This window comes from Spirillospora sp. NPDC052242 (assembly GCF_040679555.1).
GTDB lineage: Bacteria > Actinomycetota > Actinomycetes > Streptosporangiales > Streptosporangiaceae > Spirillospora.
The window spans coordinates 113,817-170,893 of the sequence record NZ_JBFAUZ010000005.1 but is presented as its reverse complement, the minus strand read 5'-3'; the positions used below and the strand labels follow the sequence as shown (position 1 = coordinate 170,893).

Here is a 57,077-nt window from a genome sequence, read left to right as displayed (position 1 = left end):
GGTGGCAGGGCCGCCTCGAACAGAAGCAGGGCTTCCTCGGGCGGATGGTCGACATCGGCGCCGAACTGTACGCGATGAGCGCCGTCTGTGTGCGCGCGCACGCCGACGCGTCCGGCAAGGGTCCGCTGCAGGACGGCGGGCCGGGCGGCGGGCGGGGCCCGGGCAAGTCGGCGCTGCTGCTCGCGGACGCCTTCTGCAAGCAGTCCCGGGTGCGGGTGGAGGAGCTGTTCGACGGCCTGTGGCGCAACACGGACGAACTGGACGTGCGGCTCGCGCGCGCCGTGCTCGACGGCGCGTTCACGTGGGTCGAGGAAGGCGTGCTCGACCCGTCCATCCCCGGCCCCTGGATCGCCCCGTCCGAGCCGGGCCCCAGCGGCGCGGAGTCCGTCCACCGCCACGTCTAGGACGCGCGGCCACGCGTAGTGTCGATACACTGACCGGAATTCGCGCCCGAGATCAGGCCCTCCCGTTGCGGAGCGGGCCGCAGGATCCGGCGAAACGACAGCCGTTACGGCGAACGCACCCAGCGAGCGGGAAGTATGCAGCAACCTGGTCAGAAGAAGTCCATTGCCGGAACCCTCCTCAACCTGATCGGCAGCGGCCCGAAGCGGTCGCCCGCCGCGCCGCCGCCGTCGCGGGACGGCGACGTCGTCCAGCCCGCCGCCGGCGAGGGCGCGCTGGAGAACCACCTCGGCGGGGACGAGGCCCGCAACTACCGCAAGTACGAGTACGACACCGTCGCGCCGCACGTGGGCCGCTCCATGCTGGAGGTCGGGTCCGGGCTCGGGCACTTCTCCGAGCAGTTCGCGGGCCGGCTCGACTACCTCGTCGTCAGCGACAACGACCCCTACTGCGTCGGTGAGCTGCGCAAGCGCTACGAGGGCAACGACGACGTCGAGGTCATCGACCTGGCGCTGCCGGCCGACATCGACATCCGGCAGAAGGTCGACACCGTCGTGATGATGAACGTCCTGGAGCACATCAAGGACGACGTCCAGGCGCTGCGCGACCTCGCCGCCGTGACCCTGCCCGGCGGCCGGATCGTCATCTGGGTGCCCGGGTACATGCAGCTCTACGGCGACTTCGACCGCAAGGTCGGGCACGTCACCCGGTACACCCCGGCGACGCTGGAGAAGTCGGTGCGCGAGGCGGGGCTGGTCCCCGAGGTCCTCAAGCCGATCAACTTCCTCGGCGGCATCGCCTGGTGGTTCGCGGTGCGGCGCGGCGGCGCCGGCTACCCGGACCCCAAGCTGGTGAAGATCTACGACCGGACGGTCGTGCCGTTCACCCGCACGATCGAGCGGTTCGTCAAGCCGCCGTTCGGGCAGACGGTGCTCTGCGTGGCGCGCGTCCCCGAGTAGCCGTCCCGCGCGGCCGTCCGAGCCGTCACCGCGCCGCGCCGGCCTCCCGGAACAGGGAGAGCCGGTGCGCGGTGGCGGCGGCCTCGCCGCGGCTGGCGACGCCGAGCTTGCCGAGGATGTTCGAGACGTGCACGCTGGCCGTCTTCGCGGAGATGAACAGCGCCTCGGCGATGTCGCGGTTGCTGCGTCCCTCGGCGACGAGCCGCAGCACCTCGAACTCGCGGGGCGTCAGCCCGAGCGGCGCCGTCCCGGTGCGCTGCGGGCCGCGGGTGCGGCGCAGCAGGTCGGCGACGTGCTCGGCGAGGGGTTCGGCGCGCAGGTCGCCGGCGAGGCCCGCGGCCGTGTCCAGCCGGACGGACGCCGCGTCGTGGTCGCCCGCGGCCAGTGCGGCCTCGGCCGCCCGCACCAGCGCGGTCGCGTGCGCGAACGGGGCGCCGATCCGCTCCCAGGCGGCGGCGGCGCCGTCCCACGCGGCCAGGTCGAGGACGCCGCGGGCGCGGGCGAGTTCGGCGTCGAACGTCAGCCGGTGCGCCTCCTGCAGGCGGCCGAGGCGCGGCAGCCGCGCCGCGCGCTCCGCGATGCGTTCGAGGTCGCCGTCGGCGGCCGGGCCGATCTCGGCGCAGGCGGTGGCGCCCAGCACCAGCACCGGCCACGCGTACCGCGCGTCGTCGGGCAGGCCCGGCCGCGCCACGACCCCGAGGACGGCGTCCAGCGCGGCGGCCGGGTCGCCGTCGGTCAGCGCGAGCCGCGCCCGGAGCCGCTGGGTGGAGAAGTAGTCCTGCGTCTTCAGCCATGTCTTCTGCATGCTCGTGCCCTGGGCGGCGCGTGCCAGCCGCTCCCGCGCCGTCTCCGGCTCGCCCCGGAACAGGGCGATCTCGCCCGACATGACGAGCAGCGACGTGCGGGTCGTGACGGACGGCTCCTGCGCCATCGCCTGCTCGATCACGGCGAGCGCCTCGTCCCACCGGCCCATCGAGACGAGCGGTTCCGCCTCGTTGATGCACAGGAACGTCCCGTCGGTGCGGGCGAGCCCGAACCGGCTGGCGGTCTCCTTGCCGAGCCGCGCGACCTCCGCGGCCTCCGCGTGCAGCCCGGCGCCCTCGAGGAAGTGCGACCGGATGACCGCGTGCCGCATCAGCGCGCCGTGGTCGCCGCTGCGGGACGCGACCTCGGCGATCTCGTCGAGCAGCGCGCCGTCGGTGTAGTCGATGTCGGTGCAGAACAGCGTGCACAGCGCGTGCGACTCGGCGACAGGGTCGCCCAGCTCCCGCGCGATCGTGTACGCCTCCGTCGCCGCGGCCCGCGACTCGTCGATGTTCGTCGTGAAGCGGTTGTAGGTCGCGAGCGTGGACAGGACGCGGGCGCGCAGCACGGTGCGCCGGTCGGCCGGCAGTGTCTCGGCGGCCTCCCGGATGTCCTCGATGAACCCGGTGCGGGCCATCTGGTACCGCATCCGCCCCCGCAGCGCGAGCAGTTCCGCCCGCCGCTCCCGGAGGTCCGGGTCGTCGCCGCCGTCGCCGATCTCGCGCAGCGCCGCGGACGCCAGCTTGATGCCGCGCTCGTACTCGCCCGCCAGGTCGGCGGTCCGCGCGGCCTTCTCCAGGACTTGCACCAGGTCGGCGCCGATGCGTTCGGACGCGTCCGGGACCAGCTCCCACAGCTCCATCACGCGCGACAGCATCGCCAGGCACTCCGCGTACGCGAGGGCCTTGCGCGCGTACCCGGCCGCCCGCCACGACGCGACGAGCGCCCAGACGGCGTTGTGCGCGGCCTTCCAGTGGTGGCTCAGCTCCACCCACAGCCGCCCGTCCGGCACCAGCGCCGGATCGTTCTCCAGCGCCTCCGCGTACCGGGTGTGCAGCCGCGTGTGCTCGCCGGGCAGCAGGTCGTCGTGGACGGCCTCGCGGATCAGCGCGTGCCGGAACGCGTAGCCGTCCCCGTCGACGACGAGGACGTTCGCCGCGACCGCCGGGCGCAGCGTGCGGGTCAGCGCGGCGTCGTCCAGCCCGGACACCGCCGCGAGCAGCGCGTGCTCGATGCGGGTGCCGCCGCCGCTGGCGTCCCGCAGCACCTCCTGCGTCTCCTCCGGCAGCCGCTGCACCCCCGCCAGCAGCAGGTCGCGCAGCGACTCGGGCAGCTCGGACGCCAGCGTGCCGTCGTCGTCGAGCAGCGCCTCGATGAACAGCGGGTTGCCCTCGCTGCGCTCGACGATCCGCTCCACAAGCCCCGCCGGCGGCTCGTCGCCCAGCAGCGCCGTGACCAGCGCGGCCGTCTCCGCGCGGGTCAGCCGCGCGGGGTCCAGCCGGCGCACCCGCTCGGCCCGCTCCAGCCCCGCGAGCAGCGTCCGCAGCGGGTGCCCCCGGTGCAGCTCGTCCGTCCGGTACGTCACCACGATGAGGACGGGCGCGGTGCCGAGGTTGCGGGTCAGGAAGGCCAGCAGGTCGCGGGTGGAACGGTCCGCCCAGTGGGCGTCCTCGATGACGAGCACGACCGGGGCCCGCTCGGCGAGCCGCTCCAGCAGCGTCAGCACCAGCTCGAACAGCCGGGCCCGCTCCTCGCCGGACGCCTCGTCCCGCTCGGGCTCGCCGAACTCGGGCAGCAGCCGGGCCAGCGCGCCGGTGTCGCCGCGCGGGACCAGCCCCGCGATCCCGTCGATGCCGATGTCGCGCACCAGCCCCCGCAGCACGGTGGTGAACGGCGCGAACGGCAGGCCGTCCGAACCCAGCTCCAGGCACCCGCCGACCAGGACCCGCGCCCGGTCGCCCACGCATCCGGCGAACTCCCGGATCAGCCGCGTCTTGCCGAGGCCCGCCTCCCCGCCGACGAGCACCGCCCCGGGCGCCGTGGCGAGCGCGTCCTCCAGCCGCCGCAGCTCGTCCGAACGCCCGACCAGGATCGGGCTCATCGCGCGCGTGCTCACGCGTCCCAGCATGCCAAACGGATCGGACGAAACCGCACGAATTTCACTCCGTGAGACGCCAGCCCTCGCCGCGGTGCTCGTCCAGTTCCGGGACCTTCCCCCGCGGCGGGCCCGGGTGGTTCGCCGTCCGCACCGGCCCGTCCCCGATCCCGCGGGCCCGGAAGTGCTCGTGCGCGAGCATCTCGGCCCGGGTGAGGACGGGCGCGACCGGCGCGCCCTCCGCCGACAGCCGCGCCACCGCCTCGTCCCGCGACAGCCCCGCGACCGCGTCCGCGACCGCCCCGTCGAGTTCCTCCAGCCGCTCGAACCGCCGCAGGAACGGGACGTCCGCGTGCCGTTCGAGCCCGAGGGCCCGGCACGTCGCGGCCCACAGCCGATCCTCCGAGACGACCCCGAGCGTGATCGTCCGCCCGTCCTTCGTGGGGTAGACGCCGTATCCCGGGACGGGCGCGTCGGCGCCCGACATGTCGGGCGACGTCTCGACCCAGTCGGCGAGCACGTCGGCCATCCCGAGGTCGATCCGCTCGCCGACGCCGGTCTCCCGCGCCTTCAGCACGGCGGCGGTGATCGCGAACGCGGCCATCGTCGCGGCGGCCATGTCCGCGACGGCCAGTTCGGCGCCCGCCGACGTCGCGTCCTGCGCGAGCGCCCCCGCGTAGGCGCGGTAGTTGACGTCGTGCCCCGGCACGTCGGCCAGCGGGCCCTGCGCGCCGTACCCGGAGACGGAGCAGTACACGAGCGCGGGCGCGGCCTCCCGCAGCCGCGCGTACCCGACGCCGAGCCGGTCGGCGACGCCCGGCCGGAACCCCTCGACGAACACCTCGGCGTCCCGCGCGAGCTCCAGGCACCGCGCCAGCCCGTCCGCGCTCTTCAGGTCGAGCTCGACGCTCCGCTTGTGCCGGTTCAGGACGTCGAAGTGGTCGCGGAACGCGCGCATCGGCTCGCCGCCCGGGGGCTCGACCTTGACGACGTCCGCGCCGAGCCGTCCGAGGAGCTGCGTCGCGTACGGCCCCGGCCGCCACATCGTCAGATCCAGCACCCGCAACCCGTCCAGCAGCCCCATGTCCCGCAGCATACGCAAGCGGACGCTTGTTCGGTATCGGCGGCCCGGCCGGGCGCCGAAACGGCTGCGAACGAGCCGGGGCCGGGCTGCACCGCGCCCCGGCGCCCGGGGCCGTCCTGACCGGCGCGGACGCTCAGGCGTCCAGGCGCATGCCGAGGATCTTGCTCTCGGGCCCGTCGTCGAGCACGCGGAAGCCCAGGTGGCGGTAGAACCCCAGCGCGTTCGCGTTGCGGGCGGCGACGCCGAGGTGGACGCCGGGCACGCCCCCCGCGCGCAGCGCGTCCATGGCGGTGGCCCAGAGGCGCCGCCCGTTGCCGCCGCCCTGCGCCTCGGGCAGCAGGTCCACGTGGAAGTGGGCGGGGTACCGGCCGGTGATGCCCGCCGGGGTGCGGGGCGGGTCGTCGATGAGGGCGTGCAGCCGGGCGTCCAGGGTCCCGGACCGGACGGGCCGTTCCGCGCGGCGCGCGCGCAGGCGCGGCCACCAGGCGTCCTCGAGTTCGCGCTCGAAGGACGCGGTGTCCGCGACGGCGAGGAAGTAGCCGACGGGCGGCGACGCACCGTCGCCGTCGGCGGGCGCGAGGACCCAGGCGAGGTCGGGCGCGTGGGCCAGGTAGGGCCCGGCGTAGACGTCGCCCAGCAGCCGGGGATCGTCGAACAGGCCGCTCGCGTCCTGCCCGAAGGCCCCGGTGCGCAGGCAGATCTCGTAGATCCGGTCGATCTCCCCGGGGTCGTCCGCGCGGGCCGGACGCACGGAGAGCGGACGGACGGTCATCGTGAGCCTCCCGGAGAGCGGACGGTGGACTCCAAAACCTAGCGCAGTTCGGGTTTCGCTCGGAGGAACGAACATGTCTGCCAGATCCGCCGAACCCCTTCTCGCGCCCGCCCGCCGACATTAGGTTCTTGGTCGTGAGCTGGGATGGCGAGGGTGTGCTGGCGGGCCGGTACCGGAGGCTGGACCGCATCGGGCGGGGCGGGATGGGGTCGGTGTGGCGCGCCCACGACGCCGACCTCGACCGGGAGGTCGCGGTCAAGGAGCTGCGGGTGCCCGAGCAGGTCGGCGAGCAGGAGCGGGCCGTCTGGTACGCGCGGATGGAGCGGGAGGCGCGGGCCGCCGCGCGGCTGCGGCACCCGGGCATCGTCACCGTCTACGACCGGGTGCGGGGCGACGACGGCCGCCCGTGGATCGTCATGGAGCTGGTGCGGGGCCGGTCGCTGGACCGGGTGCTGGCCGAGGACGGGGCGCTGCCCGCGCGGCGGGTCGCCCGGATCGGGCTGGCGATGCTGGACGCGCTGACGGCGGCCCACGCGAAGGGCGTCGTCCACCGCGACGTGAAACCGGCCAACGTGCTGCTGGAGGGCGAGCGCGTCCTGCTCACCGACTTCGGCATCGCGGCGGTCGAGGGCGACGCCACCCTCACCCGCACGGGCGCGGTGCTGGGCACGCCCGCGTACATGTCCCCGGAGCAGGTCGAGGGCCGTCCCGTCACCCCGGCCTCGGACCTGTGGTCGCTCGGCGCCACCCTGTACGCGGCGGTCGAGGGCCGCCCGCCGTTCGCCGCGCCCACCCACGGCGCCCTGTTCGTCGCCATCGCCACCAGGGACCCAGAGCCGCCCAGCTGCGGCGGCCCCCTCTCCGAGGCCCTGACCGGACTCCTGCACAAGGACCCCGCGGACCGTCCGTCCCCGGACCGCATCCGAGCCCTCCTCACCGCCGCCACCGGCACCATCGCGCCCCCGCCCAACGCCGAGCCCGGCGGCGGCCCTGAGCCGACCCGGCGGATGACCCAGCCCGGTGCCGCGTCCCTGTCCGGTGGCGCGTCCGATGGTGCGGGCGGGGCAGGAGGGAGGACGAGGGCGGACGCCGGGGATGCCGATCCGGGGCCTCGCACCGATCCGGCGCCCGCTTTGGGTGGACGTACGTCGGCGCCGGCGGTCGACGGCCACCGCTACAAGCCCCTCGTGCGCGCTGCTCTCGCATGCACATGGATCACCGTCGCCGTCACGCTGTACTTCTCGTGGTCGGCGAGCATGTTCGTGCTACATGCCGTCCCGCAATGGCTTCCGGTCGCCATGGCGTTGGCGCTCATCCTCTCGATCGGCCCGTGGGCTTCGGCGCACCGGACCGCGGCTCTGGCGGCCGTGGCCGCGATCAACGGTGGGCTCACGTGGGGCGTCCTGACGTCGGAGGACCCGACCTGGGGTGACGGCCTGGTGGTGGTCACCAACGTGGTGGCCATCACCTGGGTGGGAGGCGCAGTGGCCCTGATGTTCGCGTTCGCTGCGGTCAGTCCGCGCCTCGTCGCCCGGATTTCCTCCAACGGATCGCGGCGGGGCGTCGTCGGACCGGTCGTCGTCGCGGAAGCCTTCGTCGCGACGGCGTGGCCGTGGGCCTTCTGCAAGGCTTCGGGCACGTACATGCTGCTGCCCACCGACGTCAAGGGCGTCGTTCTCCTCCTCGGTGCCCTCGCGTGCGTGTTCGCGGCTCGGATCGTGTTCCATCTCGTCAGCGCGGGAAGGAGAGCGGGTGACCCGGCGCCCCAGCAGCCATGAACCCATGACGCAGGTCCACTCGGTGATGGCGGACGGGACGGGCCCGTGCGAGGTCGTGGTGCGGGCGGCGCACGCGCGGCTGCGCCCGTACGTCATCGGGTACTCGGGGTTCCGGACGGGCGCGCCGCCCGGGCCGCTGCGGCGGCGGGTGCTCCCGCTCAACCTCGCCGCGCTGATCATCGACTTCGACGGCCCGTGCTCGACCGTCACCGGCCCGCGCGGCACGCCGCTGGTGTCGGGCGCGGCGGCGTGGCGGCGCGGGGTGTCGGTCGGGCTCACCCCGGCGGGGGTCGCGGCGCTGTGCGACCTGCCGATCCGCGACCTCGTCGGGACGGTCGCCGCGCCCGCCGACGTGTTCGGCCCCCGGGTGTCGCGGCTCGCGGACCGGCTCGCGGAGGCGCCCGGGTGGGACGCGCGGTTCGACGTCCTCGACGAGCGGCTGGCGGCGTGGCTCGCGCCGTCGCGGGCCCGTCCGGACGAGCTCGTCCTGCGGGCGTGGTGGCGGCTGCAGGCGCACGCCGGGACGGTGGGCGGGACGGCGCGCGAGCTGGGGATCGGCCTGCGGCACCTGCAGGCGGGGTTCCGGCGGCACATCGGGCTGCCGCCGAAGACGGTCGCGCGCATCGGCCGGTTCCAGCGCGCCGTGCAGGTGATCGGCGACCCGGCGGCGGCCGTCGCGTGCGGGTACGCCGACCAGCCGCACTTCAGCCGGGACGTGCGGGCGATGAGCGGGCTCACGCCGACCGAACTGTTCGCGTTCGTTCAAGACGGGCGGGCGTCCGCGCACTAGCGTCCGGGCCATGACGCTCAAGGACAGGACGGCCCTCGTCACCGGGGGTTCGCGCGGCATCGGCCGGGCGATCGTGGCGCGCCTCGCGGCGGACGGCGCGCGCGTGGTGTTCGGCTACCGCGAGGACGCGGCGGCCGCGGAGGCGCTCGTCCGGGAACTCGGCGGGCGGGCCGTCGCGGTGCGGGCCGACCAGGAGGATCCCGGGACGATCGACGCGCTGTTCGAGCCGGTCGGGGAGTCGCTCGACATCGTCGTCAACAACGCGGCGGTCAACCCGCACCGGCCGATCGCCGAGACGACCGGCGCGGACTTCGACCGCGTGATGACCGTCAACGCCAAGTATCCGCTGCTCGTCATGCGGCGCGCCGAACCGCTGATGCCGGACGGCGGCCGGATCGTCAACGTGTCGACGCTCAACACCGTGCTGCCCTCGCCCGGGCACGCCCTGTACTCGGCGAGCAAGGCGGCGCTGGAGCAGCTCACGGCCGTCGCCGCCCGCGAGTTCGGCCCGCGCGGCATCACCGTGAACGCGGTCTCGCCCGGCACGACCGACACCGACCTGTTCCGGGAGACGAACCCGCCCGGGGCCGCCGAGCAGGCCGCGGCGTTCACGGCGCTCGGCCGCATCGGCCGTCCGGACGACATCGCGAACGTCGTCGCGTTCCTCGCGGGCCCGGACGCCGGCTGGATCACCGGCCAGAACCTGCGGGCGACCGGCGGGCTGCTGGTCTGACGGCGGCCGGTCCGCGGAGGGCGGCCGTGGTCCCCCGATCGACCACGGCCGCCATGTCGTTCGATGTACCGACGGGCCCGCCGGGTTCGCGCCCGCGCGATATTTCTGTTCAGTAGTCGCGGACGCCGAAGGAGGCGACCACCCTCGCGAACTCCTCGGCGCCCGCGTCGACGAGCTCCGCCGCGGAGTCCCCGGCCTGCCGCCGCCGCAGGTTGGCGACCGCCACCGCCTGGTTCGCCTCCGCGTAGTCCCGCAGCTCCTTCTCGTACGCGGCGAACGCCGCGACGTGGTCGCCGCCCGCGGCCTTCAGCTCGCCCGCGAGCACGTACGCCCCGACCAGCGCCAGGCTCGTGCCCTGCCCCGACAGCGGGGAGCCGCAGTACGCCGCGTCCCCCAGCAGGACGACGCGCCCGCGCGACCACGCGTCCATGCGGATCTGCGCGGCGGAGTCGAAGTGGAAGTCCGGCGAGCGCCGCATCAGCTCCAGCAGCCGCGGCATCTCCCAGCGCCCGTGGCCCAGCTCGCGGGCCACGATGTCCTTCTGCGCCTCGACGTCGCGGTGGTCGTAGGCGATCGGCTCGGCCGAGTCGAACATGAGGTACGCCCGCGCCTCGGTGTCGTCCCGGACGCTCATGACCATCGCGCCGCGCAGGTCCGGCCCGGGGATCTGGTGCATGACCTGCCAGTGGTCGAGGCCGAGGAAGTTCGGGACGGTGCAGACCGCCATGTACGTGCCCAGGTGGTGCACGAACCGTTCGGCCGGGCCGAACACCAGCCGACGGACGTTGGAGTGCAGCCCGTCCGCCCCGACCACCAGGTCGAACGTGCGGGTCAGGCCGCTCTCGAACGTCACCCGGACGCCCTCGCCGTCCTGCTCCAGCACGGCGATCGAGTCGTCGAAGAGGTACTCGACGCCGTCGCACGCGTCCGCGACGAGCCGGGCGAGGTCGTCCCGCAGGACCTCGACGTCCGGGGCGTCCAGGTCGCCGCCGCTGACCGTGCGCTCGGTGGTGCGGAACACCTCGGAGCCGCCCTCGTCCACGACCGACATCCCGCGCATCCCGGTGCCCATGGCCCGCAACTCGTCCAGGACGCCCATCCGCGCGGCGACGTCCAGCGCCGGCCCCCGCACGTCGATCGCCTGCCCGCCCGCCCGGACGCCGGGCGCCCGCTCCACGATCGTCACGCCGTACCCGTACCGGGTCAGCCAGTGCGCCAGCGCCGGCCCCGCGATGCTCGCACCGGAGATCAGGACGTTCTTCATTCAAGGCTCCTTCGTTCGGCCGCCTTCCGCAGCGGACGCCCGAAGCCTCGCCCCCCGCGCTGACCACCCGCTGACCACCGCCTGACCACCCCCGAACGCCCCCGTAAGCCACCCCGACCCACCCACCCAGCGCGTGGGGCGGGAGCGGTGGCAGGGGGTGTGGGGGCGTGCGGGGCTTGTCAAGGGCTCGGGTAAATTCTTCGGGTGGGGATCGGTCGGCCTACGGTGGCGCAGCTCAGGGCGTTCGTGGCGCTCGCCGAGCACCTGCACTTCCGGGATGCGGCGGCGGCTCTGCGGTTGAGCCAGCCCGCGCTGTCGGGGGCGGTGGCCGCGCTGGAGGAGACGCTCGGCACCCGGTTGGTGGAGCGGACGACGCGGAAGGTGATGCTGACGCCCGCGGGGGAGCGGGTCGCGCGGCGGGCCGAGTTCGTGCTCGCCGAGCTGGATCGGCTGGTCGAGGACGTCAAGGCGGTGCGGGGGCCGCTGGTCGGGCCGCTCAGGGTCGGTGTCATTCCGACCGTCGCCCCTTACCTGCTGCCCGTGGTGCTGCCCCGGTTGGCGAAGGACTTCCCCGAGCTGGAGCTCTCGGTGCACGAGGAGCAGACCGACCAGATCGTGGCCGAGCTGCTCGCGGGACGGCTCGACGTCGTGGTGATGGCGCTGCCTTCGCCGGCGGCCGGAGTGCGCGAGGTTCCGCTGTACGACGAGGACTTCGTGCTCGTCGCGCCCGCTTCGCAGGACGTCGAGGTGCCGAGCGAGGGCGTCGCGCGGGAGGTCCTGGGGGAGCTCGACGTGCTGCTCCTCAACGAGGGGCACTGCCTGCGGGACCAGGCGATGGACGTCTGCCGCGAGGTCGGCGCGCGGGCCGTCGCGGCCACGTACGCGACGAGCCTGGCCACGCTGGTGCAGCTCGTGTCGGGCGGGCTGGGCGTGACGCTGGTGCCGGAGTCGGCGCTGCCGGTGGAGACGCGGCGGGCGCCGAACCTGGCGCTGCACCGGTTCCGAGACCCGGCGCCGTTCCGGCGGATCGGGCTGGGATACCGGGCGACGTCGCCGCGGGCGGCGGAGTTCGAGGCGCTCGCGGAGAGCGTGCGGGCGGCGATCGAGGACGAAACGCCCGGGTTCCGGACGTCCGGCTGATCGCCGGGCGAGGGTCACAGGTTCGTCAAGGACGGGCCAGGACAGGTCAAGTCTGCGTCAGGTGACGGCCTTGTGATGGCGATGCGTGTTCGGTTCGTCGCACGTCGTCACCATGCTCGGTGAGGCGAGGTTTCCCGCTGGCTGCCCCGCGCATCCCGACCTGGAGGCCGCATGTCCCCGAAGTTGAGCGTCGTCGTCCCCTTCCACAACACCGAGGAGTACCTGCGGGAGTGCCTGGACTCGCTGGCCGGGCAGTCGTTCCGCGACCTCGAGGTGATCATGGTGGACGACGGGTCCACCGACAACGGCGCGGTGATCGCCAAGGAGATGTGCGAGCGGGACGGACGGTTCCGGCTGGTCGCGCGCGAGCAGGAGGGCCCGGGGCCCGCGCGGAACGCGGGCGTCCGGCAGGCGAAGGGGAAGTACCTCGCGTTCGCCGACGCCGACGACGTCGTCACGCCGGACGCGTACATGCGGCTGGTCGGGTCGCTGGAGCGGACGGGGTCGGACCTGGCGTGCGGGAACGTCGAGCGGACGGACGGGGAGCGCACCTGGCAGTCGGTGCTGCACGCCGGCGTGTTCGCGGAGCGGAAGTCGTCGACGCACGTGTCCGCGCAGCCGCTGCTGATCCGTGACCGGACGCCCTGGAACAAGGTGTACCGGCGCCAATTCTGGGATGACGTCGCTCTGGAGTTCCCCAAAGGGTTTTACGAGGACCCGCCCGTGACGGTTCGGGCGCACGCCCTGGCCAAGGCCGTTGACGTCCTGCCGGACACCGTCTACCTGTGGCGCAAGCGGCAGGGCTCCATCACCGAGGACCGCTACGACTGGGACAACATCTCCCAGCGGATGCGATCCGCGCGGTTGCTGCGCGACGGTCTCGCGTCCTACGCGCCGCAGCTTCTCAACGCCTACGACGAGCACGCGCTGATCGACGTCGAGCTGCGGGTGCTGCTGGAGGCCCTCCCCAAGACGGACGACGACCGTCGCGCGGAACTCGTCGAGATGGGCGGGGACCTGGCCGAGCGGATCGCGCCGAAGGTGCTGAAGCGGCTCCCGGCGATGTCGCGGCTGCAGCTCCACCTGCTGGCGCACCGGATGCTGCCGGAGCTGGAGGAGGTGCTGCGGTTCGTCGCGCTCGGCGGGCCGGCGAACGCGCCGCGGGTGCGGCGGGGCCTGCGGCACCGGTGGTTCGCCGAGTACCCCTTCTTCGAGGACGACGAGCGGGGCCTGCCCGCGCACCTGTACGACGTCACCGACGAGCTGGCGGCGGTCGCGGCGATCGACCGCGCGACGTGGGTCGACGGGCGGCTCCGGCTGGAGGGGCACGCGTTCATCCGGCACCTGGACTCCTCGACCGTGGAGGGCTCGCGGATCCGGCTGTGGCTGCTCGCCGCGAACCGGCGCGGGCTGCTGAAGGTCCCGGTCCGGCGGGTGCGGCGCCCGGACGTGACGGCGCGGTCGCGGCAGTCGGAGGTGTCCTACGACTGGTCCGGGTTCGTCGCCGAGATCGAGCCGTCGCAGCTGCGGATCTTCGGCCGGTGGCGCGACGTCGACTGGATCCCGTGCGTGGAGATCGTCAGCCGGGGCGTCCGGCGGCGCCGCACGTTCGGGAACCCGGCGCAGACGCCGCGGCTGTGGCCGGACGACCTGGAGTGCGTGCCCGGCGTGCGGGTGCAGGGCGTCGCGGGCCGGCACCGGTTCGTCGTCCAGGTGCGGCGGACGCCCGCGGCGATCACCGGGTGCCGTGCGGCGGACGGCGAGCTGGTGCTGGAGGGCTGGAGCCACGAGCCGTTCGGCGAGGACGTGCGGGTCACCGCGACCGCGAAGGGCACCCGGGAGACGGTGACGGGCGTGCTCGACGTCGGGCGGGACGGCCGCGGGTTCCGCGCCCGGCTGCCGATCGGGGAGCTGGCCGGACGGCCGGGGGACTGGGACGTCGCACTGCCGGGCGGCGCCCGGCCGCACGTCACCCGGCAGGCGGCGGGCGCGGCGTTCGGGGTGCCGGGCGGCGAGCTGGAGATCGCCCGGACGCGGCGGAGCGCGCTGCGGATCGTGGTCCGGGAGCCGGTGCCGGTGGTCGAGCGGGTGACGTGGGCGCCCGACGGCGTCGTGACGCTGCACGGCGGCTGCCCGGACCCGGCGGGCCGGGCGGACGCGCTGCTGCTGCGCCGGCGGCGGTCGTGCGAGGAGCACCGGGTGCCGCTGCGCTGGGAGGACGGCCGGTTCACCGCGTCGTTCGCGCCGGCCCGGATGCCGCTGCTGGGGCTGTCGCGCCCGCTGGTCCCGGGACGCTGGGACGTCCTCGTGGAGGCCGGCGACGGCGAACGGGCCGTCGTCGTCCGCCGGCACGCCCTGCGCGACCTGCCCGATCCGCACGAGACGGGCCTGCACCGGGTGACCGTCCGGGCGGTCAAGACGGACCGGTTGCAGTTCCGCGTGGAGACCGCGCTCGACGAGGACGAGCGGGGCGAGTACGCGCAGCGGCGGATGCGGTCGGGGCACTACCGCCGCCACCTGAACCTGCCCGCGCGCGAGCTCGCGGTGTTCGACGCGTACCGGGGACGCCAGTACTCCTGCAATCCGCGCGGCATCTACGACGAGCTGCGCCGCAGGGGCACCGACGTCGAGTGCGTCTGGGTGACGTCGAACGGCCAGTTCGGACGGCCTCCGGGTGCGCGCGTCGTCCTGTCCGGGACACGCGAGTACTACGAGGCGCTGGCGCGCGCGCGGTACATCTTCGGGAACTGGTCCCAGCAGCCGTGGTTCGTCAAGCGTGAGGACCAGACGTACGTGCAGTGCTGGCACGGCACGCCGCTGAAGAAACTGGGCTACGACGTCAAGGAGATGCCCTTCAAGCGCACCGAGGGCGTCAACTGGATGGAGCACGACGTCCAGCACTGGGATCTGCTGCTGTCGCAGAACGAGTTCTCCGTGCCGCTGTTCCGGCGCGCGTTCGGGTACGACGGCGAGGTCCTGGAGAGCGGCTATCCGCGCAACGACATCCTGAACAGCCCGCACCGGGACGACATCGCGGCGGCCGTCCGGCGGCGGCTCGGCGTCCCGAAGGGCAAGCGCGTCGTCCTGTACGCGCCGACGTGGCGGGACGACTTCCACCTCGCCGCCGGCAAGCGCGCGTTCCGCCTGGAGTTCGACGTGGACCGCTTCCGGCGGGCCCTGGGGCGCGACCATGTGCTGCTGCTCCGCACCCACTACCTGGTGACGGACCGCCCGAAGTGGACGCCGGGCGACTGCGTCATCGACGTCTCGGTGTACCCGGACATCTCCGAGCTGTACCTGATCAGCGACGTCCTCGTCACCGATTACTCGTCGTCCATGTTCGACTTCGCCGTCACCGGCCGCCCGATGGCGTTCTTCACCTACGACCTGGACCGGTACCGCGACCACGTGCGCGGCTTCTACTTCGACTTCGAGGCGGAGGCCCCCGGGCCGCTGCTGCCCACCGCGCAGGACGTCGTGGACGCCCTCGGCGAGCCGGCCGCGCTGGACGCCGGATACCGGGCCGCCCGCGCCGCGTTCGCCGCCCGGTACTGCCCGCACGACGACGGCCGCGCCGCCTCCCGGGTCCTCGACCGCGTCCTCAGCAACCCCGCCCACTGAACCACCGACCGGGAGCGATTCTGTGTCCCCCAAGACCAACCCCGCAACCAGCTCGAAGACCGGCGGCGAGAGCGCCGCCGAGAGCGCCGCCGAGAGCGCCGTCGAGCCCGCGAAGGACGTCGCGAAGGACGTCGCGTTGAGCGTCGTCGTGCCGTTCAAGGACGTCGGCGGGTACCTCGCCGAGTGCCTGGAGTCGATCGCCGGGCAGACGTTCCGCGACCTGCAGGTCGTCATGGTCGACGACGGCTCCGCGGACGGCGGCGCCGAGATCGCCGCGGACTTCGCCGCCCGGGACGACCGGTTCGTCCTCGTGCAGGGCGAAGGCGAGGGCGAGGGGCCGGGCCCCGCGCGCAACCTCGGCGCGGAGCACGCGACCGGACGGTACCTGGCGTTCGTCGACGGCGACGACGCGGTCCCGCCGTACGCGTACGAACTGCTGGTCGGGTCGCTGGAGTCGACGGGGTCGGACATCGCGGGCGGGAGCCTGCAGCGGCTCGACGGCGAGCGCGTGGAGCCGTCCCGCCCGCACGCGGAGGCGTACGCGGAGACGGTCCGGGGGACGCACGTGACGCGGCGGCTCGCGCTGCTGCAGGACCGGACGATCGGCAACAAGGTGTTCCGGCGGTCGTTCTGGGACGCGAACCGGTTCCGGTTCCCGCCGAGCCTGTTCGAGGACCTGCCGGTCGCGCTGGCGACGCACGCGCTGGCGTCCGCCGTGGACGTCCTCGACGCGACCGTGTACTTCTGGCGGCGCCGCCCCGGCTCGCTCACCGACCGCGCGACCGACCCGGCGCTGCTCAACGACCGGCACGCGTCCCTCGACATCGTGCAGCGCCTGTTCTCCGAGCACGCCCCCGGCCTGCTGCCCGCGTTCCACGCGCAGATCCTCGACGTCGACATGCACACGTTCGTCCGGGTCCTGCCCGCCGCGACCCTGCAGGAGCGGGAGCGGCTCGTCGACCTGGGCGCGCGGATCGTGGCGGAGGCCGACCCGGCCGCCGTCGAGGGACTGGAGGCGATCCGCCGCCTGGAACTGCACCTGCTGCGCGAGCGGATGCCGCGCGAGCTGCTGGAGCTGCTCGCGTTCCAGGAGGGCGGCCTCGCGGACGTCCCGGTCGAGGCCCGCGGCCGGTTCCGGCCGCGCTGGTACGCGCGGTACCCGTTCTTCGGCGACGCGGACCGCGCGATCCCCGACGAGCTGTACGACGTCACCGACGAGTTCGAGCTGCGCGCGGACGTCGACCGGGTCGCGTGGGACGGCGACACGCTGATCGTCGAGGGCTGGGCGCACTTCGACCGGCTGGAGGTGTCGGACGTCCGCGACTCCCGGATCCGGGTGTGGATGCGGAACGTGAAGACCGGGCGGGAGGTGGGGCTCCCGGTCGAGCGGGTGCGGCGCCCGGAGGCGACCGCGCGGTCCGGGCAGTCGCGGGTGTGCGTCGACTGGTCGGGGTTCGCGGTGCGGATCGAGCCCGAGTACCTGCTGGACGGCGACGAGTGGCGCTCGGGCACCTGGGAGCTGTTCGCGGAGGTCGCGGCGGCGGGACGCCGCGCGGTGCAGCGCCTCGACGCGGTGGAGCCGGCGGTGCGGTGGACGGCGGCGCGGCAGGTGGACGAGCTGGTCGCGGTGCAGCCCGCGGGGGACGACGACGGGTTCGTCGTGCACGTGAAACGGTCCAAGGCGGTCGTGACCGAGTACCGGCGGTCCGGGGACACGCTGCTGCTCACCGGCTGGACGAAGCGGGCGCTCGGGACGAACGCGGCCGTCGTCGCGTTCCGCCGGCACGGCGGCGCCGAGGTCCGAGGCGAGGTGACGCTGCGCCCGGCGGCCGTCCTGCAGACGGTCGAGGGCACCGGGTTCGGGTTCACGGCGACGCTGCCGCTCGCCGACCTGATGCCCGCCGACGCGCCCGACCGCCCGTACCGGGCGCACCTGCGCGACGTCCTCGACTGGGACGTCCGGCTGACGGGGGAGGGCGGCCCGCTGCGCCTCACCGTCGCGCCCGCGCTCACCGAGGCCAGGTTCCTGTGGCGGGGACGCGAGTACGTCCTCACCCGGACGTCGTTCGGGAACCTGCGGGGCATCGAGCGGACGCCGCGCCCGGTCGTCACGGCGGCCCGCTGGGACGGGTCGGGGCACCTCGCGCTCGCCGGCGAGTTCGTCGACCCGCAGGACCCGCCCGCGCACTTCCTCGTCCGCCGCCCGGAGACCGGGGAGACGCACCGGGTGCCCGTGACCTGGGACGGGAGCCGGTTCGTCGCGTCGTTCGCGCCCGCCGAGACCGCCGCGTTCGGCCGCGACGTCCCGCTCGCCGCCGGGACGTGGGAGGTGGTCGCGCCGACGCGCGCCGGGGACGTCGCCGTCGTCGCCGAACGCTCCGCCGTCCCGTCCCTGCCCGGGTGGCACACCGTCGGCGGGCGGGAGTTCGAGGTCGCCGTGGAGCAGACGGACGCGCTGCGGCTCCGCACCCGGCCCGCCCTCGCCGACGACGAGCGCGGCGGCCACGCGCAGCGCGTGCTGCGGTCCCGCGACTACCCGGTCTACCTGCGCAGCCCCCTCGCGGACGTCGCCGTGTTCGACGGCTACGCGGGTTCGGCGTTCAGCTGCAACCCGCGGGCGATCTTCGAGGAGCTGACGCGGCGGCGGCCGGAGACGGAGTGCGTGTGGGTGTCGCGCGACGGCCAGTTCACGGTCGACGGCGATGCCCGGATCGTCCAGTACGGCAGCCGTGAGCATTACCGGCTGCTCGCGCGCGCACGGTACATCGTCACGAACTACGGGATGCCCCGCTGGTTCACGAAGCGTCCAGGGCAGACGTACCTGCAGACGTGGCACGGCACCCCGTTCAAGCGTCTCGGGTACGACCTGGCGGAGATGCCGTACCAGCGCACGGAGAAGCACGACTGGATGGAGTACGAGGTCCCGCACTGGGACTTCCTCCTGTCGCCCAGCCCCTACGCCACGCAGATCATGCGGCGGGCGTTCCGGTACGGCGGCGAGATCCTCGAAACCGGGTTCCCGCGCAACGACATCCTCAGCTCGCCGGACACCGACGCGTTCGGTACGCACGTCCGTAAAGAGCTGGGGATCCCCGAAGGGAAGAAAGTCGTCCTTTACGCTCCCACGTGGCGGGACGACCAGACCTACACGCGCGGGCGCCGCGGCTTCCGCATGGAACTCGACGTCGAGACCATGCGGCGCGTCCTCGGCGACGACCACGTCCTCCTGGTGCGCATGCACCACCTCGTGACCGACCGGCACCTGCCGCCGTCCGACGACTTCGTCATGGACGTCTCCGGCTACCCCGACATCACCGACCTCTACATGGCCGCCGACGTCCTCGTCACCGACTACTCGTCCGCCGCGTTCGACTTCGCCGTCCTCGGCCGCCCCATGGTGTTCTACGCCTACGACCTGGAGCGGTACCGCGACCACGTGCGCGGCTTCTACCTCGACCTCGAGGCGGAGGCGCCGGGCCCCGTCGTCACCCGGACGATCGACGTCGCCGAGGCCGTCCGCGCCGCGCACGAGAACGAGCCCGACCACGCCGAGGCCTACGACCGGTTCTTCGTCACCTACTGCCCGCACGACGACGGCGGCGCCACCGGCCGCGTCCTCGACCGCGTCTTCACCGGCCTGCGGAACTGACGCCGCGGGCCCGCCGCCGGGTCACCCCGGGCGGCGGGCCCGCGCGAACAGCCACGTCCCCGGCAACGACCGCACCGGCAGCCGCCGCTCCACCGCCGCCGACAGCCGCAGCGCCCCGTTGAGCGCCGGCGGCAGCGGCGCCAGGTCGTCCCGGCGCGACATCCGGTGCCGCAGCAGCCGCGGCACCGGCCGCACCAGCACGCCCCGGCTCCACACCCGCTCCACCAGCAGCCCGGCGCTTTCCAGCAGCTCCACCAGCGCGCGCCGCCCGTACCGCCGGACCCGCCCGTCCGCGACGTCCCGCGCCGACCAGAGCGCCATGTCCGACGCGGCCGACACCAGCGCCGTCCCGCCCGGCCGCAGGACGCGCGCGAGCTCGGCCGCCGCCCGCCCGTCGTCCTCGATGAAGTCCAGGACGTCCAGCGCCAGCGCGAGGTCGAACCCGTCCCCGGGAAGCTGCAGGTAACGGGCGTCCCCCACGTACGCCTCGACGCCCTGCGCGCGCGCCGCCGCCACGGCGTCCGGGCTCAGGTCGATCGCCGTCGCGTGCCACCCGTGCTCGGCGAGCAGCCGCGCCGCCGCGCCCGTCCCGGCGCCGACGTCGACCGCCGCGCCGGGCGCGCTGAACCGCAGCAGCTCACCCGTCAGGATCGCGCGCCGCTCCCGATGCCACCAGTTCCCGTCCTCGAGGCCCGCGACCCGCTGAAGCTCGATCGTGTCCACGGGTCCAGCCGACGGCATCCCGCCGCCCGCGATCCACCCGCGCCGCCGTTCCCGTACGGATCGTTGGCGCGCTCTTGACCCGCGCTCAGCCCCGGCGGCGCCGGGTGAGGAACCGGACGAGGAACAGCAGCACGACGAGCGCCCCCACCGCCGGGACGGCCCGCTTGGCCAGCGACGGCCCCGCGACCTCGAGCAGGTCGATGGCGTCGTCGTCGAACCGGTTCGGCACCGCCCGCACCGCCCGCACCGGCCGCGCCGCCGCGCCGTCCGCCCCGGCCGGAGCCGCCGCCGGCACCGCCGTCACCGCCCCCGCGACCTCGCCCCCGGCTCCCTCGCCCGCCGCGGCGTTCGCGGCGCCCTGGAGGTCCGCGGGCGCCTCGGGTTCGGCGGGGGTTTCGGCGTTTGCGGCGGCTTGGGCGTTTGCGGCGCCTTGGAGGTCTGCGGGCGCCTCGGTGTCGGCGCTCGCCTCGGGTTCGGTGGGCGCCTCGGCGCTCGCGGGCGCCTCGGGTTCGGCGGGGGCCTCCGCGTTGGCGGCGGCTTGGGCGTTGGCCGCGCCTTGGAGGTCCGCGGGAGCCTCGGCGCTCGCGGTCGCCTCGGGTTCGGTGGGGGCCTCCGCGTTGGCGGCGGCTTGGACGCTCGCGGCGCCCTGGAGGTCCGCGGGTGCCTCGGTGTCGGCGCTCGCCTCGGGGGCGGCGGCCGTCCCGGCACCGGCCGCGGCCTGGGCGGGCGCGGCGGCCTGGGCGTCTGCGGGCGTCTCGGCGGTCGGGGTGGGGGACTCGATCTCGGTGGCGAGGTTCTTCGCGAACCGGTTGATGATCTTGGTGCCGACCTCGGCGAGGATGTTGCGGCCGAACTGGGCGGGGCGGCCCGTCACGTTGAGTTCGGTGCGGACGGCGACGTGGGTCGTGCCGCCGGACTCCCGCAGGGTCGCGCGCACGGTGGCGGCGGCCGTCCCGGAGCCGCGCGCCTCCTTCGCGGACGCCTCCAGCGTGACCTCGCGGGACGCCTCGTCCGCCGCGACGATCTTCACCGTGCCGCGGTAGGTGATGCTCATCGCGCCGACCCGCACCTTCATCCGGCCGCGGTACTCGTCGCCGTCGACCGCGTCGAGGGTGGCGCCCGGCATGCACGGGGCGATGCGTTCCACGTCGAGCAGCACCGACCAGGCCTGATCCACCGGTACGGGCACGCTGAACTCGTGGTCGAGCTCCATAGATAATCGTCCTTATCGTCCGGAGATGTACCGGTGACCTTACGACCGTGCCCCGGCCGCCCGCCAGTCGGGGCGGCCGGGGCGGGGGTCACACGGCGGCGGCCGCCGCGAGGGCGCGGGCGGTCAGGACCCGCGCCAGGTGCGACCGGTACTCCGCCGAGCCGTGCAGGTCGTCCGGCGGGTCGATGCCCTCGGCGGCCGGTTCGGCCGCCGCGCGCAGCGCGTCCGCCGAGGCGGCCCGGCCCGCGGCGGCGCGCTCGACGGCGGACGCCCGGACGGGCGCCGGGCCCACGTTGGTGAGCGCGACGCGCGCCTCCTCCACGGTGCCGTTCGCGCGCCGGACCGCGCACGCCACACCGACGATCGCCCACGCCTGGGCCGTCCGGTGGAACTTCTCGTAGTGGACGCCCCAGCCGTCGCCGAGCTTGGGCACCCGGACGCCCGTGAGCAGTTCGTCCGGTTCCAGCGCGGACGTCATCCAGTCGACGAAGAACTCGGCCGCCGGGATCTCGCGCTCGCCGCGGGACGAGCGGGCGAGCAGCACCGCGTCGAGCGCGAGCGCGACGGCGGGGAGGTCGCCGGCCGGGTCGGCGTGCGCGAGCGCGCCGCCGAAGGTGCCGCGGTGGCGCACGGCCGGGTCCGCGACGGTCTCGGCGGCCCGGACGAGCAGTGGCGCGTGCGCGCGCACCAGCGGGTCGCCGATCACCTGGTGGTGGGTGGCCATCGCGCCGATGACCAGGGCGTTCCCGTCGTCGCGGATCTCCCGCAGGCCGTCGACGCGGTCGAGGTCGATCAGCGTCTCGGGGAACGCGAGCCGCATCCGCAGCAGCGGCATGAGGCTCTGCCCGCCGGCCAGCACCTTCGCGTCCTCGCCCGCGTCGGCGAGCGCCGCGACGGCGTCGCCGACCGTGGCCGGACGGGTGTAGTCGAAGCTCGCGGGGATCATCGGGCGCCTCCCTCGGTCGCGCGCAGCGCCCGCCAGACCCGTTCGGGCGTGCACGGCATCGGGACGTCCGACACGCCGAACGGGCGCAGCGCGTCCACGATCGCGTTGACGACCGCCGGGGTGGACGCGATCGTGCCCGCCTCGCCGACGCCCTTCACCCCGAGCGGGTTGGACGTCGCGGGCGTCTCGGTGCGGTCGGTGACGAACTCGGGCAGATCGGCGGCGGAGGGGATGAGGTAGTCGGCCATCGTGGTGGTGGTGAGGTTGCCGTCGGCGTCGTACACGGCCTCCTCGTAGAGGGCCTGCGCGATGCCCTGCGCGAGCCCGCCGTGCACCTGCCCCTCGACGATCAGCGGGTTCACGACCTTCCCGACGTCGTCCACCGCCACGTACCTGCGGATCTTCACCATCCCGGTCTCGGTGTCGACCTCGGCGGCGCACAGGTGCGTGCCGTGCGGGAACGAGAAGTTGTCCGGGTCGAACGTCGCGTCGGAGTCGAGGGACGGCTCGACGCCGTCCGGCAGGTCGTGTGCGGCGAACGCGGCCGTCGCGACCTCCTGGATCGTGGCCCCGGCGTCCGGGACGCCGCGCACGCCGAACCGTCCGGCGGTGAACTCCAGGTCGTCCTCGGACGCCTCGAGGAGGTGCGCGGCGACCTTCCGCGCCTTCTCGACGACCTTGTCGCACGCCGAGTACAGCGCGATCCCGCCGACGGCGAGCGACCGCGAACCGTAGGTGTCCATGCCCTTCGGCGACACGGCCGTGTCCCCGTGCAGCACCCGCACGTCCTCGAAGGGGACGCCGAGCCGGTCGGCGGCGATCTGCGCCCACGCCGTCTCGTGCCCCTGCCCGTGCGCGGACGACCCGGTGACGACCTCGACCTTCCCGGACGGCAGCACCCGCACCGCCGCGTGCTCCCAGCCGCCCGCGCCGTACGACAGGGACCCGAGGACGCGCGACGGCGCGAGCCCGCACATCTCGGTGAACGTCGACACGCCGATCCCGAGCCGGACGGGGTCGCGGCGGTCGCGGCGGTCGGCCTGCTCGGCGCGCAGCTTGTCGTACTCCAGGAGCCGCAGCGCCTGCTCGGTCGCGGCCTCGTAGTTCCCGCTGTCGTAGGTGAGGCCCGCGATCGTGTCGTACGGGAACTCCTCGTGTGCGATCCAGTTGCGGCGCCGCACCTCGATCGGGTCGAGGCCGAGTTCGGCGGCGAGCTCGTCCATCAGCCGCTCGATCGCGTACGTCGCCTCCGGACGTCCCGCGCCCCGGTAGGCGTCCGTCGGCGTCTTGGTGGTGAACACGCCCGTGCAGGTGAACGAGTACGCGTCCATCTTGTAGATGCCGTTGAACATGAACGCGCCGAGCAGCGGGATGCCGGGCGTCACCAGCATCAGGTAGGCGCCCATGTCGGCCAGCAGGTCCACCTTGAGGCCGCGGATCCGGCCGTCCGCGTCGGCGGCGAGGGTGAGCCGCTGGATCTGGTCGCGGCCGTGGTGGACGGTCATGTTGCCCTCGCTGCGCGACTCCGTCCACTTCACCGGACGGCCGAGCCGCCGCGCCAGCAGCAGCGCGAGCACCTCCTCGCCGTACACCTGCAGCTTCGAGCCGAACCCGCCGCCGACGTCCGGCGCCACCACCCGCAGGCGGTGCTCGGGGATCCCGGTGACGGTCGCGAGCATCAGCCGCAGGATGTGCGGGATCTGCGTCGCCGAGTACACCGTGAACTCGTCGCCCTCCGGGACGCACACCACCGACCGGGGCTCCATCGCCGTCGGGATCAGCCGCTGCTGCACGTACCGGCGCTCCAGGACGACCGGCGCGTCCCGCATCGCCGCGTCCAGGTCGCCGTTCTCGAACACCCACGTGTACGACTCGTTCGTCCCGAGGTCGGCGTGCACGAGGTCGGCGCCGTCCGCGACGGCCGCCTCCATGTCGACGACGGCCGGGAGCGGCGCGTAGTCGACGTCGATCTCCTCCAGGGCGTCCACGGCGGCGGCCCGGTCGCGCGCCACCACGCACGCCACCGGCTCCCCGACGTACCGCACCTCCCGGACGGCCATCGGCGGATGCTCCGGGTGCCGCATGTCCTCGGTGACGACCCACGCGCACGGCAGCGAGCCCTGCTCGTCGGCGAGGTCGGCGCCGGAGAACGCCGCCACGACGTTCGGCGCGCGCCGCGCCGCCGCGACGTCCACCCGCTCGATCCGCGCGTGCGCGTGCGGGCTGCGCAGGAACGCCACGTGCAGGGTGCCGGCGGGCGCGATGTTGTCGGTCCAGCGCGTCCGGCCGGTGACCAGCCGCGCGTCCTCCGACCTGCGGCGCGGCGTCCCGATCTCGGCCGGCCGGTCGTCGGTCGCGGTCACGACGCCACCTCCGGCTCCTGCGCCGGACGCCGCATGTCGACGGCCGCGCGCCGCACCGAGCGCACGATGTTCTGGTAGCCGGTGCAGCGGCACAGGTTCCCCTCGAGCCCCTCCCGGATCTCCTCGTCGGACGGGTCGGGGTTCTCCCGCAGCAGGTCGAGCGCCGCCATGATCATGCCGGGGGTGCAGTAGCCGCACTGGAGCCCGTGCTCCTCGTGGAACGCGCGCTGCAGCGGGTGCGGGGCGCCCGCGCCCAGCCCCTCGATCGTCGTCACGTCGCGGCCGTCCGCCTGGACGGCGAGCACGGAGCAGCTCTTCACGCTCAGCCCGTCCAGCAGGACGGTGCACGCTCCGCAGTTGGTGGTGTCACAGCCGACCGGGGTCCCGACCTTCCCCAGCCGTTCGCGCAGATAGTGGACGAGCAGGAGGCGCGGTTCGACGTCGTCCTCGTACGTCGCCCCATCGACCTCGACACGGATACGTGGCATGCGTTCTCCCAGGGACGTCTCGGGGTGGACTCGTGAGCGAGACGTCCCCGGGAGGGGCGCGCTGCCGGTTCGACCACGCCATCGGGGCCTCCGTGGAAGGCGACCCAACGAACGTATGCCGACGTTGAAATCTGTACTAGACCCGAATCTTCCGATTTCCGGCCATGTTCGGACGGGTCTTCCGGTCCGCGCGTCGCGGCCGGACGGACCGGCGCGTCAGGTCTTCCAGACGAACGCCTTCGCGCTGCCCGCGCTGATCTGGCCTGGCGTCGTCCCGTACTGGATCACCTCGAACCGCACCCGGTACCCGTCTCCCACCGTGTCCGCCGGCAGGGAGTAGAGCAGGAACGTGTCGCCGTCGCTGGCCGTGTGCTCGAGGATCGGCCCGCCTTCCCGCGTCCGGTCGCCCGCCTCCTCGACCTCGACCGCGCGCGCCTGGATCTCGGTGCCCTTCGGCAGGCCCTTGATCTGGATGCTCGCCGTCAGCGAGTAGCGGGCCGCGCCGATGACCAGGGAGGCGCCGCCCTTGTCCCAGTGGTGGTGCCCCGAGTCCGCGTACTCCTGCCCCCACTCGACCGTGACCCACCGGTTCGGGGGAAGTTCCTGCGCGGCGTTCATTCCGACGCTGACGTAGTCCGGCATGTCGTCCTCCTCGTTGTAGGCGGGCCGCCCGTATCCGGCGATCACTCCCGCGCCGCGCACGCGCCGCTTGCACGCGTCGCCGGTGTTGCCCTCGATCGTCTGGACCCGGCCGCCGCCGAGCACCCGCTCGACGACGCCGACGTGGTCGATCGCGCCGATCGTGTTCGACTCTCCCCAGTCGAAGAACACGATGTCGCCCGGTTTCGCGGCGTTGATCCGCGCGGTCGTCCCCTCGTGCCAGCGGCCGATCTTCTGGAAGTCGGCGGCGTGCCAGGGCGTGTACGCGCGGTCCCCGGCGGGGAGCACCGCCTCGGCCGTCCCGCTGTGCCGCGCCCAGTAGGTGACCGCCATGTCGCACCAGGGGGCCCGCAGGAACGCGTCACCGTGCCGGGACGCGTACTCGCGCGTGATCGCGTTCGGCCGTCCCGACATCCCGAGCGACCTGCGCGCCTCGCCGAGCATCGCCTGCACGCCCGCGGACGCGGCGGCGCCCACCAGCGGCGTGCTGGCCACCACGAGGCGGAAGACGCCGTCGCCGTCCGGGGACCCGTACAGCCGTTCGAGGACCTGCTCCTCGTCCGGTTCGGTGGGGTTGTGGACGCCCCAATGGACGTCGACCTTGTCCATATGCGCCGCTTCGGCGGCGTCCGTTCTCTCGTTCTCGGGGGTCATGTTCCTCCTGCTGCGTGCTGCCCTTACGGTCCGGCCCCCGCGCCGCGTGGGCGGCGTACGACAGACGGTAACGGGGGTTCGCCCCGTCCATCAGGGTTTTCGCGGGAAAGCACATGACTGCGCCCATCCGGGAAGTCTGTACTGACCTGGGGGAACGTCCCGCGTTCAGCGGGGTGTGATCGACTTGACAGCGGGCGGTCACTGCGTGTTCGCTGGAGCACATGCCAGCGCGCATCTCTCTCAACGGCCCCGTGGCGCTCCGCCGCGTGGCCAGCGCGCTGTGTCCTTCGTGTCGCCGCTGATCTCCGTTCATCCCCGGGGTGCTTGCCCCGGAACCGGCTCACCACACGAAGGACCGTTTCGGACATGGTTCCCGATCTCACCATGCGCGGCCAGGACGACCCGCACGGCCGCGCCGCCACCGTCAGCCCCCCGACCGTCGGCCGGCTCGCCGCCCGCGTCCACGCGCTCGCCGCCCGTCCCGCCGACTGGTGGCGGCTGATCGGCTTCGACGACGCGGGCCCCGTGCGCGTCCCCCTCGGCACCGACGGCGACGTCCCCGTCTGGCTCACCACCTGGCCGCCCGGCCACGGCGCCACCGTCGACGCCCGCGTCAGCACCCTCATCGCGGGCGAGCTCACCGAGGTGCTGATCACCCCGGACGGCGTCACCGAACGCCCCCTGCGCGCCAACCGCGTCCGCGTCCACGCCGCCCCCCGCGCCCTCACCAACCCCGGCCCCGCCTACGCCGTCAGCCTCCACGCGTGATTTCCCAGGGGGGCGACCCCCTGGAACCCCCGGTGGTCGCGGGGCGATCCTCGCGTGCTGTGCAGGCGCGCGTTGACTGATCGGGGGTCGTACGCACGCTGCGGTCGTCCCGCTCCTCGCGCCGGACGGTCCTCGCTCCCTCGCGGTCGTTCGTCCCGCGTGGACGGGCGAGGACCGTCCGGCGCGTGACACCGAGACGTTCGTCGGTCTTCGTGGGGTGCGATGGGCGAGGCGCTCGTCGGTTCGTGGTTCGGGGCGTGACCTCGGAGGTTCGTCCTCGTCGCTCGTGTGGTCGTTCGTCCCGCGTGGACGGGCGAGGACCGTCCGGCGCGTCACCGCGCGTGGTTCGTCGGTCTTCGTGGGCGTTCGGGGGCTCGGAGTCAGGGGCGGGTGGGGGAGAGGTAAGGGGTGGCGGCTTCGGGGCCCAGGAGGGGGAGGACGGCGAAGTAGGTGAGGGACGGGAGGAGGGCCTGGAGGTCGTCGTCGCCGGTCTCGATCCTGATCCGGACGGCGCTGACGACGCCGCCGACGACCGCGTCCGCGACGGCGTCCGGGACCGGGGGGAGGCCCGGCGCCGCGAAGAACGCGCGGAAGCGGGCGAGGTCGTCGAGGCGGGCGAGGCGGACGTCCGGGCCCGCGGCGTTCGCCTCGATGAGGGCCGCGCGGGCGAAGCGCGGCTCGCGGGCCAGCAGCGCGAGCATCGTGCGGAGGGCCGCGTGGACGCCGTCCGGCCAGGACGGCGCGGCCTCGTAGGCGTCGGCCATGCGGCGGTGCAGGATGTCCATGCCGCGCCGGTAGGCGGCGAGGAAGCACGCGTCGAGGCCGTCGAAATGCTCGTAGAACGTCTTCTTCGTGACGCCGGCGGCGCCCGCGACGCCGCTGATCGTCGTCTGCGGGTAGCCGCGCGCCGACACCACCTCGACGAGCGCGTCGATGAGGCGTCCGCGCTGGATGCCGGCGACGGTCTCGGGGGAGAGGCCGTGCCGGCCGGGCTTGATGGCGCGGGCCGGGTCGAGGGCCGAGCGGGACCCGGGCAGTACGTCCGTGCCGCCGTCCGGTCCGCCGGTCCGCTCGGTCATCGGCCCCTCCGGTCACTTGCCGTCGGGGTCAGGTTACTCGGCGTCCCCGGAGCGGGCTCGTGCCGCTCCGGGGACGCGGAGCCGAGGTCAGGCCGGCTGGGGCGCCGCGGCGCGGTCCCGCTCGGGCTCGCCGGCGGCGTCCTCGCCGGTCACGGCGTCCGAGGGGGGCGCGTCCAGCGGACGGCTGCGCCCGTTGAACACTTCGTCGTCCAGGATCCCCTCGGACCGGGCGACCAGGACCGGGACGGCGAGCTGGCCGGTGACGTTCGTCGCGGTGCGGCCCATGTCGATGACCTTGTCGATCGCGATGAGGTAGCCGACGGCCTCCAGCGGCAGGCCCACGGTGGTCAGCGTCAGGGTGAGCGCGACCAGCGCCGGGCCGGGGGTGCCGCCGGTGCCGATCTGCCCGATCACGGCGGCCAGCGCGATCAGCGCGTACTCGCCGATGCCGAGCTGCACGCCGGTGTACTGGGCGACGAACACCGCGGCGATCGCCGGGTAGATCGCGCCGCAGCCGTCGAACTTGATCGTCGCGCCGAGCGGCTGCGCGAAGCTCGCGTACTCGGGCTGGACGCCGTTGCGCTCGACCGACACCCGCTGCGCGATCGGCAGCGTCGCGAGGGACGACGACGACACGAAACCGAACTGGATCGCGGGCCACGAGTTGCGGTAGAAGCGCAGCGGGTTGACGCGCCCGAACGCCCGCAGCAGCACCGGGTACCCGACGAGCAGCATCAGCCCGAGGCCGAGGTAGATCGCGCCGGTGAACTTCGCGAGCGGCGCGAGGGACGTCGGGCCGTAGGTCGCGACGACCGCGGCGATCAGGAAGAACGACCCGATCGGGGTCAGCCGCACCACCCACCACACGGCCTTCTGCATGACCGCGTACAGGTCGTCGATGAGGCTCGTCAGCCGCTCGCCGCGCTCGCCGATCGCGACCAGCGCGGCGCCGAACAGGACGGCGAACGTCACGACGCCCAGCACGTTGCCGTCCGCCATCGCCTGCACGATGTTGGACGGGAACAGGTTCTGCAGGATCTGCGTCCACGTGACCGGGTCGGTCTCGGTGGTCTCGCCCGCGAGGTCGCCGAGGCCCTCGCCCGGCTTGATCAGCAGCGCGACGACGAGGCCGATCGCGGTGGCGATCGCGGACGTGACGACGAACCAGCCGAGCGTCTTGCCGGTCAGCCGGGCGACGCTGCCGACGCCGCGCAGCCGTCCGACGCTCACCACGATCGCGGCGAACACCAGCGGGACGACGACGACCTTCAGCAGGCTGACGTAGACGTCGCCGAACGGTTCGAGCCAGTCCTCGGCGGTGGCCGCGCCGCCGCCGAAGTTGTTGATCAGGGCGCCGGCGACGGCGCCGAGCACGAGCGACAGCACGATCTGCTGCCAGAACTGCCATTTCCACACACGGAAGGTCACGAGAGGTTCTCCTGGACGCCGGGCGGCACGCGTCGGCCGGGCGGGTTCGGGGGTGAGAAGAGGGCTGCCGGAAACGGGTCAGCGGCGACACAGCACGGCGGCCAGGCGGCACAGGTCGATGTGCAGCCGGGCCACGAGCAGGACGCTCTTCTCGGAGAACCTCACGGGCCGATCAACGCCGGTGCGTCCGGGGATCTTCCCGGCGGGCGGGTGAGCTACGTCACCGGCCGGGCAAGTCCCGGTCACGATCGCGGCGGCGCCCCCGCGTCGCGACCCGCACGGCGCCCACCAGGCCCAGCCCGATCAGGACGAGCGGGACGGCGACGACCGGGTTCAGCAGCCGTTCCGCGGTGAGCCCCTCGGCGAGGAACAGTCCGGCCAGCGCGACGAAGAACAGCCCGGTGACCGGCCCGGCCGGGTCGAAGCGGCGCCGCGCCGGGGCGCGGTCGGCGGGTCGGTCAGTCACGGGCCACGTCCACGTCCACGTCGCCGATCTTCCCGCGCAGCCGCAGCACGATGGTCGGCGGGTTCCCGGCGGCGGACGCCGGCTCGAAGACCCGCTCGGCGCGGGCGTTCGGGCCGCTGGTCGTCCGGCCGTCGATGCGCAGGTCGCCGAGCAGGATCCGGGCGTCCAGGACGACCCGGGCGTCCTTCGGCACGGTGACCGCGAGGCCCCCGACCACGACCTGCGCGTCGATCGTGACCCGCCGCCCGGCGCGCAGCGGCAGCGCGGTGAGGTCGAGCGTCCCCTGGCCGACGGTGACGCGGTACTCCTGGCCGGTGCCCGGGTCGGCCGTCGGCCGCCACGTCACCTCGCGGTACTTCATCGAATCCGGAGCCTCCGCCGCGACGGACGAGGTGACGAGCGCGAGCGACAGCACGGTCCCGGCGGTCGCGAGCCCGCGCGTCCGGAACCAGCCGCCGAGCACGAGCCCGAGGCCGACCACGCCCAGCGCCGTCGCCATCACGATCATCCACGAGTCGGGTGCCGGGTACTCCCGCGCGGCGGGGATCGTCGCGGCCCCGGCGGCGGCCGCGCACAGCAGCGTGATCGGGGTGAGCGGCGACCGGTGCCGCTGGACGGCCGCGACCGGCGCGGGCGGTGCCGGCGGGGCGGGCGGTGCTGGGGCGGCCGGTGCGGCGGGCCGCGCCGGGTGCGGGCTGAACGCGGCGAGGTCGATCGCGCCCGGCGGCAGGCCGCCGAAGCCGTCCGGCACGTCCTCGCCCGGCGCCACCGGGCCGTCCGGCGCCGCCGGCGGCAGCCGGTGCCCGGCGAGCCGCTCCGGCACCCGCCGCACCGCCTCCTTGTACCGGACGCCGCGCGCGTGGGCCGTCGCCGCCGCGAGCGCCGCGAACACCACCGCCGTCGTCGCGTCCATGTCGAGGCCGGACGTCACGACCAGCAGGGCCGAAACGGCCAGCAGCCCGCCCAGGATCGTCAGCACGCCGGCCGCGTCGAACCAGCGGCGCAGCACCCGCTCGGCGGGCGCCGTCGCGTGCGGGACGGACGGCATCAGCAGCGCCGCCGCGATGTAGAGCAGGACGCCCTGGCCCTGCACGAACGTGAACAGGCCGAACGCGACCCGGTACACCACCGGGTCGATGCCCGTGCACCGGCCGAGGCCGCCGCAGACGCCCGCGAGCACGCGGCTGCGCTCGTCCCGCGCCAGCCGCGGGTAGTCGCCGTGCGCGGCGGTGGCCGCGGGGGCGTCGGCGGCGACGCTCCCGCCGCCGGTGTCGTTCGGTTCGTCGACCATGCCGCCCATCGTGGCGTGCGGCGCTCCCCGCGCGGTATCGGGGACGTCCCTGAATCCGACCCTGAGACCGGACCGGGGTACGTCCCCGATGCGCGGCGGCGCCCGCCCGTGTGACGATCGTCGATGTGCGGAAACGGGGCAGGCGATGAACGGGACCACGGCGACCACCGGCCCGGCGGACCCGCCGCCGCTGGTGCGCGCCGCGGACGGGCGGCTGCTGGCCGGGGTGGCGCGCGGGCTCGCCGACCACCTCGGCGTGGACGTCCTGTTCGTGCGGATCGCGTTCGTCATCCTGACGCCCGGGATCATCGCCTACTTCGCCTTCTGGCTCCTCGTGCCCGAAGCCCAGACGCAGGCGCGCGCGCAGAACGAGCCCGTCCCCGTCCCCGCGCGCACACCGCGCGACTGGGGGCAGCTCCTTGCCTACGGCGCGGTCGCGCTCGGCCTGCTCGCGCTCTTCGCCCTGCCCTGGGGCGTCGCGAGCCCCTTCCAGTGGGCGCTGTGGCCGTTCGTGCTCGGCGGCGCGGGCGTCGCGCTGCTGTGGCAGCAGGCCGACCGCGCGCAGCGGGAACGCTGGGTGCTGCCGCTGCGGCAGCGGTGGCTGCGCTCCCTGCTCGGCCTCCTGCTCGTCGTCGGCGGGATCGGCGGGGCCGTCGCGCAGAACGTCGAGGCGAACCAGATCCGCTCGGTCCTCGTCGCGATGATGATCATCCTGACCGGGCTCGCGCTGATCGTCACCCCGTGGATCGTCCGGCTCTGGCAGGACCTCGACGCCGAACGGCACGAGCGCATCCGCTCCCAGGAGCGCGCCGAACTCGCGGCGCACGTCCACGACTCCGTCCTGCACACCCTCACCCTCATCCAGCGCAACGCCCACGACCCCCGCGAGGTGCAGCGCCTCGCCCGCTCGCAGGAGCGCACCCTGCGGACCTGGCTGTACGAGCGGCGCGACGACCCCGACCGGACGTTCGCCGCCGCGATCAAGGAGACGTCCGGTGAGGTCGAGGACCTGCACGGCGTCCCGATCGAGGTCGTCTGCGTCGGCGACACCGCCCTGGACGAGCGCCTCGCCGCGGCCGTCCAGGCGGCGCGGGAGGCGATGGTGAACGCCGCGAAGTACGCCGAGGCCCCCTCCATCTCGGTGTTCGCCGAGGTCGAGGGGAAGGCCATCGCGATCTTCGTGCGGGACCGGGGCCGCGGCTTCGACCTCGACGCGATCCCGGACGACCGGATGGGCGTCCGGGGGTCCATCATCGGACGTATGGAGCGCAACGGCGGCCGGGCGACCGTCCGCACCGCGCCGGGCGAGGGCACCGAAGTGCGTTTGGAGATCGAGAAGCAGTGAGCGAACCGCGCAGGAGGGTCGTGCTGGTCGACGACCACCAGATGTTCCGGACCGGCGTCAAGGCCGAACTCGGCGACGGCGTCGAGATCGTCGGCGAGGCCGGCGACGTCGACGAGGCCGTCGCGGTGATCCGCGACACGGCGCCCGACGTGGTGCTCCTCGACGTGCACCTGCCGGGCGGCGGCGGCATCGAGGTGCTGCGCCGCCTGCACGGCGGCGTCCCGTCCCGGTTCCTCGCCCTCTCGGTGTCGGACGCCGCCGAGGACGTCATCGGCGTCGTGCGCGGCGGCGCCCGCGGCTACGTCACCAAGACGATCTCCGGCCCCGAGCTGACCGACGCGATCGGCCGCGTCGCCGAGGGGGACGCGGTGTTCTCCCCCCGCCTCGCCGGCTTCGTCCTCGACGCGTTCGCCGCCACCGACGCCCCCGCCGTCGACCCCGAACTCGACCAGATCACCCAGCGGGAACGGGACGTCCTCCGGCTGATCGCCCGCGGCTACGCCTACAAGGAGATCGCCAAGGAGCTGTTCATCTCGGTCAAGACGGTCGAGACGCACGTCAGCAGCGTCCTGCGGAAGCTGCAGCTGTCCAACCGGCACGAACTCTCCCGCTGGGCCGCCGCCCGCCGCCTCGTCTAGCGCCCGGCGAGTTCGCCGAGCAGCCGCCAGGTCGCCCGTCGGTCAGGCGGTGTTCACCACCTGGAACGGCTCGGCGAGGCGGCCCTCCGGGAGGCCGCCCGCGGCGGCCGACGCCGACAGCCAGCCGTGCAGCATCTCGCGGAGCTCCCCCTCCGGCATGTGCGCGGTCTGGCTCGCGTGGGAGCGCAGCGCGGTCACCTTCCGCTCGAACCGGTCGGTGATGTCGACGTAGTGGTTCGCGTACGGGCCGCCGGTCAGCCACACCTCCCGCGCCGTCCACGCCTCCAGGCCCTCGGTCAGCAGCTCCGGGAACGCGTAGGGGTTGCGCGCGTCCGGGTAGACGGCGTCGAGCGCGGCGGCGCCGACCGCCCGGTGGTCCGGGTGGCTCGGGTAGATCCGCTCGTAGTTCCGCTCGGGGCTCGGCATCACCACCCGGTCCGGCCGCACCTGCCGGATCACCCGCGCGATGTCGCGGCGCAGGTCGAGCGTCGCCTCGACGCGCCCGTCCGGGTAGCCGAGGAACCGGACGTCCGTCACGCCCACGACCTTCGCCGCCGCGCGCTGCTCGTCGCGCCGCAGCGCCGCCATCTCCGGCCGCGTCAGCCCGTCGTCGAACCCGCCCGCGTCGCCGTCGGTCACCATCAGGTACACGACCTCGATGCCCGCGTCCGTCCAGCCCGCGACCGACCCGGCGGCGCCGAAGTCGACGTCGTCCGGATGCGCCATCACCGCGAGGATCCGCTGCAGCCCGCTGTCTTCGAGTACGCCCGTCACGCCGTCAACCATAAGCGCCGCCGGGGACATCGACACGTGCCGCAGGCGATCACGATTGGGTCTGGGACGGGACGCCGGACGCGGGTATGGCTGTGAGCATGCGCAAACTCATCAACGCCCCCGGAGCCGTGGTGTCCGACGCGCTCCGCGGGCTCGCCGCCGCGCACCCGTCGCTGCGGGTCGACCCGTCGGGCGGGACGGTCGTGCGGGCGGACGCGCCCCGCACCGGCAAGGTCGCCCTCGTGTCGGGCGGGGGATCGGGGCACGAACCGCTGCACGCCGGGTTCGTCGGGCCGGGGATGCTCGACGCCGCGGCGCCGGGGGAGGTCTTCACCTCGCCGGTGCCCGACCAGATCATCGCCGCGACCATGGCGGTCGACGGCGGCGCCGGGGTCCTGCACGTCGTGAAGAACTACACCGGCGACGTGATGAACTTCCGGATGGCCGCCGAACTCGCCGAGGACGAGGACATCGAGGTCGTCCAGGTGGTGGTGGACGACGACGTCGCCGTCGAGGACAGCACGTTCACCGCGGGACGGCGCGGCACCGGCGCCACCCTGTTCGTCGAGAAGATCGCCGGGGCGCTCGCCGAGGAGGGCGCCGACCTCGCGGCGGTCGCGGCCGTCGCCCGGGAGGTGAACGAGCGCAGCCGCTCGTTCGGCGTCGCGCTGTCGCCGTGCACCGTCCCGGCGGCGGGGGAGCCGACGTTCGAGCTGGCGGACGGCGAGATGGAGCTCGGCATCGGCATCCACGGCGAACCCGGGCGGGAACGGGTCGAGGCGGGCACCGCCGCCGAGATCGTGGACGCGGCCCTGTCGGCGATCGACGCGGACGTCCCGCTGGCGGGCGAGGACCTGCTCGTGCTGGTCAACGGGATGGGCGGCACCCCGCTGATCGAGCAGTACGTCGCGTACGGGGCGGTCGCCGACTGGCTCGCCGGGCACGGCGCGACGGCCGTCCGGTGCCTCGTCGGCGACTACGTCACCAGCCTGGAGATGGCCGGTGTCATGATCAGCGTGTGCCGGCTGACGCCCGACCTGACCCGGCTGTGGGACGCGCCCGTCGAGACGCCCGCGCTGCGGTGGGGCCGATGATCGGGCTGACCGGGCCCGCCGCGGAACGCTGGATCCGCCGCGCCGCCGAACTCGTCGCCGCCGACGCCGAACGGCTCACCCGGCTCGACGCCGCCATCGGCGACGGCGACCACGGCCACAACCTCGACCGGGGGTTCGCCGCCGCCGTCGCGGCGCTGCCCGAGCAGGCCCCGGCCGGCAAGGTCCTGATCGCGGCCGGGCGGGCGCTCGTGTCGAAGACCGGCGGCGCGTCCGGGCCGCTCTACGGGACCATGCTCCGCCGCGCCGGCCGCCACCTGGACGACCTCGACGACCCGGACGCCGCCGACTTCGGCGGCGCGCTGCACGCCGCGCTCGACGGCGTCCGCGAGCTGGGGCAGGCCGCCGAGGGCGACAAGACGATGGTGGACGCGCTCGCCCCGGCCGTCGCGGCCTACGAGGAGGCCCTCGCGGGCGGCGCGCCGCTGCCCGGCTGCGCGCGCGCCGCCGCCGACGCCGCCGCGACGGGGGCGGACGCCACCGTGCCCATGCAGGCCCGCAAGGGGCGGGCCAGCTACCTGGGAGAACGCAGCGTCGGGCACCTCGACCCGGGTGCCGCGTCCACCGCGCTCGTCCTGCGGGCGCTCGTCGAGACCCTGGAGGGCTGATGGTCGGGATCGTGATCGTCGCGCACAGCCGGACGCTCGCCGAGGGCGTCGCCGAGGTCGCGCGGGCGATGGGCGTCGGGAAGGCCGTCGTGGAGGCCGCCGGCGGCGACCCCGACGGCGGCCTCGGCACGAGCATCGTCGCCGTCGAGCGCGCCGTCGAGCGCGCCGTCGAGCGGGCGTCCGGCGACGACGGGGTGCTGCTGCTCGCCGACATCGGCAGCTCCGTCCTCACCGCCGAGATGGTCGTCGAGGACGCCCGGGAGGGCACGGTGCTGCTCGCGGACGCGCCGCTCGTCGAGGGCGCGATCGCGGCGGCGTCGATGGCCGCCGCGGGCGCCGACCTCGCCGCCGTCCACGCCGCCGCCGAGGCCGCCTGGGACCACCGCAAGCGCTCCTGACGCCGCCCGGCGGGCCCGGGCCCGGGTCCCGGCGAACGCGCCGAACCCGGGTCCGCGGCGCCGTAGACTCGCACATGATGTCGAAGACCGAACCCCACCCCTTGCTCGACGGCCTGAACGAGCAGCAGCGCGCCGCCGTCGTCCACGCCGGCGGACCCCTGCTGATCGTCGCGGGCGCCGGGTCGGGGAAGACGCGCGTGCTGACCCACCGCATCGCCCACCTGCTCGGCGAGCGGGACGTCCACCCCGGCCAGATCCTCGCGATCACGTTCACGAACAAGGCCGCGGCCGAGATGAAGGAGCGCGTCGACGCGCTCGTCGGCCCGCGCTCGCGCGCCATGTGGGTGATGACGTTCCACTCCGCGTGCGTGCGGATCCTGCGGCGCGAGGCCAAGCGGCTCGGCTTCCCGACGAGCTTCTCGATCTACGACCAAGCGGACGCGCAGCGCCTCATGGCGCTCGTCTGCCGGGAGCTCGACCTCGACCCGAAGCGGTACCCGCCGAAGTCGTTCAGCGCGCAGGTGTCGAACCTGAAGAACGAGCTGATCGACTACGAGACCTGCAAGGCGCGCGCGTCCGGCCACATGGAGCAAAAGCTCGCCGAGGCGTACGAGATGTACCAGGCGCGGCTCCAGCAGGCCGGCGCGATGGACTTCGACGACCTGATCATGATGACGGTCAACCTGCTGCAGGTGTTCCCGGAGGCCGCCGAGCACTACCGGCGCCGGTTCCGGCACGTGCTGGTCGACGAGTACCAGGACACGAACCACGCGCAGTACGAGCTCGTCCGGGAGCTGACCAAGCCCGTCGAGGGCGTGGGCCCGGCCGAGCTGTGCGTGGTGGGCGACGCGGACCAGTCGATCTACGCGTTCCGCGGGGCGACGATCCGCAACATCCTGGAGTTCGAGCGCGACTACCCGGACGCGACGACGATCCTGCTGGAGCAGAACTACCGCTCCACGCAGACGATCCTGTCGGCCGCGAACGCCGTCATCGAGCGCAACGCCGACCGCAAGCCGAAGCGGCTCTGGTCCGACCAGGGCGAGGGCGCGAAGATCACCGGGTACGTGGCCGACAACGAGCACGACGAGGCCGCGTTCGTCGCGCACGAGGTCGACAAGCTGACGGACGCGGGCGACGCGAAGCCCGGCGACGTCGCCGTGTTCTACCGGACGAACGCGCAGTCCCGCGTGTTCGAGGAAGTGTTCATCCGCACCGGCCTGCCGTACAAGGTCGTCGGCGGCGTCCGCTTCTACGAGCGCAAGGAGATCCGCGACGCGCTCGCCTACCTGCGCGTCCTCGCCAACCCCGAGGACACCGTCTCGCTGCGCCGCATCCTGAACGTTCCGAAGCGCGGCATCGGCGACCGGGCGGAGGCGTGCGTGGAGGCGTACGCGTCCCGCGAGCGGATCTCGTTCTGGCAGGCGCTGCGCACCCCCGAGGACGTCCCGGGCATGGCGACGCGCTCGATCAACGCCGTCCGCGAGTTCGTCCTCCTGCTGGACGAGCTGCGCGCGGCGGCCGCGTCGGTGTCGCCGGCCGAGCTGATCGGGGCCGTCCTCGACCGGAGCGGCTACCTCGTGGAGCTGCAGGCGTCGAAGGACCCGCAGGACGAGACGCGCGTCGAGAACCTGCAGGAGCTGGAGGCCGTCGCCCGCGAGTTCGAGGAGCGGCTCGACGGGGAGTCGCCGGAGGGGCGGCTGCCCGAGTTCCTCGAGCAGGTCGCGCTGGTCGCGGACGCCGACTCGATCCCGGGCGGCGCGAAGGGCGCGCCCGTCCCGCCGGGGGAGCGGCCCGACGAGACCGACCAGGGCGTCGTCACGCTGATGACGCTGCACACGGCGAAGGGGCTGGAGTTCCCCGTCGTCTTCCTCACCGGCATGGAGGACGGGGTGTTCCCGCACCTGCGCGCCATGAGCAACCCGAAGGAGCTGGAGGAGGAGCGGCGCCTCGCCTACGTCGGCATCACGCGCGCGCGGCAGCGCCTGTACCTGTCGCGGGCGACGATGCGCAGCTCGTGGGGCGCGCCGCAGGTGAATCCGCCGTCGCGGTTCCTGGGCGAGGTGCCGACGCCGCTCATCGAGTGGGAGCGGGAGGCGTCGTCGGCGTCGGGGTCCGCGGCGACGCGGATGGCGGCGCGTCCGGGCGTCCGGTCGCCGGGGGCGCGCGCGGTGCCGTCGCTGTCGCCGGGCGACAAGGTCACGCACGACTCGTTCGGGCTCGGCACGGTCGTGTCGGTGGACGGCGCGGGCGACAAGGCGGCGGCGAGCGTCGACTTCGGCGGCGACTACGGGGTGAAGCGGCTCGTCCTGCGGTACGCGCCGGTCGAGAAGCTCTGACGGCCGCCGGGGCGCCGACCTCGAATCGGGTTCGTCCGGAACGCCCGTTACGGTGCGGGGGACGGAACGGTACGAGGAGGTCCCCCTATGTTCGCTCACCGGCTCGCCGACGGCGCCGAGCTGCGTCCCCTGGAGCCCTGGCAGGCCGCGGAGTTCGCCGCGCACGTCGACCGGGTCCGCGATGACATCGTCCGGTACGTGCCGTTCGGGCGGGCCGTCGTGGACGAGGCGAGCGCCCGCGCGTTCCTCCAGCGGTACGCCGACCGGCAGGCCGCGGACGAGGGCCGCTTCTACGGCATCTGGGTGGACGGCGTCCTGATGGGCGGCACGCTGTTCCGCGTGTTCGACGCGGGCCGCGGCGTCTGCGAGCTCGGGGTGTGGCTGGACCGGGCGGCGCAGGGCCGCGGCCTGATCACCACCGCCTGCCGGGCGATGATCGACTGGGCGGTCCGCGACCGCGGGATGGCCCGGGTCGAGTGGCTGTGCGACCCCGCGAACGACGCCAGCATCGCGGTCGCCAAGCGGCTCGGCATGACCCTCGACGGCGTTCACCGCAAGGCGTTCTTCCACGACGGCGAGCACCGCGACGTGCAGGTCTGGTCGCTGCTCGACGACGACTGGACGGCCGCGTCCGCCGGCTGACCCTGGAACGGTCCGCCGGTCCGGCCGCCGGGTAAGGTCAGGTGTTTCTTTTGCTTTGACTCCTTACCCCCGGGGGCCGCGGTGGACGCTGAGCAGGTCGTGTTGCTGTTGACGGCGGCGCTGGCGGCCGGCTGGGTCGACGCGGTGGTCGGCGGGGGCGGGCTGATCCAGCTCCCGGCGCTGCTCGTCGCCCTGCCCGGCCAGCCCGTGGCGGCGGCGCTCGCGACGAACAAGCTCGGGTCGATCGCGGGGACGACGTCCGCCGCCGTCGCGTACCTGCGGAAGGCGAAACCGGACACCCGGGTCGCGGTACCGGCGGCGGTGCTCGCGGTCGCGTGCGCGGCGGGCGGGGCGCTGTGCGCGGCGGCGATCTCCTCGGACGTCCTCAAGCCGGTCATCATGATCGTGCTGCTGGCCGTCGCGGCGATCGTGGTGCTGAAGCCCGACCTCGGACGGGCGCCGCGGCTCGTCCTGCGCACGCGGCGGCGGGTGGCGGCGGCCGTCCTGATCCCGGGCGTGCTCATCGCGTTCTACGACGGGCTCGTCGGCCCCGGCACCGGGACGTTCCTGGTCATCGCGTTCACCGGCCTGCTCGGCATGGACTTCGTGAACGCCTCGGCCACCTCGAAGATCATCAACGCGGGGACGAACCTCGGCGCGCTCGCGGTGTTCGCCGCCCAGGGGCACGTGCTGTGGGCGATCGGGCTGGCGATGGCCGCCTGCAACGCCGTCGGGGCCCAGCTCGGCGCCCGGACGGCGATCAACCGGGGCGCCGGGTTCGTCCGGGTCGTCCTGCTGTGCGTGGTGGCGGCGCTGGTCGCGAAGCTCGCGTGGGAGCAGTTCGGCTGACGCCCGGGCTCAGGGCCCCGTCGGCGGGATCGGCAGCGGGTCCTCCAGCGCCGCCAGCGACAGCACGACCATGGACGCCGTCCACCCGAGGGGCGCGACGCCCGCCTGGTGCCCGTCCGGCCCGACCTTCTCCGGCAGGACGCCCAGGGACGTGCGGTGCCGCTGCAGCCAGTCGAGGCGGTCCAGGGCGGTCTCGGTGCGGCCGGACGCGGCGGCGGCGAGGCCGAACAGGGCGACCTCGGGCGTCCAGGCGATCTCCTTGTTGCCCGGCCACTCCTCGCCCGGCAGGACGCCCCCGTTCGGGAGCGCCTGCTCGGCGAACGCGTGCGCGATCGCGGCGGTCACCCCGGCGTCGCGGGGCGCGAACGGCGGTGCGACGAACGTCACGGACGTGTCCATCCGGCCGCCCTTCACCGGCGAGCGCGGATACCCGTAGGGCGCGAACTGGTGGACGAGCGCGCCCGACAGCCGGTCGGCGGCCCGGCCCCACCGCACCGCCTCGTCGCTGCCCCGCTCGGCGAGCGCGGCGGCGGACCGCAGCCCCGCCAGGACGGGCCCGACGACGCCGAGGGTGGGCCGCCGCGGGTCCTCCTCGGTGCGGGGGTCGCGCTCCCAGTAGTCGGACGACGCGGGCGGCAGGCCCTCGGCGTCCAGCGACAGCGCGAGGTGGTCGGCGGCGCGCCGCACCATCGTCCACAGCTCGCCGGGCAGGTCCGCGGCGGAGCCCGCGCCGACGTCCCCGCTGGCCTCCTCGCCCGGTGCCGCGGCCCGCGCGAACCACGTCGCCCACAGCATCCAGCCGAGCGCGTCGAGCTGCCGGTCGCGGCCGTCCTCGACCGGGCTCCCGTCCACGTGGTAGCGGGCCGCCCAGGTGCCGTCGGGGTCCTGGACGCGGGCCATGAACTCCAGGACGGAGCGGGCCTCGGCGGGGTGCCCGGACACGGCGAACGCGGCGGCGGCGAACGCGGAGTCGCGCGGCCAGCTGTACCGCCAGATCCCGTACCAGGACGCCTGGGACGCGCCGTTGGGCCGGGTGAGCAGCCGCAGGTCCAGCAGCGCGCGCGCCGACATCGCCTCGTACCGTTCGCCGAGCCCGCCGGTGGGGACGGTCCCGGACGCCAGCCACGCCCGGTCGGCGCGCACGGCGGCCTGCACGCGCGGATCGTCCGCCGGGACGGTGATCGCGGTGCCGCCGCCCGGCGGGACCAGCCGCATCCGGCCGTCCCGGAGCCGGACGACCGAGCTGTCCGGCAGGTAGGAGGCGCCGAGGGACTCGTGCGGGGGCAGCGGGACGCCGGTGTAGGGCGCGCCCCCGCCGCCGACGAGGCCGGGGCTGGACCACACGGGGACGGCGGGCGGCACGGCGGCGGCGCCGCTGGTCGCGACGAGCGCGGCGGCGGTCACGCCGATCGTGAGCCTGCGCAGCCGGCGGACGCCCGCGCGGTGCGGGCCCCGCGCCGCGCGCCGCTCGCGGGAGCCGGGCCGTCCGGGGGCCGTCGCGGTCCTCGCGAACGCGCTCGGCTCGTCCGACATCGCCGTCTGTCTCCCCCCGGTCGGCCGCGCCCGGACGGGCAGAGTTCCCCGGGGCGGCGAAAGAAGTACATCAAACTACGTCAATCGGTTCATCCTCCTCAGGGACAGACGTCCCCTCCTCCCCGGGAAGCACACCCGACCTACCACCCGAACGCCCCCCGAACCCCGACATATGGCCCCGGCGGCATCACCACGGAGGCGGGTTGACTAGGCTGCATCGACGGAGCGGACCGCAGAGTGCCGGCCGCACGGACACCCGTGTAACCCCCACTCGTGTGGTCATTTGGCTGTCAATCCGTAAAAGGGAAGCCTCGTGGACCTGTTCGAACATCAGGCGAAGGACCTCTTCGCCGAGTACGGGGTACCGGTGCCCACCGGCAAGGTCGCCCATACTCCCCAGGAAGCCCGGGCCATCGCGGCGGAGCTGTTCGCCGCGGGAAGCTCGAAGGTCGTCGTCAAGGCCCAGGTGAAGACCGGGGGCCGCGGCAAGGCCGGCGGCGTCAAGCTCGCCGACACCGCCGACGAGGCCCAGGAGCTCGCGACGCGGATCCTCGGCATGGACATCAAGGGCCACACGGTCCACAAGGTCCTGATCGAGGAAGGCAGCGCGATCGCGCAGGAGTACTACTTCTCGTTCCTGCTCGACCGCGCCAACCGGACCTTCCTCTCCATCTGCTCCGTCGAGGGCGGCGTGGAGATCGAGGAGGTCCCGCACGACCGGCTCGCCATGGTGCCGATCTCGCCGCAGGACGGCGTCGACCGCGCCACGGCCCGCTCGATCGCCGAGCAGGGCCGCCTCCCGCAGGAGGCCCTGGACGGCGCCGCCGAGCTCATCGAGCGCCTGTGGGCCGTGTTCACCGACGAGGACGCCAGCCTCGTCGAGGTGAACCCGATGATCCTCACCGCCGACGGCCAGGTGAAGGCGCTCGACGGCAAGGTCACCCTCGACGACAACGCGTCGTTCCGCCAGGAGCACGAGAAGCTCGAGGACAAGGCCGCCGCGGACCCGCTCGAGGCCGCCGCCAAGGCCAAGGACCTCAACTACGTCAAGCTGGACGGCAGCGTCGGCATCATCGGCAACGGCGCCGGCCTCGTCATGTCCACCCTCGACGTCGTGTCCTACGCCGGCGAGGAGTTCGGCGGCCAGAAGCCCGCCAACTTCCTCGACATCGGCGGCGGCGCGTCCGCCGAGGTCATGGCCGACAGCCTGGAGATCGTGCTGTCCGACCCCGACGTCAAGTCGGTGTTCGTCAACGTCTTCGGCGGCATCACCGCCTGCGACGCCGTCGCCAACGGCATCGTCACGGCCTACAAGCTGCTGGCCGACCGCGGCGAGACCGTCAACCGCCCGCTGGTCGTCCGCCTGGACGGCAACAACGCCGAGCTCGGCCGCAAGATCCTCACGGACGCGGCGCTGAACGGCGTGCAGCAGGTCGACACCATGGACGACGCGGCCAAGCGCGCCGCGGAACTCGCAGCGGCAGGTGCATGAGCATGGCCATCTGGCTCACCGAGAACAGCAAGATCATCGTTCAGGGCATCACCGGCTCCGAGGGCACCAAGCACGGCCGCCGGATGCTCGCCTCCGGCGCCAAGGTCGTCGGCGGCGTGAACGCCCGTAAGGCCGGCCAGTCCGTCGACTTCGACGGCACCAGCCTCCCGGTGTTCGGCACCGTCGCCGAGGCGATGGCCGAGACCGGCGCGGACGTCTCCGTCGTGTTCGTCCCGCCGAAGTTCACCAAGGACGCCGTCGTCGAGGCCGTCGATGCCGAGATCCCGCTCTGCGTCGTCATCACCGAGGGCATCCCGGTGCACGACACGGCCTTCTTCTGGTCGTACGCCGAGTCCAAGGGCAACAAGACCCGCATCATCGGGCCGAACTGCCCCGGCATCGCGTCCCCCGGCAAGTCGAACGCGGGCATCATCCCCGCCGACATCACCACGCCCGGCCGCATCGGCCTGGTGTCCAAGTCGGGCACGCTGACGTACCAGATGATGTACGAGCTGCGCGACATCGGCTTCTCCACCTGCGTCGGCATCGGCGGCGACCCGATCATCGGGACGACCCACATCGACGCCCTCAAGGCGTTCCAGGACGACCCGGAGACCGACGCCATCGTCATGATCGGCGAGATCGGCGGCGACGCCGAGGAGCGCGCGGCCGCCTACATCGAGCAGAACGTGACCAAGCCGGTCGTCGGCTACGTCGCCGGGTTCACCGCCCCCGAGGGCAAGACGATGGGCCACGCCGGCGCCATCGTGTCCGGCTCGTCCGGCACCGCCGAGGCGAAGAAGGAAGCGCTGGAGAAGGTCGGCGTCCGCGTCGGCAAGACCCCCAGCGAGACCGCCCGCCTCATGCGGGACGTCATGAAGAACCTCTGATCACCCGATCGGAACACGAAAGACGCCCGAGCCGCCCGTCGGCCCGGGCGTCTTTCGCGTCCGGACGACGCGTCCGGACGACAAAGGCGACACGCCGGGCGGGCGGGCGGGGACGGCGCGGCGGGGGTGCCAGCATGGGCGGGTGAGCGATGCGAGGGCCCGAGAGCGCGGCGCGACGCCCCGGGGCGCGCGCCCGGCAGCGGAACGGCGGCAGCCCCGGGGCGGGCCGGAGAAGCCGCGCGGCGGGCCGGAGCGGCAGCGCGGCGGGACGGGACGGCCGCTGCCGGTGTCCGGGCTCGTCGCCGCGCTCTGGTGCATCGGCATCGGCCTCGCGGTGCTCACCACGATCACGCTCGTCGGCTGGATCGCCGCGCCCCGCACCGCGTTCGGCGACGGCCTCCCCGGCGTGTTCAGGACGGCCGTGAACTTCTGGCTGATCTCGCACCACGCCGGGTTCTCCACCGGGCACGGACGCGTGGGGCTGCTGCCGCTCGGCGTCCTCATCGTGCCCGGCGCGCTGCTGTACCGGGGCGGCGCGTGGATGATCCGCGGGATCGGGCTGCCGGACCGGCCCCGCGTCGCGGTCGCCCGGGTCGCGGTGTCGCTCGCCGCGCCGTACGCGGCGCTGGCCGGGGCGCTCGCGCTCGCGGCGACCGGCCCCACGATGCGCCCGTCCGCCTGGCAGGCGCTCGTCGCGTGCTTCACGGTCGCGGTCGTCGCGGGCGGGCTGGGCGCCGCGCGGGCCGTGGTCGCGGCGCAGGTCGCGGCGGAGGCCCGGGGACGCCGCGTCCGTTCGGGGCTCGGCGCGCTGCTGCGGCTGCTGCCCGACCGGGCCCGCTCCCTCGTGATCGGCGTCGCGGGCTCGACGGCGGTGCTGCTCGCGTCCGGCGCGCTGCTCGTCGCGGTGTCGCTGGCCCTGCACCTGGAGGACGCCGAGCACCTGTACGACATGCTCGGCCCCGGCATCGTCGGCGGCGCCCTGCTGCTGCTCGTCGAGCTCGCGTTCCTCCCGAACGCCGTCATCTGGGGCATGTCCTACGCGATCGGGCCCGGGTTCTCGGTGGGCGCGGGCACGACCGTGTCCCCGACCGGCGTGTTCCTCGACGTCGTCCCGGCGTTCCCGCCGCTGGCCGCGCTGCCCGAGCCCGGACCCGCCCCGGCGGCGTCCCTGCTGGCCCTCGCCGCCCCGTTCGTCGCGGGCGCCGTGGGCGGCGCGCTGACCGTCCGGTCGACGCCCAGCGACGCGAACGAGGCGGCCCCGCTGTGGGGATTCGTGTCGGGCGCCCTCACGGGCGTCGTGGCGGCGCTGCTGGCCGCGCTGTCCGGCGGCCCCCTCGGCGGCGAGCGGATGGCGACCGTGGGCCCCTCGCCGTGGCAGGTGGGGCTGATGGCGACGCTCGAGGTCGGCATCTCCGCCGCGATCGTCGCGTGGTGGGCGAACTGGCGGCTGACCCGCCGCGCCGACACCGCCGACGTCCCGCGCCGCCGCCCCCGCCGGACGGCCCGCCCCGCGAAGGCGGCGAAGGCCGTGCCCGCCGTGCCCGTCGCGGAGGCCGCCGAGGCCCCGCGGGCCGCGGCCGCCCCGCCGCCGGACGTCCCGGCCGCGCCGCCGGAGCCGGAGCCGGAGCCCGCGCCGCGCTCCCCGTACGCGCCCGGCCCGCTGGAGTTCGAGGAGGCCGAACCGGTCCTCACGCCGCGCCGCCGCCGCCGGGCGCCCGAACCCGAGCCCGAGCCGCCCGCGGACGAACCCGCCGGGCCCGAACCGGGCACGGTCGTCGTCGAGGGCCACATCGCCGACGACGAACCGGACGAGCCCGTCCCCGCGCCCCGCGCGGAGGCCGAGGCCGGACCCGTCTCCGAGCGGACCGAGAACCGGGGCGGCGCGATCTACGTGCTGCGCAACGAGCCCCGGCCCGAGTGAGTCAGAGCAGGTCGCCGTACTCGTCCATGCTGCCCTCGGGCAGCCCCATCTTGTCCTCGATCCGGGGGAACCACTCGTCCTGGCACGTCTGCCGGTCGATGCCGGTGTTGGCGGTGCTCACGCACGACTGGTAGCCGCTCAGCTCCGTCCACAGGAACGCCGTGAGCGCGACCGACAGCGACGCCAGCACCAGCCCGATCGACCCGAGGACGATCCCCGCCGCGGCCCCCGGCGCCGAGCCGTGCTCGCGCCGGGCCGTCCGCCGGGACCGGACGCCCACGACGATCGCCGCGACGCCGAGCACGAGCCCGAGGGGGTAGAAGAAGAACGCGGTCAGCAGGGCGAGCCCGCCGAGCCACAGGGCCCGCCAGCTGCTCCGCTCGCCCGGCCGCGGCCCCGGCTTCCCCTGCGGCTGCCCCGGCTGCCCCCAGGGGTTCTGGGGGTGCCCCTGCTGCTGCTGGTGGCCCCAGGGGCTCGCGCCGCCGGACCGCTCCGGCAGGTCGGGCCGCCCGGGCGTCCCCGCTTCCCCCGGCTGCTCGACGGGCGGCGGCTGCTTCGCCGGCTCCGCCGTCCCGCCCCGCTCGGGCAGGTCGGGCCGTCCAGGGGTTTCCTCGCGGACGGGCGGTCCGGTGGGCTTGGCCTGCTCGGATGGTTCGGGCGTCGCGCTGCGCTCGGGCAGGTCGGCTCGCCCCGGGGTGTCTTCCCGGACGGGCGGCCCTGTCGGCTTCGCCTGCTCAGGCGGTTCGGGGGTGCCGCTGCGTTCGGGCAGGTCGGCTCGGCCCGGGGTGTCTTCCCGGACGGGCGGCCCTGTCGGCTTCGCCTGCTCGGACGGTTCGGGGGTGTGGGTCCGCTCGGGGAGGTCGGCGCGTCCCGGGGTCTCCTCGCCGCCGGACGGCGCGGACGGCGCGGACGGGGCCGGGGCGGGGGCTTCCGCCGGGGGCGCTCCCGCGGGGCGGCCGTCCGGGCGGTCGTCCTCGGGGGCCGGCTGTCCCGGCTGCTCGCTCACTCGTTCCTCCTGGCCTGGGGGCTGTCGATCCTGGGCGCCGCGCACCTGGGGCATCGAACAGGGCCGATAGGCTTCGTGGTGGCCGAAACAACCCCACCGTCCAACCAGGGAGTCATGGTGTCCGCCCGGCTCGTCGTCCTCGTCTCCGGTGCGGGGACCAACCTACAAGCGCTGCTCGACGCGTGCGCGGATCCAGCCTACGGGGCGCAGGTGGTGGCCGTGGGCGCGGACCGCCCCGGGACGGGCGGCGTGGAACGCGCGGAACGGGCGGGGCTGCCGACCTTCGTCCACCGCGTCGCCGACTTCCCGACCCGGGTGGAGTGGGACGCCTCGCTCACCGAGGCGATCGCCGGGTACGAGCCCGATCTGGTGGTGTCCGCCGGGTTCATGAAGATCCTCGGGCCCCGGTTCCTGGCGGCGTTCGGCGGGCGCACCGTGAACACGCACCCCGCGCTGCTGCCGTCCTTCCCCGGCGCCCACGCCGTTCGGGACGCCCTGGCGTACGGGGTCAAGGTGACGGGCTGTACCGTGCACTTCGTCGACGAAGGCGTGGACACCGGACCCGTCATCGCCCAGGAGGCCGTCTCCGTGGGCTGGCATGACGACGAAGACTCCCTGCACGAGCGGATCAAGCAGGTCGAGCGCAGGCTGATCGTCGACGTCGTCGGACGCCTCGCCCGCGACGGCTGGACCGCGAAGGGCAGGCGGGTCTCCATGAAATGCACCACATGCAGGGATTCGTCCGACAGTCCGTCCATGAACGAGGGGAGCTCGGCCGAGTGAGTCGGGTGGCGATCAAGCGCGCGCTGATCAGCGTGTACGACAAGACCGGGCTGGAGGACCTCGCCCGGGGCCTGCACGAGGCCGGGGTGGAGCTCGTCTCCACCGGCTCCACGGCGGGGCGCATCGCCTCCGCCGGCGTGCCGGTCATGAAGGTGGAGAAGCTCACGGGCTTCCCCGAATGCCTGGACGGCCGGGTCAAGACGCTGCACCCGAAGGTGCACGCGGGCCTGCTCGCCGACCGGCGCAAGGACGACCACCTGCAGCAGCTCGACGACCTGGGCGTCGAGCCGTTCGACCTGGTGATCGCGAACCTGTACCCGTTCGCCGACACGGTGAACTCGGGCGCGAAGCCCGACGAGTGCGTCGAGCAGATCGACATCGGCGGCCCGACGATGGTGCGGGCGGCCGCGAAGAACCACGCGAGCGTCGCCGTCGTCGTCGACCCGTCCGGGTACGCCGACGTCCTGGCCGCCGTCCGGGCGGGCGGGTTCACCCTGGACGAGCGGCGCCGCCTCGCCGCCCGGGCGTTCGCGCACACCGCGTCGTACGACGTGGCCGTCGCGTCCTGGTTCGCCGGCGACTACGCGCCCGACGAGACCGCCGAGCAGACCGAGTGGCCCGACTTCCTCGGCGCCACGTGGGAGCGGTCGAACACCCTGCGGTACGGCGAGAACCCGCACCAGCGCGCCGCCCTGTACCGCGCGCCGGGCGAGACCGGCCTCGCGGGCGCCGAGCAGCTGTACGGCAAGGAGATGTCGTACAACAACTACGTCGACACCGACGCCGCGCGCCGGTCCGCGTACGACTTCGCCGAGCCCGCCGTCGCGATCATCAAGCACGCCAACCCGTGCGGCATCGCGGTCGGCGCCGACATCGCCGAGGCGCACCGCAAGGCGCACGCCTGCGACCCGCTGTCGGCGTACGGCGGCGTCATCGCGGCGAACCGCCCGGTGACCGCCGAGATGGCCCGGCAGGTCACCGAGAGCTTCGCCGAGGTCGTCGTGGCCCCCGGGTTCGACGACGAGGCCGTCACGGTGCTCAAGGACCGGTTCAAGAACGTCCGGCTCCTCGTCTGCCCGGACGCCCCGAAGGGCGCGACCGAGTACCGCCGCATCGACGGCGGCCTGCTCCTGCAGGGCGTCGACGCCGTCGACGCCCCCGGCGACGACCCGTCCGGGTGGGAGCTGAAGACCGGCGAGGCCGCCGACGAGGCCACCCTGCGCGACCTGGCGTTCGCGTGGCGCGCGGTCCGCTCCGTCAAGTCGAACGCGATCCTGCTGGCCGCCGACGGCGCCACCGTCGGCGTCGGGATGGGCCAGGTCAACCGGGTCGACTCCGCCAAGCTCGCGGTGTCGCGGGCGGGCGAGGAACGCGCGGCCGCCGCGGTCGGCGCGTCCGACGCTTTCTTCCCGTTCCCGGACGGCCTGGAGGTGCTGACGAACGCGGGCGTGCGCGCGATCGTCCAGCCCGGCGGGTCCGTCAACGACGACAAGGTGATCGAGGCGGCCGAGAAGGCCGGGATCGCCCTCTACTTCACGGGCGTCCGGCACTTCTTCCACTGACGGGCGCACAAGACGGCCCGGCGGCCCCCCGGCCGCCGGGCCGTTTTACGTTTCCCCGCGGGTAACCTCGTCCCGGCCCCTCACGGAAGGCACCATGGACACCCTCACGATGCTCCTGCTGAGCGCCGTCTCCCAGGCGAACGCCCTCCTGCTGGACGCCCGGCAGGTCATCGGGCTCGTCGCCGCCGCGCTCGCCGCGATGCTCGCCGCCCGCCTCGGCTGGCACGGCACCGACCGCGTCCTCGCCCGCCGCTCCGAGGACGAGAACGCCTAATCGCGCAGGCGCGCGCGCAGCGCCGGGCCCGCCTCGGCCCAGTCGTCGTCGGTCATCCCGTACACGGCCGTGTCCCGGAACGACCCGTCCGGCATCACCCGGTGCTTCCGGTGGACGCCCTCGAACGCCGCCCCCAGCCGCTCGATCGCGTTCCGCGACCGCTCGTTCCGGACGTTCGTGTGCCAGCCGACCCGCACCGCCTTCAGCTCGTCGAACGCCCGCTCCAGCAGCAGCAGCTTCGACTCCGTGTTCATCCCCGACCGCCGCCACCGCGCGCCGAGCCACGTGTAGCCGATGCACAGGCCCCGGTCCTTCGGCGACACCTCGTAGTACGACGTCGTCCCCGCGACCTCGCCCGTCCGCACGTCGAGCTGCGCCCACGGCAGCCGCAGCCCCTGCTCCTTGCCCCGCATGGCCCGCCGGACGGACGCCCGCATGTCCTCGACGTCGCGCGGCCGCGGCTCGTTCAGCCACGTCCAGGTCTCCGGATCGGCCGCCGCGGCGAACAGGCCGTCCGCGTGCTCCATCGTCAACGGCTCCAACCGCACGTGACGTCCGGACAAGACGGGTATGTCGAACCACTCCATACCGGGAACGGTATGCCCCGCGAACCACCGCCCGGCAGGGCCACTCGGCGCCGATTTCCGCACCCCACTGGCCCGTTACCATGGGTGTTCGCGACTGGCGCGGGCAAGGTGGATCACCACCGGGGAGCGATCGACAGTCCGGACACCGCGCGCCTGGGTGGCCGAGATCAGCCGAGATCAGCGCGGAGGCACACGCATGACGGCACAGATTCTGGACGGCAAGGCGACCGCGGCCGAGATCCGAGCGGACCTCGCCGAACGCGTCGCGGCGCTCGGCGAGCAGGGCGTGTCGGTGGGGCTCGGCACCGTCCTCGTCGGGGACGACCCCGGCAGCCACTCCTACGTCAACATGAAGCACCGCGACTGCGCCGAGGTCGGCATCGAGAGCATCCGCCGCGACCTGCCCGCCGACGCCACCCAGGACGAGGTGGAGCGCGCCGTCGCCGAACTCAACGCCGACCCGGCCTGCACCGGCTACATCGTCCAGCTCCCCCTGCCCAAGGGCCTCGACGACAAGCGCGTCCTCGAACGCATCGACCCCGCCAAGGACGCCGACGGCCTGCACCCGACGAACCTCGGCCGGCTCGTCCTCATGCAGGACGGCCCGCTGCCCTGCACCCCGAAGGGCATCATCGAGCTGCTGCGCCGCTTCGACGTCCCGCTCAAGGGCGCCGAGGTCACCGTCGTCGGCCGCGGCCTCACCGTCGGGCGCTCCCTCGGCCTGCTGCTGACCCGCCGCACCGAGAACGCGACCGTCACCCTCTGCCACACCGGCACCCGCGACCTCGCCGCGCACACCCGCGCCGCCGACATCGTCGTCGCCGCCGCCGGCGTCCCCGGCCTGATCACCGCCGACATGGTGAAGCCCGGCGCCGCCGTCCTCGACGTCGGCGTCTCCCGCGTCGACGGCAAGCTCGCCGGCGACGTCGCCGACGACGTCCGCGAGGTCGCCGGCTGGGTGGCGCCCAACCCCGGCGGCGTGGGCCCCATGACCCGCGCCATGCTCCTCGCGAACGTCGTCGAGGCCGCGGAACGCTCCGTCTGATCGGGAACACGGCCGCCCTCCGGTGCTGCGCTGCCCATGGAGGGCGGCCGTGAACGCTAGCTCGCCCGCCTCCCCGCGGCGCTGGGGGCCGGGCGGGTGACGTGGGCGGTGCCGTGCCCCGGACGGCGCGCCTCCGGACGCACGCCCGGCGGGCGGCCGCCGTCCATCGGGGGACGGCCCTGCGGGACGTGCACCGGCGGCAGCGGCCGGACGAGGCCCATCGCGATGACCTCGTTGGCGAGCCGGGTGCGGCGGTTGGGACCCTCGGGAATACGGAACTTCTGGTACAGGCGCAGCAGATGCTGCTTGACGGCCGCCTCCGTCACCACGAGATCACCGGCGATGTCGCGGGCGGTGGCGGGCGCGACGAACGCCTCGTCCGACAGGGCGGGCCGGCACAGCGAGGTCAGCACATCGACCTCGCGCCGGGTGAGCTCGGGCGCGACCGCCCGCCGCAGCTCGACGTCCGGGTCGACCTCCTCCCGGGGGATGCCCCCCATCCGGCACCGCGCGGTGCCGAAGGTGACGACGTCGCCGTCCTCCAGGACGCGGCGTGCGATCGGCCGGCCGTTGACCCGCGTTCCATTGCGGGACAGGCCCATGTCGACCACGTAGACGTACGGGCCGCGCCGAACGATCTCTGCGTGCAAACGGGACACACTCGGGTCGTCGAGGCGGACGTCGACTCCGCGCCCTCGCCCGACCGTCGTGACGTCGGGGCGCAGCGGCATGACCACACCGCTGTCCTCGATCCGCATGAACGGCCCCTCCACGGCAGTCCTCCCAGCTAGTTAGCGACCCCTGTCGTCCGGGTTACCCGGGCGCCCTGCCGTCACACCCTCCTACCGGCGAGTAGGGTCGACGCCACAGGGGTTTCGGGCCGCTTCGGCGCCGCCGTGACCGGAATGGGACTACGGTGTGGACATGACCACTCAGGTGCACCGGCGCAGGCGGAAGGCGCCGCGCGGGAGGTCCGCCGCGCCGCACTGGCTCGGCCGGCTGCCCTACCTGATGGTGCTCCTCGGCGTCGCCGCCGGCCTGACGCTGGCGTCCTTCGACTACTTCCGCAAGGGCTCGGGCGTCATCGCCGGCGCCCTGCTCCTCGGCGCCCTCGCCCGCCTCCTGCTGCCCGAGTCGCAGCTCGGCATGCTCGCCGTCCGCAGCCGCGCCGTCGACTGCTGGACGCTCGTCCTGCTCGGCGAGATGGTCGCGTTCGTCTCCCTCAGCGTCCCGCCGATGCACAAGACCGGGCTCGTCCTCGCCGGCGCCTTCGGCGTCCTGATCGCGCTCGCCATGGCGGGCCGCGGCCTGCTGCTCCTGCTGAACCGGCGCCGCGCCCGGTCGCCCGGATAGCCCCTGCCCTGCGGGTCCGCGCCGGGGGTGAGGTCTAGACCTCCGAACCCGCTCGGATAGCCTTGCCAGTTGAGCCTTACAAGGACTGCTGGCCAGGTGTAGGAAAGGGACAGCAACAGCATGCCCAAGATCAAAGTAGCGGGCCCGGTCGTCGAACTCGACGGCGACGAAATGACGCGGATCATCTGGAAATTCATCAAGGACCAGCTGATCCTGCCGTATCTCGACGTGGACCTGAAGTACTACGACCTGGGGATGGAGCATCGGGACGCGACCGATGACCAGGTCACCATCGACGCCGCCCACGCCATCCAGGAGCACGGCGTCGGCGTCAAGTGCGCCACCATCACCCCCGACGAGGCCCGCGTCGAGGAGTTCGGCCTCAAGAAGATGTGGCGGTCCCCGAACGGGACGATCCGCAACATCCTCGGCGGCGTCGTCTTCCGCGAGCCCATCATCTGCTCGAACATCCCCCGGCTCGTCCCCGGCTGGACCAAGCCGATCATCATCGGCCGGCACGCCCACGGCGACCAGTACAAGGCGTCGGACTTCGTCGTCCCGGGCCCCGGCAAGGTGACGATCACCTACACGCCGCAGGACGAGGGCGAGCCCATCGAGATGGAGATCGCCCAGTTCTCCGGCGGCGGCGTCGCGATGGGCATGTACAACTACGACTCGTCCATCCGCGACTTCGCGCGGGCGACGATGCGGTACGCGCTCGAGCGCAACATGCCGCTGTACATGTCCACGAAGAACACGATCCTGAAGGCCTACGACGGCCGCTTCAAGGACATCTTCCAGGAGATCTACGAGGCCGAGTTCAAGACCGAGTTCGAGGCCAAGAAGCTCACCTACGAGCACCGGCTCATCGACGACATGGTCGCGGCGGCGCTGAAGTGGGAGGGCGGCTTCGTCTGGGCCGCCAAGAACTACGACGGCGACGTCCAGTCCGACACCCTCGCGCAGGGCTTCGGCTCCCTCGGCCTCATGACCTCGGTCCTCATGACCCCCGACGGCAAGACCGTCGAGGCCGAGGCCGCGCACGGCACGGTGACCCGCCACTACCGCCAGCACCAGCAGGGCAAGGCGACCTCCACCAACCCGATCGCCTCCATCTTCGCCTGGACCCGCGGCCTCGAGCACCGCGGCAAGCTCGACAACCAGCCCGAGGTCTCCGACTTCGCGCGCAAGGTCGAGGAGGTCTGCATCGAGACCGTCGAGGGCGGCCAGATGACCAAGGACCTGGCCCTGCTCGTCGGGGCGGACACCCCCTACCTGACGACGCAAGAATTCCTGGAGGCGCTCGACACCAACCTCCAGAAGAAGATCAACGGCTGACCGCCGTCCGCTGTGGGGCCGTCCCGGGGATCCCGGGGCGGCCTTCCGCGTTTCCGGCGGACGAACGATGCCGGTGGGCGCACCTGCCCGCCGTCCGTCCGGGCGCGCGGTATAGCCTGCTGGTGAACTATCTCGACGGCGAGAGATTCCGCGCGGCGGCGCGCCTCTTGGGCGGTCGGGTTCGCAGGGATGGGCCGCCTGAGTCTTTCTAGGTCACAGCAGCCCCGTCAGGTCACAGCAGGAGAGAAGAGGCAATGACTCGCACCCCAGTCACCGTCACCGTCACCGGCGCCGCGGGCCAGATCGGTTACGCGCTGCTGTTCCGCATCGCGTCCGGGCACCTGCTGGGCGCGGACGTACCCGTCAAGCTGCGGCTGCTGGAGATTCCGCAGGCGGTGAAGGCCGCCGAGGGCACCGCGATGGAGCTGGACGACTGCGCCTTCCCGCTGCTGCAGGGCATCGACATCTTCGACGACGCCGTCAAGGCGTTCGAGGGGACGAACGTGGCGCTGCTCGTGGGCGCGCGGCCGCGCACGAAGGGCATGGAGCGCGGTGACCTGCTGGAGGCCAACGGCGGGATCTTCAAGCCGCAGGGCGAGGCGATCAACGCCGGCGCGGCGGACGACGTGAAGGTGCTGGTGGTCGGCAACCCGGCGAACACGAACGCGCTGATCGCGCAGCAGCACGCCCCGGACGTCCCGGCCGAGCGGTTCACCGCGATGACCCGCCTGGACCACAACCGGGCGCTGGCGCAGCTGTCGAAGAAGGCGGGCGTGTCCGTCGCCGACATCAGGAAGATGACGATCTGGGGCAACCACTCGGCGACCCAGTACCCGGACCTGTTCCACGCGGAAATCGGCGGGAAGAGCGCCGCCGCGGTGGTGAACGACCAGAAGTGGCTGGAGGACGACTTCATCCCGACGGTCGCCAAGCGCGGTGCGGCGATCATCGAGGCGCGGGGCGCGTCCTCGGCGGCGTCGGCGGCGTCGGCGGCGATCGACCACGTGCACACGTGGGTGAACGGGACGGCCGAGGGCGACTGGACGTCGATGGCCGTGGTGTCGGACGGCTCGTACGGGGTGCCCGAGGGCCTGATCTCGTCGTTCCCGGTGACCACGAAGGACGGGAAGTGGGAGATCGTCCAGGGGCTGGAGATCGACGAGTTCTCGCGCGGGCGGATCGACGCGTCGGTGAACGAGCTGGCGGAGGAGCGGGACGCGGTCCGCAAGCTGGGCCTGATCTGATCTTCTAGCACACGTGGTGGCGGGCCCCGGACCGGTCGGACGGTCCGGGGCCCGTTCGCGTCTTAATCGATCACGAAACGTCGCAAAGCCTCGCTATGGTGTCCTCCGCTCGTCAGGGGAGATCGGGGAGGTACCGGGTGGCGGATCAGGCTTTCCAGGTGGATCTGCGCGGCGTGGTGGATCTGCTGAGCCGCCATCTGTATGCGAGTCCGCGGGTGTATCTGCGGGAGCTGCTGCAGAACGCGGTGGACGCGATCACGGCGCGCGGCGACGGCGGCGGCCGGGTGCGGGTGGAGACCGGCGGCGGGGCGCTGCGGGTGCACGACGACGGGGTCGGGCTGACGGCGGACGAGGTGCACACGCTGCTGGCCACCATCGGACGGTCGTCGAAGCGGGACGAGCTGGGGTTCGCGCGGCACGACTTCCTGGGGCAGTTCGGGATCGGGCTGCTGTCGGCGTTCCTCGTCGCGGACGAGATCGAGGTGGTGACGCGGTCGGCGCGCGGTGGCGGGGCGGTCCGGTGGACGGGCCGGTCGGAGGGCAGCTACCGGGTGGAGCCGGGCGAGCGGGACGAGCCGGGCACGACGGTGACGCTGCGGGCGCGTCCGGGCGCGGGGGAGCTGCTGAGCGCGCCGGTGGTGGCGGAGCTGGCGCGGACGTACGGGTCGCTGCTGCCGGTGGAGCTGACCGTGGACGGCGTCGCGGTGACGGAGGAGCCGCCGTGGCGGGCGGCGCATCCGGATCCGGCGGCGCGGCGGCGGGCGCTGGAGGCGTACTGCGAGGAGCTGTACGGGTTCACGCCGTTCGACGTGGTGGACGTGAGCGTGGCGGAGGCGGGCCTGACGGGCGTGGCGTTCGTGCTGCCGCAGCCGGTGGCGCCGACGGCGCGGTCGGCGCACCGCGTGTACCTGAAGCGGATGCTGCTGGCGGAGGGCGTGGAGGGGCTGCTGCCGGAGTGGGCGTTCTTCGCGCGCTGCGTGGTGGACGCGGGGGAGCTGCGGCCGACGGCGAGCCGTGAGGCGCTGTACGACGACGAGCTGCTGGACGCGACGCGGCACGCGCTGGGGGAGTCGCTGCGGCAGTGGCTCGTGACGCTGTCGGAGACGGATCCGCCGAGGCTGCGGGGGTTCCTGCGGCTGCATCATCTCGGTGTGAAGGCGATGGCGCTGCACGACGACGACATGCTGCGGATCGTCGACCGGTGGCTGGAGTACGAGACGTCGGCGGGGCCGATGACGCTGTCGGAGTTCCGGCGGCGGCATCCGGACGGGCGGTTCACCACGAGCGTGGACGAGTTCCGGCGGCTGTCGGCGGTCGCGGGCGCGCAGGGCGTGGGGCTCGTGAACGCCGGTTACGTGCACGACGCGGAGATCGTGGAGCGGCTTCCGGCGATCGATCCGGACATCGCGATGGCGCGGCTGGACGCGGCGGAGCTGGCGACGACGTTCGGGGTGCTGGATCCGGCGGCGGAGCTGGCGCTGCGGCCGTTCCTGGCGGCGGCGCGGCGGGCGGTGGAGAAGCTCGGGTGCGAGGTGGTGGTCCGCGACTTCGATCCGGCGTCGCTGCCCGCGCTGTTCCTGTCGTCGCGCGACGCGCGGTTCCGGGAGGAGCTGACGCGGGCGCAGGAGGAGTCGGGCGAGCTGTGGGCGGACGTCCTCGGCGCGATCGGCGGCACGGTCGGGATCGAGCGCCCGCAGCTGGTGCTGAACCATCGGAACCCGCTGACCCGGCGGATCACCGCGCTGGGTGACGGGGGCCCGGTCGACGTCGCCGTCCAGGCGCTGTACGGGCAGGCGCTGCTGCTCGGCCACCATCCGCTGCGGCCGATCGACACGGCCGCGCTGAACCGTTCGTTCATCGGCCTGCTGGAGTGGGCCGTCCACACCCCGGAGGGGGACCAGTGAGCGTTGAGGACGTCTACGAGCTGATGCGGCGGGCGGAGGAGCTGCCCTACGGGGAGGCGAAGACCGTCCTGGTGGAGGACGCGCTGCGCCGCGCGGACGCGGCGGGCGACGAGGAGCTGGCGTTCCGGGTGCGGATCGCGCTGACGAACGCGTACCACTACGGGGCGGAGCCGGCGAAGGCGTTCGCGACGTTCAGCCGGACCCTCGCCGACCACGACCGCGACCCGGGCCGGTTCGGGGAGACGCATTCGCTGCTGTGGCAGATGAAGG

The 57,077-nt window shown here is 73.9% G+C and carries 48 protein-coding genes and 1 riboswitch (2 of these 49 cut by a window edge); of the genes, 29 read left to right on the top strand and 19 right to left on the bottom strand.

The window, feature by feature from the left end; genetic code table 11:
- Both AB0L25_RS06170 and AB0L25_RS06165 read left to right on the top strand, forming a co-directional pair.
- Window positions 1–404 carry the 3' end of an acyl-CoA dehydrogenase family protein gene (locus AB0L25_RS06170; protein WP_500169159.1) on the top strand. It extends 1,552 nt beyond the left edge of the window, so the window shows 404 of its 1,956 coding nt (coding positions 1,553–1,956); the start codon falls outside the window, past its left edge; the stop codon is at window positions 402–404.
- A 135-nt stretch (window positions 405–539) separates the two neighbouring features.
- Entirely contained in the window at window positions 540–1,361 is an 822-nt protein-coding gene (locus AB0L25_RS06165) for a class I SAM-dependent methyltransferase (protein WP_500169157.1), read from the top strand.
- A 25-nt stretch (window positions 1,362–1,386) separates the two neighbouring features.
- Here AB0L25_RS06165 and AB0L25_RS06160 read toward each other — a convergent pair whose 3' ends face one another.
- From AB0L25_RS06160 to AB0L25_RS06150, 3 genes are all read right to left on the bottom strand, one after another.
- Entirely contained in the window at window positions 1,387–4,281 is a 2,895-nt protein-coding gene (locus AB0L25_RS06160; RefSeq protein ID WP_500169155.1) for a helix-turn-helix transcriptional regulator, read from the bottom strand.
- 43 nt (window positions 4,282–4,324) lie between these two features.
- Window positions 4,325–5,344, bottom strand: a complete 1,020-nt coding sequence (locus tag AB0L25_RS06155; protein WP_500169154.1) for a CaiB/BaiF CoA transferase family protein — start codon at window positions 5,342–5,344, stop codon at window positions 4,325–4,327.
- A gap of 133 nt (window positions 5,345–5,477) precedes the next feature.
- Entirely contained in the window at window positions 5,478–6,116 is a 639-nt protein-coding gene (locus AB0L25_RS06150) for a GNAT family N-acetyltransferase (protein ID WP_500169152.1), read from the bottom strand.
- Window positions 6,117–6,250: 134 nt separating this feature from the next.
- Here AB0L25_RS06150 and AB0L25_RS06145 point away from each other — a divergent pair, with 134 nt between their 5' ends.
- From AB0L25_RS06145 to AB0L25_RS06135, 3 genes are read left to right on the top strand one after another with little or no spacing between them, the layout of a single operon-like run.
- The gene (locus AB0L25_RS06145; RefSeq protein ID WP_500169150.1) at window positions 6,251–7,894 is read left to right on the top strand and encodes a serine/threonine-protein kinase; all 1,644 of its coding nucleotides are present in this window, start codon (window positions 6,251–6,253) and stop codon (window positions 7,892–7,894) included.
- Between the two features lie 4 nt (window positions 7,895–7,898).
- A complete protein-coding gene (locus tag AB0L25_RS06140) occupies window positions 7,899–8,684 on the top strand; it encodes a helix-turn-helix domain-containing protein (protein WP_500169148.1) in 786 nt (261 codons plus the stop codon).
- A 10-nt stretch (window positions 8,685–8,694) separates the two neighbouring features.
- Window positions 8,695–9,417, top strand: a complete 723-nt coding sequence (locus AB0L25_RS06135) for an SDR family oxidoreductase (RefSeq protein ID WP_500169146.1) — start codon at window positions 8,695–8,697, stop codon at window positions 9,415–9,417.
- A gap of 109 nt (window positions 9,418–9,526) precedes the next feature.
- Here AB0L25_RS06135 and AB0L25_RS06130 read toward each other — a convergent pair whose 3' ends face one another.
- Window positions 9,527–10,681 carry an FAD-dependent monooxygenase gene (locus AB0L25_RS06130; RefSeq protein ID WP_500169145.1) on the bottom strand — a complete coding sequence of 385 codons (1,155 nt, stop codon included), beginning with the start codon at window positions 10,679–10,681 and terminating at the stop codon, window positions 9,527–9,529.
- Window positions 10,682–10,906: 225 nt separating this feature from the next.
- Here AB0L25_RS06130 and AB0L25_RS06125 point away from each other — a divergent pair, with 225 nt between their 5' ends.
- From AB0L25_RS06125 to AB0L25_RS06115, 3 genes are all read left to right on the top strand, one after another.
- Window positions 10,907–11,821 carry a LysR substrate-binding domain-containing protein gene (locus AB0L25_RS06125; protein ID WP_500169143.1) on the top strand — a complete coding sequence of 305 codons (915 nt, stop codon included), beginning with the start codon at window positions 10,907–10,909 and terminating at the stop codon, window positions 11,819–11,821.
- A 171-nt stretch (window positions 11,822–11,992) separates the two neighbouring features.
- The gene (locus tag AB0L25_RS06120; protein WP_500169141.1) at window positions 11,993–15,442 is read left to right on the top strand and encodes a bifunctional glycosyltransferase/CDP-glycerol:glycerophosphate glycerophosphotransferase; all 3,450 of its coding nucleotides are present in this window, start codon (window positions 11,993–11,995) and stop codon (window positions 15,440–15,442) included.
- 22 nt (window positions 15,443–15,464) lie between these two features.
- The gene (locus AB0L25_RS06115; protein ID WP_500169139.1) at window positions 15,465–19,091 is read left to right on the top strand and encodes a bifunctional glycosyltransferase/CDP-glycerol:glycerophosphate glycerophosphotransferase; all 3,627 of its coding nucleotides are present in this window, start codon (window positions 15,465–15,467) and stop codon (window positions 19,089–19,091) included.
- A gap of 21 nt (window positions 19,092–19,112) precedes the next feature.
- On the opposite strand, the gene AB0L25_RS06110 is transcribed toward AB0L25_RS06115, so the two are convergent.
- From AB0L25_RS06110 to AB0L25_RS06085, 6 genes are all read right to left on the bottom strand, one after another.
- Window positions 19,113–19,814, bottom strand: coding sequence for a class I SAM-dependent methyltransferase (locus tag AB0L25_RS06110; RefSeq protein ID WP_500169138.1), 702 nt, complete (start codon window positions 19,812–19,814; stop codon window positions 19,113–19,115).
- Between the two features lie 85 nt (window positions 19,815–19,899).
- Window positions 19,900–21,027 (bottom strand): SRPBCC family protein, encoded by a 1,128-nt coding sequence (locus tag AB0L25_RS06105; RefSeq protein WP_500169136.1) that lies wholly within the window; start codon window positions 21,025–21,027, stop codon window positions 19,900–19,902.
- Between the two features lie 88 nt (window positions 21,028–21,115).
- On the bottom strand, window positions 21,116–21,973 hold the full coding sequence (locus AB0L25_RS06100) for an FAD binding domain-containing protein (RefSeq protein ID WP_500169134.1): 858 nt from the start codon (window positions 21,971–21,973) through the stop codon (window positions 21,116–21,118).
- Window positions 21,970–24,336: a xanthine dehydrogenase family protein molybdopterin-binding subunit gene (locus tag AB0L25_RS06095; RefSeq protein WP_500169133.1), complete on the bottom strand. Its 2,367-nt coding sequence runs from the start codon at window positions 24,334–24,336 to the stop codon at window positions 21,970–21,972. Before AB0L25_RS06095 ends, AB0L25_RS06100 begins: the two co-directional genes overlap by 4 nt.
- On the bottom strand, window positions 24,333–24,824 hold the full coding sequence (locus AB0L25_RS06090; protein ID WP_500169131.1) for a (2Fe-2S)-binding protein: 492 nt from the start codon (window positions 24,822–24,824) through the stop codon (window positions 24,333–24,335). Before AB0L25_RS06090 ends, AB0L25_RS06095 begins: the two co-directional genes overlap by 4 nt.
- A gap of 216 nt (window positions 24,825–25,040) precedes the next feature.
- Window positions 25,041–26,138 carry a CHAP domain-containing protein gene (locus AB0L25_RS06085; RefSeq protein ID WP_500169129.1) on the bottom strand — a complete coding sequence of 366 codons (1,098 nt, stop codon included), beginning with the start codon at window positions 26,136–26,138 and terminating at the stop codon, window positions 25,041–25,043.
- 366 nt (window positions 26,139–26,504) lie between these two features.
- Between AB0L25_RS06085 and AB0L25_RS06080 the strand changes: the two genes are divergently transcribed.
- Window positions 26,505–26,906: a cupin domain-containing protein gene (locus AB0L25_RS06080; protein WP_500169127.1), complete on the top strand. Its 402-nt coding sequence runs from the start codon at window positions 26,505–26,507 to the stop codon at window positions 26,904–26,906.
- A 380-nt stretch (window positions 26,907–27,286) separates the two neighbouring features.
- On the opposite strand, the gene AB0L25_RS06075 is transcribed toward AB0L25_RS06080, so the two are convergent.
- The 4 genes from AB0L25_RS06075 to AB0L25_RS06060 all read right to left on the bottom strand — a co-directional run bounded on the left by AB0L25_RS06075 (window position 27,287) and on the right by AB0L25_RS06060 (window position 31,170).
- Window positions 27,287–27,985 carry a TetR/AcrR family transcriptional regulator gene (locus AB0L25_RS06075; RefSeq protein WP_500169125.1) on the bottom strand — a complete coding sequence of 233 codons (699 nt, stop codon included), beginning with the start codon at window positions 27,983–27,985 and terminating at the stop codon, window positions 27,287–27,289.
- Between the two features lie 87 nt (window positions 27,986–28,072).
- Entirely contained in the window at window positions 28,073–29,413 is a 1,341-nt protein-coding gene (locus tag AB0L25_RS06070) for a dicarboxylate/amino acid:cation symporter (RefSeq protein ID WP_500169123.1), read from the bottom strand.
- A 220-nt stretch (window positions 29,414–29,633) separates the two neighbouring features.
- Window positions 29,634–29,879, bottom strand: coding sequence for a hypothetical protein (locus AB0L25_RS06065; RefSeq protein WP_500169121.1), 246 nt, complete (start codon window positions 29,877–29,879; stop codon window positions 29,634–29,636).
- Window positions 29,872–31,170 carry a PspC domain-containing protein gene (locus tag AB0L25_RS06060; protein WP_500169119.1) on the bottom strand — a complete coding sequence of 433 codons (1,299 nt, stop codon included), beginning with the start codon at window positions 31,168–31,170 and terminating at the stop codon, window positions 29,872–29,874. Before AB0L25_RS06060 ends, AB0L25_RS06065 begins: the two co-directional genes overlap by 8 nt.
- Window positions 31,171–31,315: 145 nt before the next feature.
- On the opposite strand from AB0L25_RS06060, the gene AB0L25_RS06055 reads away from it, so the two are divergent.
- Both AB0L25_RS06055 and AB0L25_RS06050 read left to right on the top strand, forming a co-directional pair.
- Complete coding sequence (locus AB0L25_RS06055; RefSeq protein ID WP_500169117.1) at window positions 31,316–32,515, top strand: ATP-binding protein; 1,200 nt, start codon at window positions 31,316–31,318, stop codon at window positions 32,513–32,515.
- Entirely contained in the window at window positions 32,512–33,153 is a 642-nt protein-coding gene (locus AB0L25_RS06050; protein ID WP_500169115.1) for a LuxR C-terminal-related transcriptional regulator, read from the top strand. The genes AB0L25_RS06055 and AB0L25_RS06050 overlap by 4 nt, the downstream gene beginning before the upstream one ends.
- A gap of 42 nt (window positions 33,154–33,195) precedes the next feature.
- Here the strand turns inward: AB0L25_RS06050 and AB0L25_RS06045 are convergent, their stop codons facing one another.
- Window positions 33,196–33,939 (bottom strand): PIG-L deacetylase family protein, encoded by a 744-nt coding sequence (locus AB0L25_RS06045; RefSeq protein ID WP_500169114.1) that lies wholly within the window; start codon window positions 33,937–33,939, stop codon window positions 33,196–33,198.
- Window positions 33,940–34,025: 86 nt separating this feature from the next.
- Here AB0L25_RS06045 and dhaK point away from each other — a divergent pair, with 86 nt between their 5' ends.
- From dhaK to AB0L25_RS06015, 6 genes are all read left to right on the top strand, one after another.
- Window positions 34,026–35,021 carry a dihydroxyacetone kinase subunit DhaK gene (gene dhaK, locus AB0L25_RS06040; protein WP_500169112.1) on the top strand — a complete coding sequence of 332 codons (996 nt, stop codon included), beginning with the start codon at window positions 34,026–34,028 and terminating at the stop codon, window positions 35,019–35,021.
- Window positions 35,018–35,647, top strand: coding sequence for a dihydroxyacetone kinase subunit DhaL (gene dhaL, locus AB0L25_RS06035; RefSeq protein ID WP_500169110.1), 630 nt, complete (start codon window positions 35,018–35,020; stop codon window positions 35,645–35,647). Before dhaK ends, dhaL begins: the two co-directional genes overlap by 4 nt.
- Entirely contained in the window at window positions 35,647–36,045 is a 399-nt protein-coding gene (gene dhaM, locus AB0L25_RS06030; RefSeq protein WP_500169108.1) for a dihydroxyacetone kinase phosphoryl donor subunit DhaM, read from the top strand. Before dhaL ends, dhaM begins: the two co-directional genes overlap by 1 nt.
- Before the next feature lie 77 nt (window positions 36,046–36,122).
- A complete protein-coding gene (pcrA, locus tag AB0L25_RS06025) occupies window positions 36,123–38,384 on the top strand; it encodes a DNA helicase PcrA (protein ID WP_500169106.1) in 2,262 nt (753 codons plus the stop codon).
- Window positions 38,385–38,471: 87 nt separating this feature from the next.
- A complete protein-coding gene (locus tag AB0L25_RS06020) occupies window positions 38,472–39,026 on the top strand; it encodes a GNAT family N-acetyltransferase (RefSeq protein ID WP_500169105.1) in 555 nt (184 codons plus the stop codon).
- Between the two features lie 81 nt (window positions 39,027–39,107).
- Window positions 39,108–39,875, top strand: coding sequence for a TSUP family transporter (locus AB0L25_RS06015; protein WP_500169104.1), 768 nt, complete (start codon window positions 39,108–39,110; stop codon window positions 39,873–39,875).
- 9 nt (window positions 39,876–39,884) lie between these two features.
- Here AB0L25_RS06015 and AB0L25_RS06010 read toward each other — a convergent pair whose 3' ends face one another.
- Window positions 39,885–41,408 carry a glycoside hydrolase family 15 protein gene (locus AB0L25_RS06010; protein WP_500169103.1) on the bottom strand — a complete coding sequence of 508 codons (1,524 nt, stop codon included), beginning with the start codon at window positions 41,406–41,408 and terminating at the stop codon, window positions 39,885–39,887.
- A gap of 313 nt (window positions 41,409–41,721) precedes the next feature.
- Between AB0L25_RS06010 and sucC the strand changes: the two genes are divergently transcribed.
- From sucC to AB0L25_RS05995, 3 genes are all read left to right on the top strand, one after another.
- Window positions 41,722–42,900: an ADP-forming succinate--CoA ligase subunit beta gene (gene sucC / locus AB0L25_RS06005; protein ID WP_500169102.1), complete on the top strand. Its 1,179-nt coding sequence runs from the start codon at window positions 41,722–41,724 to the stop codon at window positions 42,898–42,900.
- A 2-nt stretch (window positions 42,901–42,902) separates the two neighbouring features.
- A complete protein-coding gene (gene sucD / locus AB0L25_RS06000) occupies window positions 42,903–43,790 on the top strand; it encodes a succinate--CoA ligase subunit alpha (protein ID WP_500169100.1) in 888 nt (295 codons plus the stop codon).
- A gap of 142 nt (window positions 43,791–43,932) precedes the next feature.
- On the top strand, window positions 43,933–45,711 hold the full coding sequence (locus AB0L25_RS05995) for a cell division protein PerM (protein WP_500169099.1): 1,779 nt from the start codon (window positions 43,933–43,935) through the stop codon (window positions 45,709–45,711).
- A gap of 1 nt (window position 45,712) precedes the next feature.
- On the opposite strand, the gene AB0L25_RS05990 is transcribed toward AB0L25_RS05995, so the two are convergent.
- Window positions 45,713–46,717 (bottom strand): DUF4190 domain-containing protein, encoded by a 1,005-nt coding sequence (locus AB0L25_RS05990; protein WP_500169098.1) that lies wholly within the window; start codon window positions 46,715–46,717, stop codon window positions 45,713–45,715.
- A 114-nt stretch (window positions 46,718–46,831) separates the two neighbouring features.
- Between AB0L25_RS05990 and purN the strand changes: the two genes are divergently transcribed.
- The 3 genes from purN (at window position 46,832) to AB0L25_RS05975 (ending at window position 49,336) form a co-directional block, all read left to right on the top strand.
- Window positions 46,832–47,500, top strand: a complete 669-nt coding sequence (purN, locus tag AB0L25_RS05985) for a phosphoribosylglycinamide formyltransferase (protein WP_500169247.1) — start codon at window positions 46,832–46,834, stop codon at window positions 47,498–47,500.
- Window positions 47,497–49,062 (top strand): bifunctional phosphoribosylaminoimidazolecarboxamide formyltransferase/IMP cyclohydrolase, encoded by a 1,566-nt coding sequence (gene purH, locus AB0L25_RS05980; RefSeq protein WP_500169097.1) that lies wholly within the window; start codon window positions 47,497–47,499, stop codon window positions 49,060–49,062. Before purN ends, purH begins: the two co-directional genes overlap by 4 nt.
- A gap of 94 nt (window positions 49,063–49,156) precedes the next feature.
- Window positions 49,157–49,336, top strand: a complete 180-nt coding sequence (locus AB0L25_RS05975; RefSeq protein WP_500169096.1) for a hypothetical protein — start codon at window positions 49,157–49,159, stop codon at window positions 49,334–49,336.
- Here AB0L25_RS05975 and AB0L25_RS05970 read toward each other — a convergent pair.
- On the bottom strand, window positions 49,333–49,923 hold the full coding sequence (locus AB0L25_RS05970) for a GNAT family N-acetyltransferase (RefSeq protein ID WP_500169095.1): 591 nt from the start codon (window positions 49,921–49,923) through the stop codon (window positions 49,333–49,335). The two genes, AB0L25_RS05975 and AB0L25_RS05970, sit on opposite strands and share 4 nt — an antisense overlap.
- A gap of 80 nt (window positions 49,924–50,003) precedes the next feature.
- Window positions 50,004–50,089: riboswitch (ZMP/ZTP riboswitch) on the top strand.
- Window positions 50,090–50,119: 30 nt separating this feature from the next.
- Between AB0L25_RS05970 and AB0L25_RS05965 the strand changes: the two genes are divergently transcribed.
- Entirely contained in the window at window positions 50,120–50,968 is an 849-nt protein-coding gene (locus AB0L25_RS05965) for a bifunctional methylenetetrahydrofolate dehydrogenase/methenyltetrahydrofolate cyclohydrolase (protein WP_500169093.1), read from the top strand.
- Window positions 50,969–51,024: 56 nt separating this feature from the next.
- Here AB0L25_RS05965 and AB0L25_RS05960 read toward each other — a convergent pair whose 3' ends face one another.
- Window positions 51,025–51,726 (bottom strand): FHA domain-containing protein, encoded by a 702-nt coding sequence (locus tag AB0L25_RS05960; RefSeq protein WP_500169091.1) that lies wholly within the window; start codon window positions 51,724–51,726, stop codon window positions 51,025–51,027.
- Window positions 51,727–51,892: 166 nt separating this feature from the next.
- On the opposite strand from AB0L25_RS05960, the gene AB0L25_RS05955 reads away from it, so the two are divergent.
- The 5 genes from AB0L25_RS05955 to AB0L25_RS05935 all read left to right on the top strand — a co-directional run.
- The gene (locus tag AB0L25_RS05955; RefSeq protein ID WP_500169089.1) at window positions 51,893–52,321 is read left to right on the top strand and encodes a DUF3017 domain-containing protein; all 429 of its coding nucleotides are present in this window, start codon (window positions 51,893–51,895) and stop codon (window positions 52,319–52,321) included.
- A 120-nt stretch (window positions 52,322–52,441) separates the two neighbouring features.
- Window positions 52,442–53,659: an NADP-dependent isocitrate dehydrogenase gene (locus AB0L25_RS05950; protein WP_500169087.1), complete on the top strand. Its 1,218-nt coding sequence runs from the start codon at window positions 52,442–52,444 to the stop codon at window positions 53,657–53,659.
- A gap of 254 nt (window positions 53,660–53,913) precedes the next feature.
- Window positions 53,914–54,903, top strand: a complete 990-nt coding sequence (locus AB0L25_RS05945; RefSeq protein WP_500169085.1) for a malate dehydrogenase — start codon at window positions 53,914–53,916, stop codon at window positions 54,901–54,903.
- 137 nt (window positions 54,904–55,040) lie between these two features.
- Window positions 55,041–56,807, top strand: a complete 1,767-nt coding sequence (locus tag AB0L25_RS05940; RefSeq protein ID WP_500169083.1) for an HSP90 family protein — start codon at window positions 55,041–55,043, stop codon at window positions 56,805–56,807.
- Window positions 56,804–57,077, top strand: partial view of a hypothetical protein gene (locus tag AB0L25_RS05935; RefSeq protein ID WP_500169081.1) — the start only. It continues 2,486 nt past the right edge of the window; the window shows 274 of its 2,760 coding nt (coding positions 1–274); its start codon is at window positions 56,804–56,806; the stop codon falls past the right edge of the window. Before AB0L25_RS05940 ends, AB0L25_RS05935 begins: the two co-directional genes overlap by 4 nt.

Bases quoted from the DNA above. Each gene is read 5' to 3' on its own strand.
- sucD (WP_500169100.1), top strand. From the start codon at position 42,903: ATGGCCATCTGGCTCACCGAGAACAGCAAGATCATCGTTCAGGGCATC.
- AB0L25_RS06100 (WP_500169134.1), bottom strand. From the start codon at position 21,973: ATGATCCCCGCGAGCTTCGACTACACCCGTCCGGCCACGGTCGGCGAC.
- AB0L25_RS06150 (WP_500169152.1), bottom strand. From the start codon at position 6,116: ATGACCGTCCGTCCGCTCTCCGTGCGTCCGGCCCGCGCGGACGACCCC.
- AB0L25_RS06155 (WP_500169154.1), bottom strand. From the start codon at position 5,344: ATGGGGCTGCTGGACGGGTTGCGGGTGCTGGATCTGACGATGTGGCGG.
- purN (WP_500169247.1), top strand. From the start codon at position 46,832: ATGGTGTCCGCCCGGCTCGTCGTCCTCGTCTCCGGTGCGGGGACCAAC.
- AB0L25_RS06060 (WP_500169119.1), bottom strand. From the start codon at position 31,170: ATGGTCGACGAACCGAACGACACCGGCGGCGGGAGCGTCGCCGCCGAC.
- AB0L25_RS06105 (WP_500169136.1), bottom strand. From the start codon at position 21,027: ATGGAGCTCGACCACGAGTTCAGCGTGCCCGTACCGGTGGATCAGGCC.
- AB0L25_RS05970 (WP_500169095.1), bottom strand. From the start codon at position 49,923: ATGGAGTGGTTCGACATACCCGTCTTGTCCGGACGTCACGTGCGGTTG.
- pcrA (WP_500169106.1), top strand. From the start codon at position 36,123: ATGTCGAAGACCGAACCCCACCCCTTGCTCGACGGCCTGAACGAGCAG.
- AB0L25_RS05975 (WP_500169096.1), top strand. From the start codon at position 49,157: ATGGACACCCTCACGATGCTCCTGCTGAGCGCCGTCTCCCAGGCGAAC.
- AB0L25_RS05945 (WP_500169085.1), top strand. From the start codon at position 53,914: ATGACTCGCACCCCAGTCACCGTCACCGTCACCGGCGCCGCGGGCCAG.
- dhaK (WP_500169112.1), top strand. From the start codon at position 34,026: ATGCGCAAACTCATCAACGCCCCCGGAGCCGTGGTGTCCGACGCGCTC.
- AB0L25_RS06165 (WP_500169157.1), top strand. From the start codon at position 540: ATGCAGCAACCTGGTCAGAAGAAGTCCATTGCCGGAACCCTCCTCAAC.
- AB0L25_RS06090 (WP_500169131.1), bottom strand. From the start codon at position 24,824: ATGCCACGTATCCGTGTCGAGGTCGATGGGGCGACGTACGAGGACGAC.
- dhaM (WP_500169108.1), top strand. From the start codon at position 35,647: ATGGTCGGGATCGTGATCGTCGCGCACAGCCGGACGCTCGCCGAGGGC.
- AB0L25_RS05950 (WP_500169087.1), top strand. From the start codon at position 52,442: ATGCCCAAGATCAAAGTAGCGGGCCCGGTCGTCGAACTCGACGGCGAC.
- AB0L25_RS06075 (WP_500169125.1), bottom strand. From the start codon at position 27,985: ATGACCGAGCGGACCGGCGGACCGGACGGCGGCACGGACGTACTGCCC.
- AB0L25_RS06080 (WP_500169127.1), top strand. From the start codon at position 26,505: ATGGTTCCCGATCTCACCATGCGCGGCCAGGACGACCCGCACGGCCGC.
- AB0L25_RS06010 (WP_500169103.1), bottom strand. From the start codon at position 41,408: ATGTCGGACGAGCCGAGCGCGTTCGCGAGGACCGCGACGGCCCCCGGA.
- AB0L25_RS06120 (WP_500169141.1), top strand. From the start codon at position 11,993: ATGTCCCCGAAGTTGAGCGTCGTCGTCCCCTTCCACAACACCGAGGAG.
- AB0L25_RS06130 (WP_500169145.1), bottom strand. From the start codon at position 10,681: ATGAAGAACGTCCTGATCTCCGGTGCGAGCATCGCGGGGCCGGCGCTG.
- dhaL (WP_500169110.1), top strand. From the start codon at position 35,018: ATGATCGGGCTGACCGGGCCCGCCGCGGAACGCTGGATCCGCCGCGCC.
- AB0L25_RS05960 (WP_500169091.1), bottom strand. From the start codon at position 51,726: ATGCGGATCGAGGACAGCGGTGTGGTCATGCCGCTGCGCCCCGACGTC.
- AB0L25_RS06140 (WP_500169148.1), top strand. From the start codon at position 7,899: ATGACGCAGGTCCACTCGGTGATGGCGGACGGGACGGGCCCGTGCGAG.
- AB0L25_RS05965 (WP_500169093.1), top strand. From the start codon at position 50,120: ATGACGGCACAGATTCTGGACGGCAAGGCGACCGCGGCCGAGATCCGA.
- AB0L25_RS06085 (WP_500169129.1), bottom strand. From the start codon at position 26,138: ATGACCCCCGAGAACGAGAGAACGGACGCCGCCGAAGCGGCGCATATG.
- AB0L25_RS06055 (WP_500169117.1), top strand. From the start codon at position 31,316: ATGAACGGGACCACGGCGACCACCGGCCCGGCGGACCCGCCGCCGCTG.
- AB0L25_RS06045 (WP_500169114.1), bottom strand. From the start codon at position 33,939: ATGGTTGACGGCGTGACGGGCGTACTCGAAGACAGCGGGCTGCAGCGG.
- AB0L25_RS05955 (WP_500169089.1), top strand. From the start codon at position 51,893: ATGACCACTCAGGTGCACCGGCGCAGGCGGAAGGCGCCGCGCGGGAGG.
- AB0L25_RS06135 (WP_500169146.1), top strand. From the start codon at position 8,695: ATGACGCTCAAGGACAGGACGGCCCTCGTCACCGGGGGTTCGCGCGGC.
- AB0L25_RS06020 (WP_500169105.1), top strand. From the start codon at position 38,472: ATGTTCGCTCACCGGCTCGCCGACGGCGCCGAGCTGCGTCCCCTGGAG.